The 57,671-nt window shown below is 50.8% G+C and carries 44 protein-coding genes and 1 pseudogene (2 of these 45 cut by a window edge); 22 read left to right on the top strand and 23 right to left on the bottom strand.

Annotation, left to right across the window (positions count from 1 at the left end):
- From B153_RS0102960 to B153_RS0102950, 3 genes are all read left to right on the top strand, one after another.
- Nucleotides 1-2,611, top strand: the 3' portion of a protein-coding gene (locus B153_RS0102960; RefSeq protein WP_425423139.1) for a SusC/RagA family TonB-linked outer membrane protein. 563 nt of this gene lie to the left of the window's left edge; the window shows 2,611 of its 3,174 coding nt (coding positions 564-3,174); its start codon lies beyond the left edge, outside the window; the stop codon is at nt 2,609-2,611.
- Between the two features lie 18 nt (nt 2,612-2,629).
- Nucleotides 2,630-4,486 (top strand): RagB/SusD family nutrient uptake outer membrane protein, encoded by a 1,857-nt coding sequence (locus tag B153_RS0102955; protein WP_020595175.1) that lies wholly within the window; start codon nt 2,630-2,632, stop codon nt 4,484-4,486.
- A 291-nt stretch (nt 4,487-4,777) separates the two neighbouring features.
- A complete protein-coding gene (locus B153_RS0102950) occupies nt 4,778-8,215 on the top strand; it encodes a VCBS repeat-containing protein (RefSeq protein WP_020595173.1) in 3,438 nt (1,145 codons plus the stop codon).
- Between the two features lie 228 nt (nt 8,216-8,443).
- Here B153_RS0102950 and B153_RS0102945 read toward each other — a convergent pair whose 3' ends face one another.
- Nucleotides 8,444-9,409: a lipid A deacylase LpxR family protein gene (locus B153_RS0102945; protein WP_169518467.1), complete on the bottom strand. Its 966-nt coding sequence runs from the start codon at nt 9,407-9,409 to the stop codon at nt 8,444-8,446.
- A 209-nt stretch (nt 9,410-9,618) separates the two neighbouring features.
- On the opposite strand from B153_RS0102945, the gene B153_RS0102940 reads away from it, so the two are divergent.
- Nucleotides 9,619-10,266, top strand: a complete 648-nt coding sequence (locus tag B153_RS0102940) for an HAD-IA family hydrolase (RefSeq protein ID WP_020595171.1) — start codon at nt 9,619-9,621, stop codon at nt 10,264-10,266.
- 82 nt (nt 10,267-10,348) lie between these two features.
- Here B153_RS0102940 and B153_RS37545 read toward each other — a convergent pair whose 3' ends face one another.
- Both B153_RS37545 and B153_RS34530 read right to left on the bottom strand, forming a co-directional pair.
- The gene (locus B153_RS37545; RefSeq protein WP_020595170.1) at nt 10,349-10,501 is read right to left on the bottom strand and encodes a hypothetical protein; all 153 of its coding nucleotides are present in this window, start codon (nt 10,499-10,501) and stop codon (nt 10,349-10,351) included.
- Nucleotides 10,502-10,521: 20 nt separating this feature from the next.
- Nucleotides 10,522-11,201: pseudogene (locus B153_RS34530) on the bottom strand (sodium:solute symporter family transporter); the annotation flags it as partial.
- Between B153_RS34530 and B153_RS0102925 the strand changes: the two are divergent.
- Nucleotides 11,089-11,706 carry a DUF6934 family protein gene (locus B153_RS0102925; RefSeq protein WP_020595169.1) on the top strand — a complete coding sequence of 206 codons (618 nt, stop codon included), beginning with the start codon at nt 11,089-11,091 and terminating at the stop codon, nt 11,704-11,706. The pseudogene B153_RS34530 and the gene B153_RS0102925 sit on opposite strands and share 113 nt — an antisense overlap.
- A 23-nt stretch (nt 11,707-11,729) precedes the next feature.
- Nucleotides 11,730-11,885 carry a hypothetical protein gene (locus B153_RS38160; protein WP_211221647.1) on the top strand — a complete coding sequence of 52 codons (156 nt, stop codon included), beginning with the start codon at nt 11,730-11,732 and terminating at the stop codon, nt 11,883-11,885.
- A gap of 93 nt (nt 11,886-11,978) precedes the next feature.
- Here the strand turns inward: B153_RS38160 and B153_RS0102915 are convergent, their stop codons facing one another.
- On the bottom strand, nt 11,979-14,507 hold the full coding sequence (locus tag B153_RS0102915; RefSeq protein WP_020595167.1) for a glycoside hydrolase family protein: 2,529 nt from the start codon (nt 14,505-14,507) through the stop codon (nt 11,979-11,981).
- A 798-nt stretch (nt 14,508-15,305) separates the two neighbouring features.
- Here B153_RS0102915 and B153_RS0102910 point away from each other — a divergent pair.
- Nucleotides 15,306-15,692 carry a hypothetical protein gene (locus B153_RS0102910; RefSeq protein WP_020595166.1) on the top strand — a complete coding sequence of 129 codons (387 nt, stop codon included), beginning with the start codon at nt 15,306-15,308 and terminating at the stop codon, nt 15,690-15,692.
- A gap of 186 nt (nt 15,693-15,878) precedes the next feature.
- Here B153_RS0102910 and B153_RS0102905 read toward each other — a convergent pair whose 3' ends face one another.
- A complete protein-coding gene (locus B153_RS0102905) occupies nt 15,879-16,106 on the bottom strand; it encodes a hypothetical protein (protein ID WP_020595165.1) in 228 nt (75 codons plus the stop codon).
- Nucleotides 16,107-16,406: 300 nt separating this feature from the next.
- Here B153_RS0102905 and B153_RS36450 point away from each other — a divergent pair, with 300 nt between their 5' ends.
- The 4 genes from B153_RS36450 (at nt 16,407) to B153_RS0102880 (ending at nt 21,817) form a co-directional block, all read left to right on the top strand.
- Complete coding sequence (locus B153_RS36450) at nt 16,407-17,543, top strand: helix-turn-helix domain-containing protein (protein ID WP_020595164.1); 1,137 nt, start codon at nt 16,407-16,409, stop codon at nt 17,541-17,543.
- Between the two features lie 118 nt (nt 17,544-17,661).
- Entirely contained in the window at nt 17,662-18,339 is a 678-nt protein-coding gene (locus B153_RS0102895; protein ID WP_020595163.1) for an ABC transporter ATP-binding protein, read from the top strand.
- Nucleotides 18,340-18,418: 79 nt separating this feature from the next.
- Entirely contained in the window at nt 18,419-20,821 is a 2,403-nt protein-coding gene (locus tag B153_RS0102890; RefSeq protein WP_020595162.1) for an ABC transporter permease, read from the top strand.
- 114 nt (nt 20,822-20,935) lie between these two features.
- Nucleotides 20,936-21,817 carry a cyanophycinase gene (locus tag B153_RS0102880; RefSeq protein WP_020595160.1) on the top strand — a complete coding sequence of 294 codons (882 nt, stop codon included), beginning with the start codon at nt 20,936-20,938 and terminating at the stop codon, nt 21,815-21,817.
- Nucleotides 21,818-21,931: 114 nt separating this feature from the next.
- Here the strand turns inward: B153_RS0102880 and purQ are convergent, their stop codons facing one another.
- The 5 genes from purQ to ahcY form a co-directional block, all read right to left on the bottom strand.
- The gene (purQ, locus tag B153_RS0102875; RefSeq protein WP_020595159.1) at nt 21,932-22,618 is read right to left on the bottom strand and encodes a phosphoribosylformylglycinamidine synthase subunit PurQ; all 687 of its coding nucleotides are present in this window, start codon (nt 22,616-22,618) and stop codon (nt 21,932-21,934) included.
- A gap of 124 nt (nt 22,619-22,742) precedes the next feature.
- Nucleotides 22,743-23,669: a bifunctional metallophosphatase/5'-nucleotidase gene (locus B153_RS0102870; protein WP_020595158.1), complete on the bottom strand. Its 927-nt coding sequence runs from the start codon at nt 23,667-23,669 to the stop codon at nt 22,743-22,745.
- Nucleotides 23,647-24,387, bottom strand: coding sequence for a 5'-nucleotidase C-terminal domain-containing protein (locus B153_RS0102865; protein WP_026261870.1), 741 nt, complete (start codon nt 24,385-24,387; stop codon nt 23,647-23,649). The genes B153_RS0102870 and B153_RS0102865 overlap by 23 nt, the downstream gene beginning before the upstream one ends.
- Before the next feature lie 115 nt (nt 24,388-24,502).
- The gene (locus B153_RS0102860) at nt 24,503-25,651 is read right to left on the bottom strand and encodes a hypothetical protein (protein ID WP_245564819.1); all 1,149 of its coding nucleotides are present in this window, start codon (nt 25,649-25,651) and stop codon (nt 24,503-24,505) included.
- Between the two features lie 278 nt (nt 25,652-25,929).
- On the bottom strand, nt 25,930-27,240 hold the full coding sequence (gene ahcY / locus B153_RS0102855) for an adenosylhomocysteinase (protein ID WP_020595155.1): 1,311 nt from the start codon (nt 27,238-27,240) through the stop codon (nt 25,930-25,932).
- Nucleotides 27,241-27,500: 260 nt separating this feature from the next.
- Here ahcY and B153_RS0102850 point away from each other — a divergent pair, with 260 nt between their 5' ends.
- Nucleotides 27,501-27,977, top strand: a complete 477-nt coding sequence (locus B153_RS0102850) for a GNAT family N-acetyltransferase (RefSeq protein WP_020595154.1) — start codon at nt 27,501-27,503, stop codon at nt 27,975-27,977.
- Nucleotides 27,978-28,027: 50 nt separating this feature from the next.
- Here B153_RS0102850 and B153_RS0102845 read toward each other — a convergent pair whose 3' ends face one another.
- The 5 genes from B153_RS0102845 to B153_RS0102825 form a co-directional block, all read right to left on the bottom strand.
- Entirely contained in the window at nt 28,028-29,689 is a 1,662-nt protein-coding gene (locus tag B153_RS0102845) for a beta-N-acetylhexosaminidase (protein WP_020595153.1), read from the bottom strand.
- Between the two features lie 169 nt (nt 29,690-29,858).
- A complete protein-coding gene (locus B153_RS0102840; protein WP_020595152.1) occupies nt 29,859-30,509 on the bottom strand; it encodes a GDSL-type esterase/lipase family protein in 651 nt (216 codons plus the stop codon).
- A 3-nt stretch (nt 30,510-30,512) separates the two neighbouring features.
- A complete protein-coding gene (locus tag B153_RS0102835) occupies nt 30,513-31,130 on the bottom strand; it encodes a hypothetical protein (RefSeq protein ID WP_040760633.1) in 618 nt (205 codons plus the stop codon).
- Nucleotides 31,131-31,230: 100 nt separating this feature from the next.
- Complete coding sequence (locus tag B153_RS0102830) at nt 31,231-33,969, bottom strand: NHL repeat-containing protein (protein WP_020595150.1); 2,739 nt, start codon at nt 33,967-33,969, stop codon at nt 31,231-31,233.
- A 180-nt stretch (nt 33,970-34,149) separates the two neighbouring features.
- Complete coding sequence (locus tag B153_RS0102825) at nt 34,150-35,496, bottom strand: UDP-N-acetylmuramoyl-tripeptide--D-alanyl-D-alanine ligase (RefSeq protein WP_020595149.1); 1,347 nt, start codon at nt 35,494-35,496, stop codon at nt 34,150-34,152.
- A 90-nt stretch (nt 35,497-35,586) separates the two neighbouring features.
- Between B153_RS0102825 and B153_RS0102820 the strand changes: the two genes are divergently transcribed.
- Entirely contained in the window at nt 35,587-37,845 is a 2,259-nt protein-coding gene (locus tag B153_RS0102820) for an FG-GAP-like repeat-containing protein (RefSeq protein ID WP_020595148.1), read from the top strand.
- 84 nt (nt 37,846-37,929) lie between these two features.
- A complete protein-coding gene (locus tag B153_RS0102815; RefSeq protein ID WP_020595147.1) occupies nt 37,930-38,295 on the top strand; it encodes a hypothetical protein in 366 nt (121 codons plus the stop codon).
- A 106-nt stretch (nt 38,296-38,401) separates the two neighbouring features.
- On the opposite strand, the gene B153_RS0102810 is transcribed toward B153_RS0102815, so the two are convergent.
- From B153_RS0102810 to B153_RS0102800, 3 genes are all read right to left on the bottom strand, one after another.
- Nucleotides 38,402-44,083 (bottom strand): choice-of-anchor E domain-containing protein, encoded by a 5,682-nt coding sequence (locus B153_RS0102810; RefSeq protein ID WP_157634549.1) that lies wholly within the window; start codon nt 44,081-44,083, stop codon nt 38,402-38,404.
- Nucleotides 44,084-44,401: 318 nt separating this feature from the next.
- The gene (locus B153_RS0102805) at nt 44,402-45,460 is read right to left on the bottom strand and encodes a response regulator (protein WP_020595145.1); all 1,059 of its coding nucleotides are present in this window, start codon (nt 45,458-45,460) and stop codon (nt 44,402-44,404) included.
- Nucleotides 45,438-46,655 carry a PAS domain-containing sensor histidine kinase gene (locus B153_RS0102800; RefSeq protein WP_020595144.1) on the bottom strand — a complete coding sequence of 406 codons (1,218 nt, stop codon included), beginning with the start codon at nt 46,653-46,655 and terminating at the stop codon, nt 45,438-45,440. The genes B153_RS0102805 and B153_RS0102800 overlap by 23 nt, the downstream gene beginning before the upstream one ends.
- Before the next feature lie 225 nt (nt 46,656-46,880).
- On the opposite strand from B153_RS0102800, the gene B153_RS0102790 reads away from it, so the two are divergent.
- The 5 genes from B153_RS0102790 (at nt 46,881) to ygiD (ending at nt 49,801) form a co-directional block, all read left to right on the top strand.
- Complete coding sequence (locus tag B153_RS0102790) at nt 46,881-47,201, top strand: thioredoxin family protein (protein ID WP_020595143.1); 321 nt, start codon at nt 46,881-46,883, stop codon at nt 47,199-47,201.
- Nucleotides 47,202-47,219: 18 nt separating this feature from the next.
- Nucleotides 47,220-47,633 (top strand): hypothetical protein, encoded by a 414-nt coding sequence (locus tag B153_RS0102785; protein ID WP_020595142.1) that lies wholly within the window; start codon nt 47,220-47,222, stop codon nt 47,631-47,633.
- Nucleotides 47,634-47,687: 54 nt separating this feature from the next.
- A complete protein-coding gene (locus B153_RS0102780) occupies nt 47,688-48,269 on the top strand; it encodes a Crp/Fnr family transcriptional regulator (RefSeq protein ID WP_020595141.1) in 582 nt (193 codons plus the stop codon).
- Between the two features lie 113 nt (nt 48,270-48,382).
- Nucleotides 48,383-48,904, top strand: a complete 522-nt coding sequence (locus B153_RS34520) for an NAD(P)-binding domain-containing protein (RefSeq protein ID WP_020595140.1) — start codon at nt 48,383-48,385, stop codon at nt 48,902-48,904.
- Nucleotides 48,905-48,967: 63 nt separating this feature from the next.
- On the top strand, nt 48,968-49,801 hold the full coding sequence (gene ygiD / locus B153_RS0102770) for a 4,5-DOPA-extradiol-dioxygenase (RefSeq protein ID WP_026261869.1): 834 nt from the start codon (nt 48,968-48,970) through the stop codon (nt 49,799-49,801).
- A gap of 146 nt (nt 49,802-49,947) precedes the next feature.
- Here ygiD and B153_RS0102765 read toward each other — a convergent pair whose 3' ends face one another.
- From B153_RS0102765 to B153_RS0102750, 4 genes are all read right to left on the bottom strand, one after another.
- Complete coding sequence (locus B153_RS0102765) at nt 49,948-50,709, bottom strand: SDR family NAD(P)-dependent oxidoreductase (protein ID WP_020595138.1); 762 nt, start codon at nt 50,707-50,709, stop codon at nt 49,948-49,950.
- A 96-nt stretch (nt 50,710-50,805) separates the two neighbouring features.
- Entirely contained in the window at nt 50,806-51,714 is a 909-nt protein-coding gene (locus B153_RS0102760; RefSeq protein WP_020595137.1) for a helix-turn-helix domain-containing protein, read from the bottom strand.
- A 72-nt stretch (nt 51,715-51,786) separates the two neighbouring features.
- Nucleotides 51,787-53,181 carry a hypothetical protein gene (locus B153_RS0102755; protein ID WP_020595136.1) on the bottom strand — a complete coding sequence of 465 codons (1,395 nt, stop codon included), beginning with the start codon at nt 53,179-53,181 and terminating at the stop codon, nt 51,787-51,789.
- Nucleotides 53,151-53,747, bottom strand: a complete 597-nt coding sequence (locus tag B153_RS0102750) for an RNA polymerase sigma factor (RefSeq protein WP_040760720.1) — start codon at nt 53,745-53,747, stop codon at nt 53,151-53,153. The genes B153_RS0102755 and B153_RS0102750 overlap by 31 nt, the downstream gene beginning before the upstream one ends.
- Nucleotides 53,748-53,912: 165 nt before the next feature.
- On the opposite strand from B153_RS0102750, the gene B153_RS0102745 reads away from it, so the two are divergent.
- From B153_RS0102745 to B153_RS0102735, 3 genes are read left to right on the top strand one after another with little or no spacing between them, the layout of a single operon-like run.
- Nucleotides 53,913-54,377 (top strand): QcrA and Rieske domain-containing protein, encoded by a 465-nt coding sequence (locus B153_RS0102745; RefSeq protein WP_020595134.1) that lies wholly within the window; start codon nt 53,913-53,915, stop codon nt 54,375-54,377.
- 6 nt (nt 54,378-54,383) lie between these two features.
- The gene (locus B153_RS0102740) at nt 54,384-55,058 is read left to right on the top strand and encodes a hypothetical protein (RefSeq protein ID WP_020595133.1); all 675 of its coding nucleotides are present in this window, start codon (nt 54,384-54,386) and stop codon (nt 55,056-55,058) included.
- A gap of 7 nt (nt 55,059-55,065) precedes the next feature.
- Nucleotides 55,066-55,623 carry a YceI family protein gene (locus B153_RS0102735; protein WP_157634547.1) on the top strand — a complete coding sequence of 186 codons (558 nt, stop codon included), beginning with the start codon at nt 55,066-55,068 and terminating at the stop codon, nt 55,621-55,623.
- 123 nt (nt 55,624-55,746) lie between these two features.
- Here the strand turns inward: B153_RS0102735 and B153_RS0102730 are convergent, their stop codons facing one another.
- Nucleotides 55,747-57,671, bottom strand: the 3' portion of a protein-coding gene (locus B153_RS0102730; RefSeq protein ID WP_020595131.1) for an ABC transporter permease. The gene runs 742 nt beyond the window's last position; the window shows 1,925 of its 2,667 coding nt (coding positions 743-2,667); its start codon lies off the right edge, out of view; its stop codon occupies nt 55,747-55,749.

The raw sequence follows: 57,671 nt of genomic DNA, 5'->3' as shown, positions 1-57,671 counted from the left end.
GAGTATCTCTGTTCTGAAAGATGCTTCAGCAGCTATTTACGGGTCGCGGGCTGCTAACGGGGTTATTCTGGTAACCACCAAGCATGGTAAAACAGGAAAGCCTGAATTATCGTATAGCTTCAACCAGGGATGGGCACAACCCACAGTGATCCCGAAGATGGCCTCAGCGGCTGAGTATGCTCAGTTGAACAACGAGATCAACCTGTACAACCTGCCTGCTCAATACTGGAAAGACGCTAATGCCGCTTTTAATACAACGGGTAGCTACACTCGCCCCGACAATGGCGCCATTGCCAAAGCGGCCTACACACCCGACGAAATCAAGAAGTATCAGGACGGGTCCGATCCCTGGAAATATCCGAATACCGACTGGTTTGGTGCTGCGTTGAAAAACTGGTCGCCCCAGTCGCGGCATACGCTCCAGTTGTCGGGCGGTGGCGAAAACATCAAATACCTCGCATCGGCCAACTACCAGAATCAGGATGGATATTACAAAAACTCGGCAACGGGCTACAAGCAGTACGATTTCCGGTTGAATCTGGATGCCAAGATCAGCAAGCACATCAGCACGGTTATTGGCGTCGTTGGTCGTCAGGAGAATCGTAATTTCCCAACGGTTGGTGCGGGTGCTATTTTCCGGATGCTGATGCGGGGTTATCCGAACAAACCTGCTTTCTGGCCAAACGGATTACCCGCTCCCGATATTGAGAACGGTCAGCAGCCCGTACTGGTTACGACCAATGCTACGGGTTACGACAAAGACACCCGCTATTACCTGCAAAGCAATGCCAGCGTAAACATCACCAACCCCTGGATTCCAGGTTTAAAACTCACCGGTAGTGTCGCGCTGGACAAATACCTGCAGGAAGGCAAAACCTGGCAAACCCCCTGGTATGTCTATAGCTGGGATTACACTTCCTACGATGCCAACAACCAGCCGCTTCTTCAAAAGGTAGCGAAAGGCCCTGCCCAAGCCACCTTGAACCAGTATACCAACGACCAGTTCAACTCGCTGCTGTCGGGTATTCTATCCTACGATCACACGTTTGGCGGTAACCATGCCATTACGCTGCTGGCCGGTATCACCAAAGAGCAATCAAACTCGAACGGTTTCTCCGCTTTCCGGAAATACTTTGCTTCGACTGCCATCGACCAACTGTTTGCAGGTGGTAGCGCCGAGAAAAACAGCAATACGACCGCTGCCTGGGAACGTGCCCGGATGAGCTATTTCGGTCGTGCCGCATACAACTACAAAGAAAAATATCTGGCCGAATTCCTGTGGCGGTACGATGGTTCGTATATGTTCCCATCAAACAGCCGCTGGGGCTTCTTCCCGGGCGTATCGGCCGGCTGGCGGATTTCGGAAGAGAATTTCTTCAAGAAAAGCCTGTCTGCTATCAGTTCCCTCAAACTGCGGGCATCGTGGGGGCAGTTGGGGAACGACCAGGTGTATTTCAATGGCGCCCTGCGTGAATACGATTACCTGCCAACTTACGCCTATGGTGATGTCGTGAACTCCAACTGGGGATATGTTATCGGGAATCAGGTAGCGCAAACCCTGTACGAAAACGGCGTACCCAATACCACGCTGACCTGGGAAGTTGCCAACAATACCGACATTGGTCTGGAAGGATCGGCTCTGAACGGCAAGATTTTCTTCGAATTCGATGTATTCCTGAACAAACGCTCGAACATCCTCTGGCGCAAAAGTGCTTCTATCCCACAAACGACGGGGGCTACTTTACCGGCTACCAACATTGGGAAGGTTACCAACCGGGGGTACGAGTTCCGCGTAGGCTACAATGGCCAGGTTGGCGAAGTAAAATACTCAGTTAGCGTGAACGGTGGCTATGCCAAAAACGAAATCACCTTCTGGGACGAAACACCCGGTGCGCCTGAATGGCAACGTTCGACTGGCAAGCCTATTCCAAGCAACGTAAACGATCCGAACCAAGCCAACGGTACACTGCTGTATCAGTACGACGGTATTTTCACCTCACAGGCCGACATCGATGCCAACAAGCTTGACTATAGCGGTGTAGGGGCTAGCGTACTGCGTCCAGGTGACATGAAGCTGAAAGACATCAATGGCGATGGGAAAATCAACGGTGACGACCGCGTTCGGGCCGACCGCAATAACCAGCCTCGATTCCAGGGCGGTTTTTCAGGTAACCTGCGTTGGAAGAACTTCGATTTCAGCGTTCTCTTACAGGCTTCGACCGGTGGACAGATCTTCCTGCAAACCGAATCAGGCACGATCGGTAACTTCCTGAAATGGAGCTACGATCACCGCTGGACAGTCGATAACCCAAGCTCGACCGACCCCCGCATTGTTGACCGCAGCAACCAGTACTTCTCGAACGGAACCAGCTACTGGCTCAAAAGCACCGATTACATCCGTCTGAAAAACGTTGAACTGGGCTATACCCTTCCAGCTACGTTTGCCAATAAAATCGGGCTGAACAATCTGCGGGTGTATGTGAACGGGTTGAACCTGGCTACCTACTCGCCATCGATGAAAGGTCTGTTCGATCCTGAATCAACCAGCGGTAGCGCTCAATACTATCCGCAAGCCCGGATTATCAACACCGGTTTGTCTGTCAGTTTCTAAACGAATTTGAACCACATTATGAACTATATCATTAAATGTCTGTCCTTCTGCCTGCTGTTAGGTGTTACGCTGGCAGCCTGCAATCAGGATTTCCTCAATACAAAGCCACTCGATAAGGTATCGGGTGACGCCGTCTGGTCCGACCAGGCTCTTGCCGACGCATTTGTTACCGACGTTTATAACGGCCTGCGGGATGGCGTTCTGGACCAGATGAGTTTCGACTGCCAGACCGACAACGCCCTGTACAGCTTCGGCAAGCAGGATGTCAACGAAGCCAACGTAAGTCCTTCCAATTTGGGAACGATAAAAAATACGATGGAATGGAGCGCTATGTATCAGCGCATCCGGGCAGCTAATATTGCGCTGGCAAACCTGAACAAGCCTAAGTTCGATAACAGCAGCGGTGTTGCTGATCGGATGAAGGGGGAAATGTATTTCCTGCGTGGCTATTTTTACAACCAGCTCCTGCGGTATTATGGGGGTGTACCCATTATTAAAAATGCGTATACGCTGAACGAAGCTGATTTTGGCATTGCCCGAAATACGTATGAAGAGTGCGTTAACGCGATTGTCAGCGACCTCGATTCGGCGTCTATCCTGCTGAAAGGCAAAACCCTGGCCGCCGGACGCGCTACGCAGGGAGCTGCTCTGGCACTAAAAGCCCGTGTATTGATGTATGCTGCCAGCGACCTGCACGACATCCCAACGGCTAAAACCAAATCAACGGTTATTGCCAGCTTTGACAAGCCTGAGTTACTTGGCTATGTCAGTGGCGACCGGGCTGCTCGCTGGCAGAAAGCCAAAGACGCTGCCAAAGCGGTAATCGACCTCAACCAGTATGGCTACAAGCTGAACCTGACCGCTCCCGTTACGGCTGCTGAAGGTCAGCAGAACTACATCAACATGTATCTGTCGCGGAATGGTGGTGAAGCCGATGGTATTTTCCTGAAATATTACATCCGTGCTTCGTTCGACGACTGGGGTTCCTGGTATCCACGAAACAACATGCCCAACGGCTATCACGGCTGGACATCCAGCGAACCAACCCAGCAACTGGTTGATAGCTATGAAATGATGGACGGCACGAAATTCGACTGGAAAAACCCAACCCATGCCGCTGCGCCTTACGAAAACCGCGACCCACGGTTCTACGCATCTATTCTGTATGATGGTGCACAATGGAAGCCCCGCACACCCGATGGAGCCGGCATCGATCCAGCCGGTCAGATTCAGACGGGCTTCTACGAAGTCGGAACGGGCGGTGGCACCACGACGCCTTACGCAGGCCTGGACACACGGAACAGCACCATTGAAAACTGGAATGGTACCTGGACAGGCTACGCCATCCGTAAGTTTATGGACCCCGATCCAACCCTGGTCGACATGAACATCCGTCAGGAAGTTCCTTCGATTCAAATCCGGTTCACGGAAGTGGTTCTCAACTATGCCGAGGCTTGTCTGGCACTGGGCCAGGAAACAGAAGCCAAAACCTGGATCAACCGGGTACGTTTCCGGGTGGGGATGCCCGCCATTACCGAATCAGGCTCAGCTCTGGTAGCTCGTTATCAGAACGAACGGAACATCGAAATGCTCTTCGAAGATCAGCGTTTCTACGACGTTCGTCGCTGGATGATTGCGCCAACGGCATTAGGCAGCCAGGCCAAGATTATTGTGATCACGGGTAAACTGAAACCGGGTAAAACCGTCACGACGTATAAGTATAATAAAGACAATTACAATTATACGTACAGCGTGCAGGATCTGGGAACGGGTAAAGAGAACCGGAAGTGGAACGACAAAATCTACTTCCTGCCCATCAGCCGTGACGAAATCAACCGGAACAATAAGCTCGTGCAAAATCCGGGGTATAATTAATGTTGAATGATTGAATTGTTGAATGATTGAATAAGTTCACTTGTCAATCATTCAACAATTCAATCATTCAATCATTATCTATCTGACTATTCCTGGAAAAACGGCTGTGCAAGTGCAGATGAAAAATGCCAGCGCTTACGAGTGCTGGCATTTTTCATTTATTTTAGGGTGAAAGCGCTCAAGAGCTATCAAGATTGGTCGGGAGTAGTAAACGACGAAAACGATGTTTGATTGCTTCTGACTAACCTTGACCACCTTTAACTTTACCTGACCATTCATAAACTTCATTACGTGAAAACCGCTATTTCTTTAGGACTCCTGTTCGGAATCATTTGTCTGACGGGCTGCCAGCATTCCGATTCAACGAGTACCGCTGGTTCCGACGGACCACCGCTGTTTACCTCCTTAACACCTGAGCAAACCGGGATTACGTTTGCGAATAACCTGACAGAAGGACTCAACACCAACGTACTCATGTATGAGTACTTCTACAATGGGGGCGGTGTAGCGGTGGGCGATCTGAATGGCGATGGGCTGGACGACATCTATTTCAGCGGTAATATGGTGCCCAACCAATTGTACCTGAATAAAGGTCAGATGAAGTTTACGGATGTGACGGCTGCCGCTGGCGTGGCCGGACGCGAAGGTCCCTGGCGAACGGGCGTGTCGATGGCGGATGTCAATGGAGATGGTCGGCTCGATTTATTCGTATGTTATTCGGGCAGTTTACCTCCTCAAAAACGAATCCCGCAGTTGTTTATCAATGAAGGGCCTGATGCTCAGGGCATACCACACTTTTCGGAACAAACTGCGCAATGGGGCCTGGACCACCCCGGTCAGACGACCCAGGGCACTTTTTTCGACTACGACCGCGACGGTGACCTGGACTTGTTTCTGCTGAACCATAACCCTCGCCTGTTGCCCGTACTCGACCCTGGCCCTACGGCCGCTCTGCTGAAACAAAGTAATCCCGAAATTGGCGTTCGGCTCCTGCGGAATGCCGGAAACCACTTTGAAGATGTTACCGAAAAATCGGGGCTGAGCAGTTCCGTGCTCAGTTATGGCCTGGGGCTGGGCGTTTCGGACCTGAACGGCGATGGCTGGCCCGATCTCTACATTTCCAACGACTACACCATTCCTGATTACCTGTACATCAACAACCACAACGGCCGTGGCGACGGACCGTACTTTACCAACCAGCTCAGCAACAGCATCCGGCATACCTCCCACTTCTCGATGGGTAACGATGTCGCCGATGTCAACAACGACGCCCTACCCGATATTCTGACCCTCGATATGTTGCCGGAAGATAACCGTCGGCAAAAACTGTTGATGGCTCCCGACAACTACGAAAAATTCGACCTCGCTGTATCCTCCGGTTTTTACTACCAGCATATGCGGAATATGCTGCAACTGAATGAAGGGCAATGGGGGATGGTGAAAGGGCATGGCGTAAAAAACAACCTTCTACCCTCTGCCCCATCTCCTATCCCCCTTTTCTCCGAAACGGGCCAGCTGGCGGGGATTTCGAATACAGACTGGAGTTGGTCGCCCCTACTGGCCGATTATGACAACGATGGCTGGAAAGACCTTTATGTGACAAACGGTTACGTACGCGACTACACCAATCAGGATTTCCTGAAATTCATGACCGATTTCATGCAGAACCGCCCGGCCAACTTCAGCCGTGAAGATGTACTGGAACTGGTTCACAAAATCCCGTCGTCAAATGTACCGAACTATATGTTTCGCAACCGGGGCGGTGATTCATCGGGTGAGGTAACCTTTGCCAATGTCGGAGCCGCTTGGGGACTTACCCAAACGTCCAACAGCACCGGAGCCGCCTATGCCGATCTGGACAACGATGGCGATCTGGATCTGGTCGTCAACAACACCAATCAACCCGCTTTCATTTTCCAGAACGAAGCCAATGCCGAACGGAAACACCATTACCTGTCTATAAAACTAGTCGGGGCCGGAGCTAATACACACGGCATTGGCGCAAAAGTAACTGTCTATCAGGCTGGTCGCCAGCAATACGTGGAGCAGATGCCCATACGCGGTTATCAGTCCAGCATGTCGCCCCGGCTGCATGTAGGTTTAGGTACGAACCCCACCATCGACTCGGTTCGAATTATCTGGCCAATGGGCAAAAGCCAACTGCTCAAAGGCGTAAAAGCCGACCAGATCCTAACCCTTCAGGAAAAAGATGCCGGAGTGGGCTCACCCGTCAATCCGCCTACCCGTCCACTCTTTCAGGAAACCGCTTCGCCCATTCAGTTTACGGATGCCGTCAACCGAACCAACGATTTCAAACGGCAGATTCTGCTGGTCAACGCCCAGTCGTTCAATGGGCCATGCATGACCAAAGCCGATGTCAATGGCGATGGGCTGGAAGATGTGTTTATTGGCGGCAGCGGCAATCAGGCCGGAGCACTGTTCATTCAGCAGGCGGGCAATACGTTTCGGCAGACTGCACAACCCGCTTTTACTGCCGATAAAGGGGGCATGGATACCGACGCGCTTTTCTTCGATGCCAACGCTGATGGCCATCCTGACCTTTACGTGTGCCGGGGTGGGTATGGCGATGTACTACCCGGTGATCCTCGCCTACAGGATCGGCTATATCTGAACGACGGCAAGGGCAATTTTACCAAAAGTCCGAATGCCCTGCCTACCATGCTCAGCAGCAAGAGTTGTGTACGGGCAACGGATATCAACGGCGACGGCAAACCCGATTTGTTTGTCGGTGGTCGGGTAGTGCCGGGTCGCTATCCAGAAACTCCTCAAAGTTACCTGCTTATCAACGATGGCACGGGACATTTTACCGATCAAACCGCCCAACTGGCCCCCATGCTTTCCACAATCGGGATGGTTACTGATGCAGCCTGGGTCGATCTGAATGCCGACCGGAAAGCCGAACTGGTGCTCGTTGGCGAATGGATGCCGATTACGGTACTGAGTCGGAACGGCAATCAGTTCAGCGATCAAACCAACACCTACTTCGACAAAGAGTACCGGGGCTGGTGGAATAAACTACTGGTCGATGACCTCAATGGCGACGGGCGAGCCGATCTGCTGGTAGGCAATCAGGGCTTAAATACCCAATGTCGTGCCAGCGATACCGAACCTGCCGAACTGATCTACAAAGACTTCGACAACAACGGTAAAATCGACCCGATTCTCTGCCTGTATGTGCAAGGCAAAAGCTACCCCCACGCCACCCGCGACGAACTCCTCGACCAGCTAGGTATGCTACGTGCCCGATTCACCAACTACGAAAGCTACTCCAACGCCACACTGACGGATGTATTCAAGAAGGAAGAGCTGGCCGATGCACCTAAACTGACGGCCAATGAGCTAAAAACAAGCTGTTTTATCAGCACTTCTGGCGGAAAACTGGTCGAAAAACCATTGCCGCTGGCGGCTCAGATTTCGCCTGTATTTACAATTACCTCCCTGGACTACAATCAGGATGGGCATAAAGACCTGCTGCTTTGCGGCAATACCTCACAGGTGCGTCTGCGTTTCGGGCGAGCCGATGCTAATTATGGCCTCTTGCTGACAGGCGATGGCAAAGGTGGTTTTCAGGCGGTTCCACAATCAAAATCCGGCTTCCAACTGACAGGCGATGTACGATCCGTACTACCAATCGGAAACAAGCTGCTATTCGGGATCAATCAGCAGGCCGTACGGGCTTATCAAGTAACTGAAAATCTAAAAAAATAGAACGTCGGTCATTTTACGCCCGTATTTTGACCATTTGTTCCCCGTTCTGTTCTGTTTTACGATCATAAGTTTACACTAGCAACGACACACGCATTACTCCGCTTGACCACACCGGGCTACGCTGGTAGCCTGCACGGTCTGAACAGGTTGTATGTTTTGTTAGGTTAGGTTTGAAACTAGAAAGCAGGCTCTGATCAGGGCCTGCTTTTTTTAGTGGAGTGGCTGGCCTTATCGACCAAATCGGTATGCCGTCGTCAGACCAACGAATTGCTCATTGTGCCGCATGGTTTCCGCTTCCCGCTGCTTATAGGTATACATGATCTGAAATGTCCAGCGGGGTGGCGAAAACACAAGCCCAATGTCGTGCCGATAGCCCCAATGCCGAAGCGGGGATAAAATGGCGCCAGCATCGTTGGTAAAATAGCCCCCCTGTACGGTTGCGTTATAGAACTGGTACTGATAAGCAGGCTGCACAAACACATACAATTCTGTAAGCGCAGGCGATCCTTCCCGACCAACACGGGCATCGAACGCTGACGACTGATCGGGACGGGTAAAACGCCCGGCTCGAAACAGGAATCCTGCCGATGCATTAGTAAACGTATTGCCAACCGTTAGCTGCGATAGACTATGCAAATCAAATCGGGATTTACGCCACGACGCACGAAGTAACTCATGCCAGTACTGCCCTTGCAGGTTAACGCCAACTTCATTGTGAATCTGATAGTTCCAGCCTTTGGGATGCAGTAACCCAAACGTTTTATGGATAAAAATCTGAGTTTGTTCGGCCAGTGAGTTCTTCCCAATCGTACCTACCGCCAGTGTGGTTTTCAGTACATGCCCCTTTTTATAATAAAATGTCAGACTCTTTTGCAGAAATAAATACCCGGCAAATGGCCGATCCATCAAATCTTTCGTCGTTTTCGGTGTCACGAACTCAGGCGTAAAGATCATCTGTCCCGCCTGATACTGACCAACTATTTTTGAAAGTTTGCTCGTTTCAAGGATGCGATCATTGAACCGAGCAGGTAAATAATTAAGCGTGACGAATAAGCCATTGGTATAATAGCCGTCGTGCAGATTCAGACAATAGTTATCATTGTCGGATGTGACTTTCAACTCGAACGGATGCTGCTGGCCGTAACACCTGCCTACCCAAAGGATCAGAAAAAAGAATCGCAGCAGTCGGTTCATCCAGTCAATCATCACGAGGAGGCATTAAATCGTTAAACAGCCAGGTTCTGGTTTCCTACTTGTCGAAACCTCAGAACGCTCGTCTGCAATACAATCACTTAGGCCGTATCTCTCCTACTCTTTTGTATGAGCCATTTTTCTGCGCTAATTTAACTGGGCATACAGATCGGTGAGACACCGTTTAGATAGTCTGTTCAGCCTGTTTCCGCATGGCAAACTTCAAATTAGTCATTTTCGATTTCGATGGCACACTGGCCAATTCGTTCCCGTTCTTTCGGCAGGCGTTCAATACGCTGGCCGACATCTATCAGTTTAAGCGGATTACCCCTGAAGAGGTTGATGAGGTCCGGGGTCTTACCGTGCGCCAGATGATGAAACACGTTGGTATGCCAGCCTGGAAAATGCCCTTTGTGGCCCGTACGTTTATTCGATTGATGGGAGACAGCATCAATCAAATTCAACTGTTCGAAGGTATCGCTGATTTGCTAAAGCAACTTGCCAGTCAGGGTGTTCAGCTAGCCATTGTCAGTTCCAATTCGGAAGAAAATATCCGTCGTGTGCTTGGAACAGAAAGCGCATCGCTGATCCGTTATTATCGGTGCGGAACGGCTGTTTTTGGCAAATCCAGTCAATTCAGGAAAGTGGCAGCTAAAAGTGGTATTGCGCCCCAGAACATACTTTGTATAGGAGACGAAGTTCGGGACCTGGAAGCCGCCCGCAAGGAACACATGGCCTTTGGTGCCGTAGCCTGGGGGTTTACGCGAACCGATATTTTTAACACTTACTCGGACATCGAACGATTCCATACCGTCGATGATATTTTCCACGCTGTGTGCGGCAAACGCGCATCTACTTAAAGTCTGTTAGATAAAACCGCGAGGGCGCGAAGACGCAAAGAATTAACTTTCCCTTGCGTCTTCGCGCCCTCGCGGTTCAGCCCTAATAGCATCGAACTTCCATCAGAGCAGCCGGAACGGTTTTAGTCTCGCCGTTGCCATTTACGCGTTTCAAATGAATGGTCAGGCTGGTTGTTACAATAGCAGGATCGAAACGGATGGTATTACGACTCTGGTGATTATTGGTTGCGGTCAAAATACGCTCCTGCCGGTCGTTTTGAAGAACAGATTGACGGTCAGGCTAATCCCCGTAATCCAAAGCGTTGTCCGGCTGGTTAGCCGTTTCGAAAATAAAGCCCATAGTGGCGGAGCCAGCAACGGCCCACCCGAAATTGACGAAATACTCAGCACCACTTCGACGATACCCCCCGCTGCCGGAACCAGTAAAGCGATGCCAATCATGCCCAGCCCAAATACCCACGATGAACCCCGCGACACCCGAAATCCAGATCACCGGACTAATGAGGTATAAGCCTGCAAACAGAAATGCCACTTTTCGGGCCGATTTAGGGGTATCGACGCTGGTGTATCGCTGCACAAAGGTCCAGTTGCCACCGATGTAACAGATGTGATAGATGACGAACGCGACCACAAAACCGAAGGTATATTCGCCATTCAGCAGATCGAAAAAGCCGTCGGGTACTTGCTTGGTGAAACTATCGAAACCACCTACTTTCTCCAGCGACAAAGGGAATAGAATAAACACCGCTGCCGACAGAACCACGAACTGCAAAATATCGGTGACCATTACGGCCCAAAGCCCTCCCGGCCGTACAGGCAATCATGAATAGTCCCAGTCCGATAGTACAGGGCATCAACGGCAGGTTGAGCGACGAGCTAACCAGCTTGGCAACCGGGTACAATACCGAACCTTTAATAAACAGCGAAACCAATGACAATGACGGTGGTATCGATGGTAGAATTCAGTTTTATGTACTTTTGTGCAAAATATTTATACTTGTGCAGTACCCATCCTATTCATTTAATCAGACAGACGATACTACTCAGTTTTTCTTCGAAAGCATTGGTCCAAAAGGTCTGATTCAGAAAGCGGTTATTTTCAGTCTGATCAGTTCTCCAGACATTTATAATTTGGCTTTGGGTGATGTTAAACCCGCTACCACTGAAATCGACGACCAATCAGTCAGCGACAATGGCGATATGCCGGTTATTTTAGCTACTATATTCCAAATCACTCACCTATTTTTGTCTGACCATCCAGCATCCACTGTCTTATTCAGAGGCAATTCTCCATCCAGAAATCGGCTTTATCGTATGGCTATTAACCGGGCCAGAGAGGAACTCTTGACTTATTTTGTTATGTTTGGCTACTATCATGCTTCATGGGAGGGATTTCAATCTAACCGTCCTTATGAAGCCTTCCTGATTCGAAAAAAATGAGTATACCAGCAATAAATACAGCCATGAATGCGACCAAAGTACCAACACCTCCCAGGATTGTGCCGAAGCGAATGCTAAAAGCTAAAGACGGTCGAGAGCCGTTTGCGGACAAGATTGCCGCTGATAAAGCCTTTATCGAACGAGTTGGCCTCCCGGAAGAACTCAGGCAACCCGAATAACTGGTTGTGATTGTGTCCAAGCTCATATTCGTTTTTGGAGGTAGTCAAAAATAGAACCGCACCGTTGGCACGGTCCATGCCGTACTTACCAACCTATAATTCCTTATTGTCGAGCGTCATCACCTCGATGCCAAATGCGGGTAACTGCTTTTTCATTAGCTTCCCATTTTTAGCAGTCACTGTAAAATCGCTGGCTTGTGCCCGATTATTCAGCAGGACCACAAACAGTTTACCACTCTGTACGGATTTCGCCAGGATGTAATCGACGGATGGATTGTCGACCGTAACCAGATTTTCGTCGATGACCAGATTCGCTTTTTCACCATTTACTGTGCCTGGGGCAAACCCATACGTTTGATGCGGACCTACTTTTGGCGTCACAAACCCGCGTGGAAACGTCACCTTCCCTCCCGACCGTAATTCGGCTTCAGCCATCAGATAATCGGTTAGCCAGCCAACCTGCCACCAGGCATGGTGTGGATAAGGGCCTGCTCCCCGATTCATGGCATTCCAGTAATAGGAAGCTACGCTCGTTTTCGCATCCACAAAGGCGTCGCGGCCAATGGCGCCCGCCCGCGCCATATCAGCAAAGATCGGTTCTTTTGTGAGGGCATACATCCGAATAAACAAGCCCGCATGGCTACACAACTGAATTGGGCCCGCCCGGTTGGCCGATCCGAAAATACCGCCATGTTCAAAACTCAACCCCGTCTGACTGATTTCCCAGTCCTCACGCTGCACGCCATTGACGGTTTTTATGGTCTGATTGGCAATGGGATGGGTGTAGATCGACGTGGTGTATATTTTGGCGGCTTTGATGGCTCCATCCCGATAGCGGGCCTCTTTGGTCAGGTCATATAAATCCAGCAGTGCCTGCGCTGATTGTCCTGTAGCAAAATCGGGTGCGTAGCGGGCATCCCCACAAACGCCCAGAAAGCGGCCCGTTTCAATAGCATGTTTCAAAAACCAGTCGGCTCCTTTTCGGGCGGCAGTCAGGTATTTCGGATCGTTCAGCAACCGATACGCTACGATCAGCCCATAAAACGTCGGGCGTACATCCTGAATGTCTTTAAACATCTCCTTTTCCGTATGTCGGTCATACGCAACGGCCCAATGTCCATCGGGTTTTTGCCAGTCCATCAATCGTTCGGCTCCGAAGCGTAGACGCTCTTTCAATTCGGCATTGGTAGGCTCAAACAGGAGCATATTACCCATATCGAGCATGGTATAGTAGGTTAGCGCAATCGGTTCGACCACTTCGCCCCACTCCTCCACAAACTTTTTGGATTTGGCTAAATAGTACTGGCCTTCTACGGCTCCCTTAAAAAAGTTATTTCCCGTTTCCTGCTGAACCAGTTTGAAATTCAGCGCATACGGCAGCACATTTTGGGTCAACAGCGGATCTTTGGTAGCATTAGCCAGCATCCACATAGCTCCATAATCGGAGTTCTTCATGGCGTCCTTGTTGGAGCCGACGACGCCACCCAGATAGGATTGCGCCCCAATCTTTTTACCGTCAAACTCTTCAATGTTCCACATTGACGTTTTAGGGTCGGTCAGGTAGTGGTGCATTTTCTGGATGCGGTCGGTCAGCGATTGCCTGCTTTGTCGTAAGGCCAGCGTTTCCTTGAACCGAAAGATGTCATACACCGCGTGATTCAGAGCTTTGAACCAGTCGCCATCCGTCAGGCTATACCGAAAGGTGTAGGTTACAGGCTCTCCCGCTTTCAGGGCTGACTTCGGCTCACCCAGAATCGGATAGTACAGGGTTGGTGAGAGTTGGGCCTTGCGGTTCATATGTGATAGACCAATGTTCCAGGTCGTCTGCGTACTTTTATCGACCGCCCAGGGATCGCGGGCTAGGCTGGGGTCAGGAATAACCGAAAGCGTAATCCCGTTTTTACCCGTCAGCATGGGGCAGAGTGTACTGGCACATCGTTCCCGGTAAATGGCAGGCAAAGTCGGGATTCCGTGCCCGTAGGCATAAGCCAGCGCGAAGTTTTTCTGAAATGCATTGCCCTGAAAATAACCCGGCACCGTAGCCCAGGCCAGATTCTGCTCAGTCAGCGTAGCCAGCGTCGGGCTTGCCAGTGAGAAAAAACCATCTTTTTTGGGCGTCACGGTCTGTTTGACGATAACGTCTGTGCCAAACTTCGAATCCAATGACCATTCTGTACGAATGGTCGCGACGTCGGTCTCCTGCTGAAATTGAAGGCGGTTTTTCCCCGTTTGTTTCGCTTCTTCCGGAAAGAAAAAGTAAGCCTGGCCTGCCCGGTTCAGCGATACCGGATTGGTACTCTCGGCCCACTGTGATTCCTGGTAATGGTATTTTGGCCCAGGAAACACCTCACCTGCACTGTCTCGAAAGGTCGTATCGGGCTTATCAGACGGTTTTTCAGCGGCATAGAGTAGTGTATTTTCGCCCGAAGGAGTCGCTACATTTACCCAGCCTGTCCCTTTCCGAACCGATACCTGTCCAATCGTCCAGCCATTAGCTGAATTCTTCCAGACGATTTTTACCTGCTCGTTGGTCAGTGATACCGTTTGTCCCGACTGTGCATTCACCGTCAGGCTAACCAGCCAGCACAAAACCCCAACCGCATTCGTCAACTTGTTAGACATTGATTACTAATTTATAAGACTGCCTTTTAACCTTCCCAACTTTCGACCCATCACCGTGGGTTGTATCCCCATAGCCCACTTATACGGTAGCCAAAGCCATCCGGTCGAGTAGTCTGTGTCCCACAGCCCAACGTGATAAGATGTCCCCCTTCATTCCTTTACTCTTTATTTCCCGTCCAGATTTTGTTTCAGTTGGCGTTTGGCTTATCCTGCCGTATTGAAAATAGTTGTTTTTAACCCTAATCGGGGGCTTTCAGAAGAGGCTATTCTCCATACAAATTAGCGAACATCCATACCCGTCTGGTTCAGGATAGACCTATAAGTTAGCGGGTTGATTATGACCTGTACCAGGCCATTCGTCGAGACAGGGAACCGATAGGGCTGCCATCCTGGTAATGCCCCAAAGCGATACCCGATACGGTATTTGTGTTGATGGTAATCCCTCCTGATTGAAGTAGTGAGGTCGAAATGGATGGCTTGAAATGAGCGCTTCCCTGAAAATGACTTTTTGCTAGTCCGTTCCTTTCCCAACGAAGCCTGATGAGTTGGGCAAACAGGCTGTCACAACTGTTTATCAAGTAATTGATGGTCAATGATGATCGCCCTGAATCGAAAATAATCGTGCGGCCTTCCCGACTAATTGTTCGCGGCTCGACGGTTGCTTAATCAATTTATATATATCTACTGTTATTCAGGCCAATAAACCTTTTAAAAAACATTTAACGCCTTCCAAAATTGGCATGGTATATGATATGAACACACCAAATATTTCCTCTGTATACCCATATCTGAACACTCATGAATACTACTCAACCCGATTCTGTTTGGAGCATTATCGACTCGGCCATTACGACTCAACGGGTCATTCAAATCAAACAGAATAAAAATTGGCGAACCCTGGAGCCGTATCTGTTCGGGTTTCCCAAAGAAGGTCGAAAGCAGCTAACCATCTATGGCTACTGCCTGGACATTGTGCCCGATGCCCACACGCCAAGTCGATGGCAAATGGTCGAACTGGAAAATGTTGAGGAAATCGAACTCACCAATTACTGGTTTCAGCCTCGTGCCGATTATACCGGCCAAGCCGATCTGATGCAAACGATTTTCTGTCAGCTAATCGAACAAAAGAAACGGCGTAAAAAACGATTGAACAAGCCTGCCGTAATCCCCTACTCCGCTAATTGATCTGCCTTGTATAACCATCACGCAGCTAGCTGGAATACAACAGAGAGCGGGGTTTGCCTGTACCGGTTCCTGAGTAAAAGGCCGTTTACTATACCATAAATTCCCTTACGGTCTGGTATTTTACAAGGCTGTCAAAACTCCGTACCGAAAGGGAGCTTCGTGGGCGGTGGTTGGTATAGACCCGCTTTACATAGGTGCATTTTTCAATGCTCGCCGATCGGCCACAACCGTTCTGGCAGCCCTATTGGTAAGTTGCATTTTAGGAGCGCCCGTACCGACGGTAAACACACCGTACCGAAAAGTTTTTTTGGCCGGAGCCAGCTCTGAATTTTTGTACTGCTGTTGACGATCGACCAGACGGTTCCCGGCCAGAAACAGGACACCCATTATGAAATACGGAAATAAGGACTTCATGGTGATACTTGATTGAGCAGTGGTTAAATGAGGTTAGCGCAACAAAGCTACAACACTACCTGCCGCTCGAAAGCCCAAGTGTATATCTGGTGAATTTTACCCGATAAACGGTGGATTTTGGTGTATGTGGAGCATAGTCTGAAATCCACGAGGCCATCTATTAGCCGTTTTAACTGACTTAGGGCAGACTTCGGCACCCTTAGAACCCGTCCATCCGTATCCAGATGGACGAACGGCTTCACATTAACGTGTATTTTTACGCCTGCAATCTATTTTTATCCTGCTTCCTTCAGCGACCTGGTGGCCTTTTTAGAACAGCTCTCCTTACTCATCATTTATGCAGGCATTGTTCAGGGTGTGTTTGTTACGTTGCTGCTGAACAACCGCAACGTTCAGGCAAACCGGGCCAATATATTCCTCTCGATCCTGCTCCTGGCCATGTCGTTCAGTGTGCTGCACACCACGTTTGCCGGGCGGGTTGTTAGCCATTTTTCGATTAAGTCCTACGCCCTGGGCGATCCTAGTTTTTTTCTGATTGCGCCCTTGCTCTGGCTATACGTTCAGGAACTGACCGACCATCGTGTGCGGCTGTCCGTTGGGACGGTGGCTCATTTTATCCCGTTTCTGATTGCCATTTTTTTCGCACTCCTGCTGAAAAGTCTTCCCCCTACCCCTTCGCTGACCAACTATCTGGTCGGTCAACGGTCATGGCGATCTGGTCTGTTCTGGGCCTGTATGGTCGTTCAGTTTTCGGTCTACCTGTTTTTCATACATAAACGGTGGCTTACGTATCAGAAGCAGATTGAGCAGGAAGTATCGAACAAGGAACATGTAAGCATTGCCTGGGTTCGGTTCTTTATGGGGGTTTTCCTGGGTATCAACCTCTTTTTTCTGCTTATTCTGCTGAATGTGATTCATCATGGCACGATGTTCTGGTCGGCCCGAACGATTGCCGTCATCCTTTCGCTCTCTGTGTTTGCATTAGGCTACAAAGGCATTCTTCAGAGGAGCATTTTTACTATTTCATCCACCCATACTCCGCAAGAGCCTCTCACCTCGTCTCGCGAAGCCGACCCAACGCCCGCTAAAAAACCTGACCAACAACTGGTTGATCGGCTCCTTCACTATATGGACAATGAAAAACCTTACCTCGATCCCGAATTGACATTGAGCGATCTGGCCAAACAGCTCTCAATCAGCCGAAGTATGCTCTCCCAGTTGATTAACGAAGGACTGGGCGATAATTTCTACAACTTCGTCAATAAGTACCGGGTCGAACAGGTAAAGGCGTTCATGACCGATCCGGCAATGAAGCATTTCAACCTGCTGGGCCTGGCGATGGAAGCGGGTTTCAAATCCAAATCGACATTCAACCTCATCTTCAAACGATTTACCGGACTTACCCCCAGCGAGTATAGCAAAGTGATGACTGATTGATTTGGTGTTTTTTTGCGTCAGCCATTCAATCATTCAACATTAACTACGTCCAACAGGATTTAGCCAGACGATTGCCGTGACATTGTTTGCGAGAATTGCCTCAAAAACAACGAACAAGGTGCACCACAAAACCGTCATTGAACTTACAGGCGTAACCAAATCCTTTACGCTGGCATCAGGTACATTTCAGGCCTTAAAGCAGGTATCGCTGGGTATTCCAGCCGGTCAGTTAGTAGCCATAACCGGAAAATCGGGTAGTGGCAAATCGACGTTGCTCAACCTCATGACCGGCATCGACAAACCCACTACGGGAAGTATAACCGTCAATACGGTTCGGATCGATAAGCTTTCCGAAAGTGCGCTGGCTTCCTGGCGTGGTCGGAATATCGGGGTCGTATTTCAGTTCTTTCAGCTTCTGCCCACGCTGACCATTCTGGAAAATGTAATGCTGCCTATGGACTTCTGCGACAGCTACCCAAAAGCTGAGCGTAAAAATCGGGCCCTTCAATTGCTCGACCAGGTAGGCATCTCCGATCAGGCCAACAAGTTTCCATCAGCCCTATCGGGTGGTCAACAACAGCGGGCAGCTATTGCCCGCGCCCTGGCCAACGACCCTCCGATTCTTGTAGCCGATGAACCAACTGGCAATCTGGATTCGCAAACCGCTTCTGCTATTTTTCAACTTTTTGCCAAACTGACCCAGTCTGGCAAAACAGTGATCGTGGTTACGCACGAAAAAGAATTTTCAGCCTGGTTCGAGCATAGCATTGCCATTTCGGACGGAGTAATTGAATAACCACAGAGACCCAGGAAAGCTAATGGATGGATAGCTACGCTATGGATTCCAGGCTCCTGTGTCGCAACAAAAAACAAATATGAGAATCAGCTATATAAAGATCCTGCGGGACCTTGGGTCCGACTATGCAAAAAACAGTATGCTGGTGCTGTCGATTGCGATTGGCCTATTTGGCGTTGGCTGTATACTAGGCAGCTATTCGGTACTGAACCGGGAAATGACCAGCAATTATACCAGCACGTTACCGGCATCGGCCACCATCGAACTCGATGATTCCATTCCGCGTAGCCTGATCGATAGTGTGAAACGGTTGCCCGGTATCAAAGAAGCCGACCGACGGGCCACACTGCTGGCCCGAATGAAGGTCAACGGTCGCTGGTATCCGCTGCTGCTTTTTGTTATGGATCGCTTCGACAATCTCCGAATCAGCAAATTCCATCCTGTGTCGGGCGCAACAGAACCGACATTAGGTACAATGCTGGTCGAGCGAACAGCCCTAAGCATGATGGCCGCCCAGGAAGGCGCTCTGATAACCATAAAAACGCAGCAGGGCAGTCCGAAATCGGTACACATTACAGGAACCGTTCATGATCCTGCACTGGCTCCAGCCTGGCAGGAACAGGCTGGTTACGGCTACATCTCGCTGGAAACGCTGCACTGGCTGGGCGAAACCCAATCGTTCAACCAACTTAAAATCCAGGTTGCTTCGGAGGTTGATTCCGTTCCGGGCATCACCAGGCAAGCTCAAACGGTTTCGGCCTGGCTGGCGAAAAAAGGCTACAAGGTGGGCGAAATTCAGGTACCGCCCCCAAATCGGCACCCGCACCAAAGTCAGATGAGTTCGATCATGACCATTTTTATCGTGTTCAGCTATCTGATTTTATTCCTCGGCTCTATCCTCGTTGCAACATCGGTAGCCACACTCATGGTCAAACAGGTTCGTCAGATTGGTGTCATGAAAACCATCGGAGCTACGTCTGGTCAGCTTGCGCGGCTTTACCTGTTTATGACCCTCGTTCTGTGCGTGGTTGCACTTGTGATTGGTATACCCCTTAGCCGAATAGCCGCTTCGGTTCTATACACCCGCATTGCCAATCTGCTCAATCTCGAACTAACCGACACGCACATACCCAACTGGGTTCCTCTGTTGCAAATTCTGACGGGTATCCTGATTCCTCTGCTAGTGGTTGCCTTTCCGGTTATTCGGGGAAGTCGTTTGCCCGTACGGCAGGCGCTCGACAATTATGGAGTATCGCAGTCGGGGCAAACAGGCTCAACGTGGCTTACTCAATTGCTCTCGATTCGTTTCCTGGGCGAAACCGTCCTGCTTTCGTTGCGGAATGTGTTTCGGCAACGAACCCGACTTACCATGACGCTTAGCCTCCTGGCGGCTGGTGGTGCTCTGTTTATGACAGCCCTTAACCTTTCGTCGGCATGGGATACCAACCTCCAACGGATCTACACCCAGCGATTATACGACCTCGAAATCCGACTCACCCATCCTGCGCAGGTCGAAGAAGCCATCGCGCAACTAAAGAAGCAACCGAGCGTACACCAGCTCGAAGCCGGTTATGTTGCCCCGGCATCGATTACCCGAAGCGGCTCCTTTGCCGTCACTCACACCTACCCCGATAAGGGACATGGCAGCTTTACGATTCAGGCTTTACCGGTCCCAACCAAACTATTGAACCCTACACTGACCGCAGGCCATTGGCTACAAAGCCAGGCGGCAAACGATGTTGTTCTGAACCAGTTAGCCCGCAAAAAAGAGCAGAAAATCGGCGACCAACTGATACTGACCATCGGTGGTAAACCAACCACCTGGCGAATTGTCGGCTTTACCGAGGATGTCGGTTCCCCAGCCACAGCCTATGTTTCTGCAGAAGTCTTTTTAAAGATTATTCCCCCCATTGAGCGAACGACCATGCTCCGTATGGCTTTTTCCAGCCGCGACAGAGCTTACGTGAAACCGAAAATAAACGAAGTCGAAAATCAGCTTGAGCAAACGGGCATCGCTGTTCGGTCGAGTGTGCCGGTTTGGCTGTTGCATAATGCCATAGCGGCCCATATGCGGATTCTGGTGAACTCCCTACTGGCTATGGCGCTTCTGATGGCACTGGTTGGCACGCTTGGACTCCTTTCTACCATGAGCCTGAATGTGCTGGAACGAACCCGTGAAATTGGGGTCATGCGGGCCATTGGCGCAACCCCTTCACGCATACGCCGACTGGTTGTATGGGAGGGTTTAGCCATCGGCGGAATCAGCCTGATTCCAGGCTTTATCCTATCGCTATTGCTGTCTACGTATCTTGGCCGTTTCATTGGTCATCTGGCTTTCCGTACGCCGTTGAGCCTGACCATTTCGCCCCTTGCGTGTGCAATCTGGGTTTGTATTGTTGTGATGGGCTCCTATCTGGCAACCCTTTACCCGGCCCAACGCGCCAATCGACTTACTACGCGCGAAGCGCTGGCTTATGAATAAACTGGGAGCAACAGCCATATACGCTGAAACTGACGTGGATAATTTCGTGAGAGCGTGGTTTGCATTAACTTTGGTAATGTGTCCAATACACAAGGATCCAAACGACAATCTGACATGAAAAAGCACTTCGTCTTCCTCTTGCTTCTCCTTCTGACAAGCCATCTGAGCCAGTCGCAAACGCCTACCATTGGCCCTGAGCAGGGTTCGCTGATGATTGTGGGAGGTGGCGCTATGGGGCCTGAACTCTGGAACAAATTCGTTGAACTGGCGGGTGGCCCCGACAAAGCTGACATTATCATTATCCCAACAGCCGGAGAGGATTCTGCCGCCAGTAGCGCCCCCCGCGAAAAAGAGAAACTCATGAGCCTGGGTGTCAAAACCATTACCATCCTGCACACCCGCGACCCAAAAGTAGCCAATCAGGAATCGTTTGTGGCCCCTATTCGCAAAGCGACCGGCATCTGGTTTGTAGGCGGACGCCACTGGCGACTGGCCGATTCATACCTGAACACGCTGGCGCATAAAGAATTCAACGCGCTACTCAGTCGGGGAGGCATCATCGGCGGCACATCGGCCGGGGCTACCATTCAGGGCTCGTTTATGGTCCGGGGCGACACCAAAGGAAACTCGATCATGGTTGGCGATCATACGCAGGGGCTGGATTTCATCCACAACGTCACCATCGACCAGCATGTCATGCGCCGAAATCGCCAGTTCGACCTGATCGATGTGATCAAAGCCCGGCCTGAACTCCTCGGCATCGGTATCGACGAAGGAACGGCTATACTCGTCCAGAAAAATACGTTTGAAGTAATGGGAGCATCGTATGTAGGCATTTACGAGGCCAATCAGATTGCCAGCAGTTCCAAATACCCATCGGGCATGAATAGTACCGGAGGGCCGTTCTACTACCTGAGCAAAGGCCAGAAGTTCGATCTGAAAACGCGTAAGGTCATACCAACACAACCCACACGCACCAACGAGCCAGCAAAATAAAATTTGTCAAGCGTGGTCAGAAGGGGTCAAGAGTAGTCAGGTATTGTCAAGCGTGGTCAGGAGTAATAGAACAACCCCTGACCACGCTTGACAATACCTGACTACTCTTGACTACTATACCAGTACCGTTTTCAGGAGCTGTTCCAGAATGAGTCGTCCGTCGGTATTGCCAAGAACGGAGTCGGCAGCCCGTTCGGGGTGGGGCATCATACCGAAAACATTCTTGGCCTTGTTCGTAACTCCGGCTATATTTTCCAAACTACCGTTCGGATTGGCGGATTCAGCGATTGCCCCGTTTTCATCGCAGTACCGAAACAGAACCTGATCGTTATCATTCAGTGCCTTCAACGTATCGGCATCGGCAAAATAACGGCCATCGCCATGCGCAATTGGGATTTTGTAAGCCGCCTTATCCAGCCCAGCCGTTAGCAGGGCATCTTTTGATTCGGGCTTGAGATAAATATTTTTGCAGACATATTTCTGACTGCTATTCTGAAGCAATACTCCCGGCACTAGCCGCGCTTCGGCCAAAATCTGAAACCCATTACAAATACCCATCAGATACCCACCCCGATTGGCATGGGCAATCACTTCGTTCATGATGGGCGAGAAGCGCGCAACAGCCCCTGTACGCAGATAATCACCGTAGGAGAAACCACCGGGCAGAAGGATAAAATCACAGCCTTGCAGATCATGATCTTTATGCCAGAGCTTGACCACCTCCTGGTCCATCAATTTCAGAACATCGACAGCATCCTGATCACAGTTCGAGCCAGGAAAAACAACAACACCAAATTTCATAATGGCGAAAGAGCGAAAGTGTGAAAGAGCGAAAGTTCGGTCTATTGACACAATGAAACAGGAATAGTGACCGAATCGCACTTTCACTCTTTCACTTTTTCGCTCTTTGACAAAGGTACGGACTTTACTTCACTTCAACAGCGGTTCCGCTGTTAGAAACCGCTTTCCCTCGCTCAAACGTGAGGTCGATACGGCCCAGATTAATACCTGCAAAACCAACCTGGTTGATCCAGACCGGCTGACCACTTAGGTTGTTGACAGCCACAGGGGCATCCAGAAAAGTATGCGTATGCCCGCCAATGATGAGGTCAATATTCCGGCTTTTAGCCGCCAATACGTTATCCGACACGGTGGCATCGTTGTATTTGAAGCCAAGATGCGACAGACAAACGACATAGTCGCACTTCTTATCGTTCCGAAGCTGGGTAGCCATATCATTCCCGATCTCGACCGGATCGAGGTACTTCGTTTCCTTATACGCATCTTTCGGAATCAGTCCGGCGGGCTGAATACCCAGGCCAAAAACTCCTATGCGGATACCCTCTTTATCAAAAAGTTTATAGGGCATGGTTTTACCATCCATGACCGTGTTTTTGAAATCGTAATTGGCGATCAGCAAGGGAAAGCTTGCCTTGCCAAACTGGGTCACCATATTATCGATTCCTCCGTCGAAATCGTGGTTGCCGATGGTCCCGGCATCGTACCCCAGCTTATTCATAGCCAGAATTTCGGGTTCACCTTTGTATAGATTGAAGTAAGGTGTGCCCTGAAAAATATCACCCGCATCGAACAGCAGTACGTTGCTTTGTTCCTGGCGGATTTTTTGAATCAGCGTAGCCCGACGGGCCACGCCACCTTTTCCGGCGTTACGGCTCCCATCCATCGGAAATGGATCCAGCCGACTATGAACGTCGTTGGTATGCAGTATGGTAAGCGCCGTCGGCTTTCGATGTCCCGTACTAGCCAGCACATCGGGGGCAACCGAACCAACGACGGCGGCTGTCCCCAGCAGTTTCAGAAACTGACGTCTATTCGATGCTAATGCGTCCATCCGTTGTGGGGGTTAGAGGTTGCCCGGTCTTGCCCCGCTGGCGAACATAATCGATCAGGGCATCACGGATTAAGTAGCTTATATCTTCGCGTTTAACGGCCTTTGTCAGAAAATCGGCATTATCGCCCCCGTTGGCAATGTAGTCGCTTAGGGCCAGGGTATACGTTTCGTTGGGTTGCAGGGTACGGCCGTTGGTAAACGTAACCGATTGTACCTGTTTATTGTGCAGGCTTACCTTAACGCCCCCCATAACCAGACCATGCCCATCCGCAAAATGGTTCAGAAACTGCCGGAGCATATCGCCCGTGAGGGTTAGCACAACCAACTGATTGTCAAACGGCATAACCCCAAAAACGGATCCGGTTGTAATAGCCCCTTTGGGTAAATTGTCCCGAATACCTCCGTAGTTGAGATGGGAACAATCGATCGGTTTACCGTATCGTTGCGATGCCTGCTGAAGAAGGGCGTCTGTAAGCAGATCATTCAGCGGCCCCTCCGGCAATTTTTTTTCGATGGGAGCTGTCGAGGTAGCCAGCACCTCGTTCATCGTTTGGTCGAGCTTCTGCCGATAGGGCTGTAGAAAGCTGTTGACCCCGGGATCCGACGCGGCCGCCAGTGAATCGACGCCGATTCGGTTGGCCGTTCGGTTGGTTAGATGATACCCCGACTGGCAGGCCGATAAGATGGCCACCGTCAGGACAAGAACGTATTTTTTCATAGGCATCTGCAAGTTCGGAAACTCTTGCTTATCCTGCATTAAGAAATTGTTTTTTAGTTCTTTGATTTGGGATGCAAAGTCAGCCCTGGCCGTGCGTAAGGCCAGGATCGAAGCGTCAGATTGTTCGTCCTGGCAAGGTAATGGTCGTTGGTTCGGGCCTGTAACTCACCTTTCGGACACGGCCGAAGCCGCCCAGGCCAATTTGCAGATTGATGAGACCACCCGAAAAAGGTTTTGCATCAAGAATTGGGCTATACGACAGTTTGGTACGTATAAACCAGAAACTTACTTCAGTACGATCATTTTTGGGTGCGTTGTTACCGAGTTTTATATCAAAGGCTAAACCGGCTGTAGGAGCATGGCTCAGCAAGGATAGCCCCTGGTAACGTTCATCTTTCCGGTCGCGGGGCGACAGATCAACTAAAAGATACCCCAGGTACGGAATAATCCGGGTTCGCGGACCGTCGTGCACAATTCGACCCAACCCCGCTTCGAACAACATAGGACTGATGGGCATATCTTTTTCCCAGATCTGATTCTGATGTGAAAAGCCTTGCCGTAACGTGCCATTATACAGCGTGGGGTGCAACATCAGCATGGTGCGCTGGAAGGCAATATCGATCCCAAACACAACGCCCCCGGCCGAACCAATGGTTTGCGCCAAAGGGCCGGTTGCCAATACGCCACCACCACCAAAAAAGACGCCATATCCTATTTTTGACGCACGATACGTAGTGACCAGATCGGGGGTATCGTGCAGCCGTTGAACCACCTGTTTCTCCCAGCGGAGCAGCGCTTCCTGATCATCGCCCCCTCCCGTTTCGGCCCGAAACAGATTGACCTCCGCACCTAACTCCGAATTGGTCAGGTACTCGATTTGTCGGGCCTGTTGCTTGAATCGACGATCGGCGCCCAGTGCAATGAGTTTGGCCTTCATCAGACGGGTATGCACCTCCACCAGATCGAACAGAACCTGATTATAGGCTAATGTCCGTTCATTCCGAGCCGTTTCCGACACCCAGGACAGATTACGGAACATCAGGCAAAACGCTTCGACAGCCGGTTGGCCCCAAAGCGAGGTAGGCCGAACCTCATAGCCGATCTGGTAATAAAACTCCGAGCCGCCTAAACCCGGCTGCGTAGGTGAATGAAAATCGGACAATTCCAGCCGACGGGTCGCACTCCAGTGCAGTGTGTCGATAGTCACCTGCCCCGAAGCGAGTAAGGGAAACAACAACAGTACAGGGAGCAGACGTTTCATCATCAGTAAAGTGAAGACAGCGCGTAAATTTAGAAATAAGTACTTTATTATAAAGCGATTAGCCGCAATTCAAACCTGTATAAAGTACATAAACCGAATGCCCATCCAGGAAGTTTTCCCGATACAGTACCGACGGCCTGACAACAACCGAATTGTACGTTATTTCTCTGCTTCAATACTAACAAAAAGAAAGGAGAAAAGGGAGGAAGGCGAAAAGAGAGCAACGGATTTTGTGCCCTTTCTTTCCCCTTTCTCCCTTTTCTCCTTCTTATTCCTACTCCTTAATAACGATACATTTCCGACTTGAACGGCCCAGCCACCGATACGCCAATGTAATCGGCCTGCTCCTGCTCAAGCGGCTCCAGTTTAGCCCCTACGTGAGCCAGGTGTAAAGCGGCTACTTTTTCGTCAAGGATTTTCGGCAATACGTATACCTTGTTCTCGTACTTGTCGGAGTTGAGCCACAGTTCGATCTGAGCCAGTGTCTGGTTCGAGAACGAGCACGACATGACAAAGCTGGGGTGCCCCATGGCACAGCCCAGATTCACCAGACGGCCTTCGGCCAGCACGATCACTTCTTTGCCATCTATTTCGTACATATCGACTTGTGGCTTAATCGGGCTCTTGCTATGACCGTAGTTTTCGTTCAACCAGGCCATATCGATTTCGTTATCGAAGTGCCCAATGTTACAAACAACGGCCTTGTCTTTCATGGCTTTGAAGTGACGGCCTTTGATAATGTTAACGTTGCCGGTTGCCGTTACGAAAATCTGCGCACGGGTAGCGGCTTCATCCATCGTAACCACTTCATAGCCATCCATAGCTGCCTGCAACGCGCAGATTGGGTCGATTTCGGTTACCAGAACCCGGCAGCCCGCTCCACGCAGCGATTCGGCCGAGCCTTTACCTACGTCACCATAACCAGCCACAACGGCCACTTTACCAGCCAGCATCAAATCCGTAGCCCGGCGGATGGCATCGACCAGCGACTCACGGCAGCCATATTTGTTGTCGAATTTCGACTTGGTTACCGAATCATTCACATTGATCGAAGGCAGGTGCAGCGTACCATTTTTCATACGCTCATACAAGCGGTGAACCCCCGTCGTTGTTTCTTCCGAAAGGCCTTTAATACCCTGAATCAGTTCAGGATACACGTCAAATACCATGTTGGTCAGGTCGCCACCATCGTCCAGAATCATGTTGAGTGGCTTCCGGTCTTCGCCAAAGAACAGGGTTTGCTCAATGCACCAGTTGAACTCCTCTTCGTTCATTCCCTTCCAGGCATAAACCGGAATACCAGCCGCAGCAATGGCCGCAGCCGCGTGATCCTGCGTCGAGAAAATATTACAGGACGACCAGGTTACATCGGCTCCCAGTTCAACCAGCGTTTCGATCAGAACGGCGGTCTGGATCGTCATGTGCAGACAACCAGCAATGCGGGCTCCCTGGAGCGGTTTCGTCGGGCCATACTCAGCACGAAGGGCCATCAGACCAGGCATTTCGGCTTCGGCAAGCCGGATCTCCTTGCGGCCCCACTCGGCCAGCGCAATGTCCTTAACTTTGTAAGGAACGTAAGTTGATGTTTGCATATAGGTTTACGACCGGAATTCGGTCTAATTACGAAGAATACGATTCAATAGATTATATTCCCTCTCCGCGATGGTTGATTTCTTAATAAAGTGCAAAAATAAGAACCATTTTGAAGAATCACTATTCCTGAGTCAACAGATTAGCCAACACCTGATTTAACGGCAGGTGGTTGCAGAGTGGCTTACCGACATGGCCAACCAATACATTGTCTTATTTATGAAAACTTCATTTGTATACGCCTGACAAATCGAGAGCAATAATGGACACGATTTCGATTATTACCTATTCTCCCGAATTCCAGCCTGATTTCAAACGGCTCAACCTCGAATGGATTTCGCGCTATTTTGCGGTTGAGGCTCATGATGTAGAGCAATTGGATCATCCCGAAATCCATGTATTACCCAGAAACGGTCAGATTTTTCTGGCCCAACTGGATAATCAGATCGTGGGCTGTGTGGCTATGGTCAATACTGGAGCACCGGAACAGGGAAACGCTGAATTTGAACTAGCGAAAATGGCCGTTTCGCCAACGGTGCAGGGCAAAGGCATCGGGAAAAAGCTGTGCCTGGCCGCCATCGACTATGCCCGTCAGCTCGGAGTCAGAACCATCTGGCTCGAATCGAACCGGATGCTGACCCCAGCGTTGACGATGTACGCCAGCGTAGGCTTTCGTGAAGTACCGAGCGTACCAACTCCCTACGCCCGAGCCGATATTCGGATGGAAATGCGTTTATGACTTTCCTATTCCGGGCTGACGCATATGGACACATCAGCCCGGAATATTCGCTATTTCTGAGCGGTTTGTCCTGGCCAGACGTAGTCGAAACTCTTATTGATAGGGGCTTCGAAATAGTTAACTTTCAGGTAGTCGAGCCGTTTTTTGTGCGCATCCAGCCGTTGCTTAAAATCGTCGATATTTTTAGCGCTGCCGGGTGTCCAGGCCGTTTCGGCAACGGCCAGTAAGCGAGGATACGCCATGTATTCCACGTAATGCGTTGTGGGCATGTACTCCGACCAGATATTGGCTTGCACGCCCAGAACGTGTTTTGCCTGATCGGTCGTAAGACTATCCGTAACGGAAGGATTGAAACTATATACTTTTTCGAGCGGCAACAAACCACCGATGGCTACGGGTTGCGTTTTAGGGTCCGTCTGGTAATAATCCAGATAGCAATAGGTAGTTGGGCTCATGATGACATCATGATTTTGCCGGGCGGCTGCAATACCGCCGTTCACTCCGCGCCAGCTCATAACGGTTGCATTGGGCGAAAGACCACCTTCCAGAATTTCATCCCAGCCAATGATCCGCCGTCCTTTCGAGGTAACGAATTTGTCGATGCGCCGAATAAAATAGCTTTGTAGTTCGTGTTCGTCTTTCAGGCCCTCTTTCTTCATCAAATCCTGGCAGAATTTGCTCTGTTTCCACTCCGTTTTGGGGCATTCGTCGCCACCAATATGAATGTACTGGCTCGGAAACAGGTCCATTACTTCCGTCAATACATTTTCCAGGAATGTGAACGTTTCCTCCCGTGGAAACAACACCTGATCGTGAACGCCCCAGGTCCCCGTAACGGGTATAACCCGGTCGGGATTGGCCCCTAGCTCGGGATAAACGGACAGAACGGCTACTGAATGACCTGGCATTTCGATTTCAGGAATCACGGTTATAAACCGTTCTTTCGCATATTTCACCACATCCCGTACTTCATCCTGCGTATAAAAACCACCGTATGGCTTATCACTGTATTTACGGTCGCGGTAATGGCCTACCATGGTACGGGGGCGGATTGATGCGAACCGGGTCAGTTCCGGGTACTTCTTAATCTCAATGCGCCAGCCCTGATCTTCGGTCAGGTGCCAGTGAAACACATTCATTTTGTGCAGGGCCAGCAGGTCGATGTATTTTTTGATAAACGACACTGGGTAAAAATGCCGCCCTACATCGAGCATGGAACCGCGATACCCGTAGCGGGGCTGATCTTCGACCAGACAGGCAGGCACCGTCCAGGTCACCCCTTCCACTTTGGTTGGGCTAAATACAGCAGCCGGCATCAACTGCATGAGCGACTGAACGCCATAGAAAAAGCCCTGCGGCTGAGCAGCCGTAATCAGAATCTGTTTGGGCGACACATCGAGGGTGTATCCTTCAGCCCCTAAAACAGCATCTTTTGTCTGGACAAAAGCGATTCCTTTAGCCGCTTTTCCGGTTGTAATTACGGGGGTTCTCCCGATCGATTTCCCTAGTTGATCGGCCAGCATCTGAGCGATCTGACGCACCTCGGGGCTGGTCGACTGAACTGAAATGGTCGGTTTGGCGGGCAGGGTATAGCTTCCATTGTGTTCCTCCAGCCGAACGGGTTTCGGGATGATGGCATAGGTTGCCTTTTGCGCATACAGTCCGTGTAGTACCGCCAGGGTAGCCACCAGACAGAAGAGCCTTTTTTTCATTGGTAACGAATTTAAGGGTTTCTTACAAAGGTACATGAGGTTTCGGCAGATGCGCTACTCAATCCTCAAACGAATTACGCGGTACGTTCCCAGTCGACTGGGAACGTACCGCGTAATTCGTTTGAACCAGCCGCCATTCCGATTCAGGTAGGCACACTGGTTAAAAAAACTATTTCAAATACGGTTTCAGTACCTTTTGCCAGCGCTCGTAGCCTGCCGGAAGCATATGCAGACTATCGGCCCGAAACAGTTCAGGAACGGGCTGCCCATTTTTCAATAGCATCACCGGCCGGATATCGACAAACTGAGCGTTTCGCTGTTTTTCCAGATACCCTTTGATCAGGCGATTGGCGGCATCCATCTCCGGAAAATATTTCCGACGCGACGGGCTGGGTTTCAGCGAAATGAATGTAAAGGTTGTGTTAGGCAATTTCTGCCGGACGTGCTCGAACAGTGTAACCAGGCGTTCATACACTTCCTGTCCGGTCTTCCCAGCCGCTACATCGTTTTCGCCCGCATATACCACCACCTGTTTTGGGTTGTAGGGCGTAATGACCCGATCGGCATAGTAGATCACGTCGCTCAACTGCGATCCACCGAAACCGCGCTGCAATACGGGTTTATTCGGAAAATAACTGGTAAGATTTTCCCATAGCCGGATTGACGAACTCCCCGTAAAGACAATGGAATTTCGGGGCGCAGGCGTAGTTTTATCCGCCTGCTCAAACGCCCGAATCTCCGATTCAAACGCATGTTCCTGTGCAAACAGACAGATTGGTAAAAGGACAAAAAGAAGAAGTTGGGTGAGTCGATTAGTCATTGGTTATGCAATCCAGAATCTAAAGGTATCAATAAGGACCCAGGCATCTTTTACTTTTTCAAGTATCACTAATTCGCCACGCCCGCAGGTTCCACCACAAACAAAACTTCCGAAAAATAGTGCTTTTGTTTTATCTATGTTATAGGAAATTTTCGAGAGCCTGAAAAGGTAGTACATTCTCTCTTTGTCTTGGTGCTCGATGAGCGACCGTTTACGAAACTGAGAGAGCAGTTGAATGGGATAGTGAACCACCAATTTTGCCGGAACCAATACCTGCTGTTGCCCTAAGCTTGACCGTTTAAACTCCTCAAAGACAGAATACCATTCTGACGCTTGCACCTTGTGGCAACAAGCTGTATCATTCAGATAGTGACAGCGATCTGCCCGCCCAGCCAGGATTGACCAGTTCACTTTTGGATGGATGTCGCGCGGAGCTATCCCGGTCGAATCATCAATAATCATTGCCCCCGCAGAAGGCACATTTTTATAGAATGCAAATTCATTAAGGTAAGCTGAGTAAACTGCATAATCATCGCTGGTAAGGCCAATCGATGGCTTTTCCCAACAACAGATACTGGCAATCAGCATACTTAGCAATAAGATACGCGTATAAGTAGCCATTCTATTTCAGGTTAAAATCTCCCGTTAATAGATGACCACAGCAGGGTTTTCCATAAAACGCTACCTTAAAATTGCGACTCAGTATAAGCAGAACACCTATTCAAAAAGAAATACGCCCTCCTGAGTTGATCACTAACGTACCGTTTTCTGTTAACTGCCTGGCCTGAACGGCCTGATTGACCGTTACCTGGTGCCCGACCGAAAGCGTAACGGAATCATACTTGCCTGGTACACAGCTACAGTTCCAGGTACTGGCATTTGACCAGTTTCCATCCTGAACGCTGGCAATACGGCCATAAACTGTCACACTGGTCGATGATGAACATCCGAGGGCTGTACCCGTCACAGAATAAACGCCAGACGTAGTAATCCCGATCGAAGCGGTTGCGGCACTGGTCGACCAAAGATAGGTAGTAGCCCCCGAAGCCGTCAGGGTAGTCGTTTGTCCACCTGTAATGGTCAAACTGGGGTTGGCTGTAATGGTCAGGCTGGGAACAGGATTGACCACCAGAGTAACGCTGGCTGTCGGGCTGCTCGATCCATCGGTAGCCGTAACCGCAATCGTATAGGTTGTGGGCGTGTTGACCGTCGGAGCCGTAAAGGAGACTGAAGCTCCGGTAGCCGACAAGCCTGCTGGTTGGCTGGTCCAGGTATAGGACGACGGCGTAAAATTGGCGGCTGTTGCTGTCAGGCTAAACAGCGCTCCCGAACAAGCTGCGGCAGGACTGGCCGGGTTGATCCGCACGATGGCAGGGCCTGCCACCTTTCGCACCCGCTGGTTATCGGTATCGGCAATGTAGAGATTATCATTTCCATCCACGGCTATGTTTAGTGGGTTGGCCAGACTAGCAGCCGTAGCCGGGCCACCATCTCCACTAAAGCCATAAAACTCATTTCCGGCGACCGTTGTAATAGTACCATTGGTCGATACTTTTCGAACACGGTTGTTCTGTGTATCGGCAATATAAAGATTACCATGCGTATCAATGATCACATCGGCAGGGTTGGCCAGGTTAGCGGCCGTGGCAAGTCCATTGTCGCCACCAAATCCAAACGTACCGTTTCCGGCTACGGTCGTAATACTACCTGCTGGGGTTACCTTGCGGATTCGATGGTTCCCCTGGTCGGCAATGTAGAGGTTCCCGCTACCATCCACCGCTACGCCAGCCGGATAGTTCAACTTAGCGGCTGTAGCCGATCCGCCATCGCCACTATAACCGGCAGTACCAGTCCCCGCCACGGTCGTAATACTACCCGCTGGGGTTACCTTACGAACCCGATTATTCTGTGAATCAGCGATGTATAGATTACCACTCCCATCGACAACTACCCCCGCCGGAAAATTCAGGCCAGCTCCTGTAGCGGCTCCGCCATCCCCACTGAATGCAGCCGAGCCAGTACCGGCAACGGTCGTAATACTTCCCGCTGGGGTTACTTTACGCACCCGGTTATTCCCCTGATCGGCAATGTACAGATTTCCACTGCCATCGATGGCCACGCCAGCCGCGTTGGCCAGGCTGGCACCCGTAGCCACTCCCCCATCGCCACTAAACCCATACGTACCATTCCCCGCAACAGTCATGATACTACCCGGAGTCGATACTTTTCGAATACGCTGGTTTTGCTGATCGGCAATGTAGAGGTTCCCACTGCCATCGATAGCCAGCCCGAACGGGTTCGACAGACTGGCCGCCGTCGCTAATCCACCATCCCCACCATAGTTGATGGTGCCATTCCCGGCTACAGTCGATATGATCCCACTTGTCGATACACCACGTACCCGATTGTTCTGTGTATCGGCAATGTAAAGCTTGCCGCTCCCATCAACGACTACCCCACCAGGCGAATACAAATTCGACGTTGTCGCTGTAGCTCCATCGCCATTATATCCGGCCGTACCATCACCCGCAACGGTGCTGATGATCCCCCCATTCGTTACCATTCGAATACGATGGTTACTGGCATCTGCGATGTAGAGATTGCCACTCCCATCGATGGTTACTCCAAATGGGTTATTCAGACTAGCGGTAAGGGCCACGCTGCCATCGCCCCCAAAACCTGCGGTGCCGTTTCCGGCAACGGTGCTAATGATGCCCGTGGTCAATACTTTACGAATCCGATTATTCTGAGAGTCGGCAATGTACAGATTCCCACTACCATCGACCGCAATTTCGGTTGGGCTGTTGAGTTTAGCGGCCGTCGCCGAACTGCCATCGCCCCCAAAACCTGCCGTAGCACTACCCGCTACCGTTGTAATCGTACCCGACAAATCAACTTTTCGGATACGATGGTTTTGCTGGTCGGCAATGTACAAGTTCCCGCTTGCATCCAGCGCTACCCCGGTGGGGTTGGCTAAGGTAGCCAGGGTAGCCTGAGCGCCATCGCCACTAAAACCCGCTGTCCCATTCCCGGCAACCGTTGTAATGCTGCCCGCCGGTGTTACTTTACGGACACGGTTATTTTGTGAATCAGCGATGTAAACATTCCCGCTCCCGTCAACAACGACACCCGCCGGATTGGCTAAACTGGCTGAAGTCGCCTGACCACCATCCCCCCCAGAACCATAGCTGCCATTTCCGGCTACGGTTGTGATGATACCTGAAACGGATACTTTCCGGATTCGATGATTGCCCTTGTCAGCGATATAGAGGTTCCCGCTCCCATCGAGGGCGACACTAAACGGGCTCGATACGTTAGCCCCCGTCGCTAATCCGCCATCGCCTTTTAGCGAAGAACCCGCTATCGTCGTGATAGTCTGAGCCGCAAGCTGGGTATAAATCGAAACAAATGTGACACTTAATACCAGTCGGAGAACATAGGTAAGGAGAGGAGCCTTCATTATGAAAAAGGATTGAGTAGAGCGAGTTAGTCTATTCTACTAACTCCACAATCCATATTCACTAGCAAAATTTATACCTAATTATCAACCATTTATCATTAATCGACTGAATACATGGGCTTATTGCCTGAAATGTGTTAAAGCGATAAAGCCGACCAAAGGCCGTATTGATATAACCGCTTAAATAAACGGCACAACCGACTCCAGGCTCATTCCCCGAGATCCTTTCACCAGAATGTGTGTATCGGTCATGGGATGGTCCATCAGCCAGTTATGCAGCGAGAATTTATCGGGAAAATAAAAGGCCTGGGGCAGATACGCCAGGGCAAACTTCATGTCTTTACCCGCCAGAATCACCCGCTCGAACTTTCCCTCCGCAATCAGCTTGCCCAACGCGGCATGTTCGGCTTCGCTCTCATCACCCAGTTCGTACATATCGCCCAAAATCACAGCTTTATGCATGGCTGGCATAGTCGCAAACTGACGAATGGCAGCCGCCATCGAGCTGGGATTGGCATTATAGGCATCAAGCAGGATGGTATTCGTTCCTTTCGTAACTACCTGCGAGCGGTTGTTGGTCGGGTTATAATCAGCAACAGCCCGGTTAGCGTCGTCGGGAGTTATCCCGAAATAATCACCGATGGCCAGAGCCGCCAGCATATTCTCGAAGTTGTAACGGCCGGGCAAATGGGTCGTAACCTCCTGCCCGGTGGCATCCCGGTAAATAACAACGGGCGATTCCTGGATTAGCTCAATTGGTTCACTTGCCGAGTCGGCGGTAGAGGCTTCGGCTGCCGGGTAAAAAATGACTTGGGCAAAGGTCGTTTCGGAACGATAGGTTTTGAGTCGGTCGCGATACAGGGCGGTCAGGATTTTATCGCGCGAGTTGATAAACACCGTCTGGCCATGCTCCATCAGATAGTCATACAGTTCGCCTTTTCCTTTTTTTACGCCTTCAAACCCACCAAATCCTTCCAGATGAGCTTTCCCCACGTTGGTGATCAGGCCATGCGTCGGTTGGGCAATGGAGCAAAGCAGTTCGATTTCTTTCTGGTGGTTAGCCCCCATTTCGACCACAGCCATCTCATATTGTTCATTGATAGCCAACAGGGTAAGCGGCACACCAATGTGGTTGTTGAGATTCCCGACTGTAGCATAGGTCCGGTACTTTTTCGACAACACGCCCGCAATCAGTTCTTTCGTGGTTGTTTTTCCATTCGACCCCGTCAGGCCAATTACCGGAAACGTAAACGTTTGCCGATGGTGCCGGGCCAGATCCTGCAAAGCCGTCAGCGTATCGGCCACGAGCAGACACGAACCTGCCAGCGACACACGGTCGGCTACGTCGGCATCATCGACCAAAGCATACCGGGCTCCCGAAGCCAGCGCCTGCTCAGCAAACTGATTCCCATCGAATTTGTCTCCTTTCAGCGCCACAAACAGACAGCCGGGCGTAATTCGACGCGTATCCGTAGAAATAGCGGTACATTCCAAAAATTTCTGATAGAGTTGTTCAGTGGATACCATGCCGATAGACTTAAATAGATGCTTCGTTCGTTGTTTTCGTGAATTGGCTGATATACTGAACTCAGCCGGTTTGCAAAGGCCCAAAATTAGATGAAAAAGCTATTTACGCTTTGTTTTTTGATGCTTCCCTATTTTATCCATGCCCAGTCGGGTGGTAAAATTGGGTTTCGGTACGATCAGACTCCGACGGTTAGTGTAAACGGAAAACCCTTGCTAAACCCCTGGGCAGGCGGACTCAATTCGGCCCAATACTCAACCATTCGGCTGAACAACGATGCCCGCGATGATTTGGTCGTATTCGATCGGAGTACGGGGAAGGTCAATACGTTTGTTGCCATCGACAACCCAACCGGCAGCGGCATCGCCTGGCGGTACGCGCCCGAATACGAAACGGCTTTCCCGATCAATGTATATAGCTGGCTGCTACTAGCCGACTACGATGGCGACGGCCGAAAGGATGTGTTTGCTGCCAGTTCGGCCGGGGTGCAGGTGCTGCATAACGAATCGCAGAATGGGCAGGTGGTGTTTAAAGCAGCAGCCAATCCACTTCTGACAGTTGGCCTGAGTGGGCTCCGTATCCCGATCTATGTCGCTGGTACCGATATTCCGGCCATTACGGACTTCGACGACGATGGAGACATCGATATTATTACGTTCGATTCGGACGGAAACATCCTGGCCTATCAGCAAAACATGAGCGTTGAGCGAACGGGGGCCAAAGGACTTGATTTTCAGCGGATGGGCAATACCTGCTGGGGCCACTTCCGGAAAGAGTTCTGCAATGATTTTACGTTTGGCTTTCAATGCGACGACAATGTCGGTGGCCGGGTAGCGGCTTCGTCAGGCACCCAAAATGCCAGGCTCGCTAAACCCCTGCATACAGGCAATACCCTTACCGTTGTCGATACAGATGGCGACGGGCATAAAGATCTGTTGTTTGGCTTTGTAAGTTGTGAAAATATTGCCCGGCTGAAAAACGCAGGTCCCAACAACGACAAAGCCAATTTTGTGAGTTACGACAGTCTGTTTCCAGCGGCTGCTCCCATTCTGTTCCCGGCTTTTCCGGCTACCTATTGGGAAGATGTGGATGGTGATGGACAGAAAGATTTACTGGCGTCGCCCAATGTAACCTCCAACGATGGGTTTGCCTTCGATTTTCGGGCATCGAACTGGTTTTATAAGAACACAGGCACCACCCAAAAACCCGTCTTTCAACTGATTCAGAAAGATTTTCTGCAAAACGACATGCTCGACCTGGGCGGACGGGCGGCCCCTGCCCTGGCCGATCTGGATGGCGATGGCGACCTGGATATGCTGGTCGGGTTTGGCGGTGTTGGCTTAGGCAGCAGCTACCGGGCCGGTATATGGCAGTTTGAAAACAAAGGCACCTTACAGAACCCAGCCTTTGCGCTGGTTACAACCGATTACCTGGGGATGTCTAAATCCCTGACGCTGACCAATACGGTTCCTTCTTTTGCCGATGTGGATGGAAATGGCAGTATGGACCTGATTCTGACGGGAGTAGGGACCAGTGCCCTCGAAATCCGGGTACTCCTCAACACAGCCGCGAAAGGCTCGGCTGTTCAGTATACGCTGGCGAGTGCCGTGCGCTGGCCTAAACCAGATGTCGTAGGCCCCTATGATTTGCTGACCGTAACTGACGTGGATCGGGATGGGAAAGTAGATATGCTGATCAGTCTTTACAATCTGGGAACCATCCTTTACTACCGAAACACCGGGACGGCCACGGCTCCATCGTTCCAGTTACAAAGCCAAACATTTGGTGGCTTTACCAACGATGATTACACCTATGCCAAGGCTCGCTCGCTGGTAGTAGCCGATCTGAATGGAGATCAGATAAACGAACTGATAGCAGCCGCCGACAACGGCACTGTCCGGGTTTACCAATTCCCCGAAAAACCTGACCAGTCGCTCACCCTGATCGACTCATTAGCCTCCATTGGCGTACCGGGAAAAGGGTTGATTGCCACGGTCGGGGATCTGGATGGCGATCAGCTTCCAGACCTGATTCTGGGCAGCGTGTCGGGCGGATTGCGCTACCTGAAAAATACGTCTCAGAAAGTGGTCATTACCGGCACGACCGACGAACCAACTGGTCCCTGGGCATTTCCGAATCCAACCGATCGCTATCTGACCGTACGCCCACCCTTTGCCGGGCGGGTGGAGCTACTTTCCTTGTCGGGACAAACCATGTTGCCCGTACAGCCCGTAGCAATTGATGCCGATACGGTACTGGACCTGGGCAACCTGCCCGATGGCAACTATCTCCTCCGGCTAACAGGAGACAATCGTCCGGCTCAGGTTCAGAAAATTGTTGTCTGGAAATAAATCCAAACTCTTTTTTTCCTAACTAGTTAAAGAATAATCACGAATGGTCATCCTGACTTACCCTTTCTAACCAGTAACACGACTATGGAAAATACAGACAATGCCGATATGCAGAGCCCTAACCAGGCTATGGGCAATTCGATGAAGGGTGTATCGCCCCAACACAATGATCTGCCACCCAACGATGAAAGTGACGACACGGCTATCTATACAGGACTGGGAGTCAACAATCAGCCCGACATCATGAATCCCGGCGATGAAGAAGCCTCCGACACGGTACTACATACAGATACTGCCACCGCCCGACACGCTACCGATGCAGTGTCGAACGATGCTGAGGACGATGAGTTCATGAATGACTTTGCCAATTCTGACCTCTCCGACGACGACATCGACGAGCAAATCATTGAGCTGGCCGAGGAAGAAGATGAGGGAAATGAACGTTATTAGCAGCCCCTTTTCACCCTAATAAGCACTAAAAAAGCCGTCAGAATTATTCCCTGACGGCTTTTTTAGTGTCACTGATTTACCAGACTTTATCTGAACTACTGGTTCGTTATTTTACGCGCCTGATCACCAGCGGAACGCATGAAGTAGGTGGACAATTACAAACCGTTTGCCCCAGCAATACCGTCTCGTCCCGATAACAACCCAATCCATTGGTGATTCGGATCGTGTACGACTGCCCCGCCACCGATGCCGGATTGGGTAGGTTAGCTACGAGTATACCATTCTCAGGTACAGGGGCAGACGATCCACCCGCTATTATCTGAGCCGAGTTGAAGCTACTTCCTACGGATACCTGGTAGAAATAGTGGGTCGTATCACCTATGCTCAATGTCCAGTTGCTTATCACAATAGCCCCAGTCGCATTGGTCGTATTCGTGGCCGTATTGCAGCTTGGCTTCTGTGCAACAGCCTGATAAACGGCTACCGAATCCTCCACAATTACTGTTGGACAACAGGAGCCATCAGGGCACTGACCAATCACTTCCCCATTAGCAACGACGGAGTAACTACCTGCCTGTGTAGCGGTGTAGGAGCTTGCCGTAGCCCCCTGAATAGCTACCCCATTACGATACCACTGATACGTACCTAAACCTGACGTAGTACTCAATTCGACGGCGTATTGACTGCCTTTACACACATGAATAGGCGCCGGACAGGTGTAGGTACAGCTAGCAGGGGCGCTATACGTTGCGCTGGCCGAAATGCCCCCGGTGAGTGTAGCAACAACCGTATGCAACGTAGCATCCGATGCTCCTGTCACACTAAAGGATGCGGTCGTCTGACCGGCCGTTAACGTCTGGCTACCGATCAGGGCGCCCTTGTCGGTCAGCGTAAGGGTCGAACCGGCCACCACATTACTCAACGACACCGTAGCCGTAGCCGAGTAGTTGTTAGTTGCACCGTTACAGACCGGACTGCCCACTACAACTGCCAGAGCAGGGGCAGCTATTGTACACGATGCCGGAGCGGTGTAGGTTGATGTAGCCGTTGAACAACCGGGCAAACTGGCGGTAATCGTATGTGTACCTCCATCCGAAATCAACCCGTTGAATGCCGCTATGACGGTGGCCGAGTTGGCAGTGGTCGTAGCAAAGGTCAGGCTCTGTCCCGCTGTCGAAACCGTCAGCACACCCGCTGTCGAATTGGTCAACTGAATCACCGCTGTAGCCGAATAGGTGTTGGTGGCACTGGCACAGATACCCGCCGTAGTTGCTGCACTGATACTACACACTGGAGCGATTGAACAGGAAGTCGGAGCACTATAGGTTGTCGTTGTGGACGAACAGCCCGACAAAATTGCCGTTACAGTATGTAAACTTCCATTCGAAGTTAAACCATTGAATACGGCCTTAGCCGTCGTTGTCCCATTAGAAGCAGCTACCGCAAACGTCAAACTAGCAACCCCGTCACTGACTACCAACGTACCAGCGGTAGGATTATTCATGGTCACCGTTACTGTGTTGGAGAACGTATTGGTGGCACTGGCACAAAGACCTGGCGTAGCCACCGCACTTACGGAACATACCGGAGCCACAGAACACGAAGCAGGGGCCGTATACGTCGTTGAAGCTGCTCCACAGGCCGTAGCACTGCTGGTAACGGTTACTGTATGAATAGCTCCATCACTTTGCAACGTCGTATAACTAAACGTAATCGACGTAGTACCCGCAGCAGCTGTCAATGACCGTACATAGCTGCCATCGGTCAGGGTTAGCGTCTGACTTTCGGGGCTATTGGTAATTGCAATGGTACCCGACAGTACATACAGATTGGTAACCGGATTACAGTTCGATCCCGAAGCCGTTACCGACAAGTCGCAGGCAGGGGCTACTGAGCAGCTAGCCGGAGCTGTATAAGTCGCCGTGGTGCTGGAACAACCGGGCAGACTAGCTGTGATGGTGTGAGACGAACCATCCGAAATCAATCCATTGAAAATACCCACATAGGTAGCCGAACTCACGGCTGTGGTGGCAAAGGTCAGGCTCTGCGACCCGGTCGAAACCGTCAGCACACCCGCCGTCGGATTGCTCAACTGAACCACCGCTGTAGCCGAGTACGTATTCGTCGCACTGGCACAGATGCCTGCGGTTACTACGGCACTAATCGAGCAAACAGGAGCGATTGAGCAGGACGCTGGAGCCGCATAGGTCGTCGTATTTGTCGAACACCCTGGCAGGCTTGCCGTTACCGTATGCGTCGTTCCATCAGAAATTAACCCATTGAATGTCGCTGTAAAGGTATTTTGAGCGTTGGCCGTCGTCGAGAACGTCAGCGTTTGCCCTCCGTCACTCACCGACAAAGTCCCCGCTGTTGGATTGGTTACGGTCACCACCACAGTCGATGAGTATGTATTCGTCGCCGTTTGACACAGACCCGCTGTAGCCACGGCACTTAGGGAACATACCGGAGCCACGGAGCAACTGGCCGGAGCCGTAAAGCTGGCCGTTGTGGTTCCGCAGCCGGGTAAACTAATCGTAGCTAGATGCGACGCTCCATCCGAAACCAACCCATTGATGATAGCCGTAAATGTTCCCGTATTGGCTGCCAGTGTCTGACTGATGGGCGTTGCCGATGGAAGGCTGACGGTAATGGTTTCCGCTGGAGCATTACTCAGACTGACGACCACGGTAGCCGAGTAAGTATTGGTGGCACTGGCACAGATGCCCGCTGTGGCTACAGCACTGATCGAGCAGACGGGGGCCACGGAGCAGGAAGCCGGTGCGGTATAGGTATTGCTAACTGGAGAGCAGGCTCCATCCGAATACGTTGCAGTTACGGTATATACTTGTCCATCGCTAACCAGTCCTGAATAACTGAAGGTACCCGATGCGTTACCGCCGAGTAAGGTCAGGCTACGGGGCGAGAAAGCTCCCGAACTGATGGTAAGTGTACCACTGGTAGGCACATTGGTGGTCGTCAGGGTTCCTGACAGCACATAGCTATTAGTTGCAGACTGACATAGGTCCGGAGTAAGCGTCAAGGCTAGTCCGCAGGGGGCAACCGTGCAGGAAGCAGGTGCTGAATAGGTAGTCGTTGCGGTGCCGCAACCGGGCAGACTCACCACTACCGTATGCGAACCCGTACCGGACGCCAGCCCCGTCAGCGAGTAGGCGACCGATGTGGCGCTGGCCCCTACACTGACCGTTGTCGATTGGGTTCCGTCGGTAACGGTAGCCGTCCCCCCACTGGTGTTGGTCAGGCTGATCGTCCCATTGACCGTGTATTGGTTTGTAGAACTATTGCAGGCCGTTGGTGTCGCTGTTGCAGCAACATCACAAGCGGTACAACTATAGGTATACACAACCGTAGCCCACGCAAAAGCCTTGGTTCTTTGAGCAGCGATTATATTTCCCCCACCACCTGAAATACTAAATCCATTCAGGGTGTTTGCCAATAAAGAAATATTGCCGCTTCCTGTGAACTGAGCCAGATCAGCTACCGCCGAATAGCTATTGCTGCCCGAGGCTGTGAACGATTGAGGAGCCCACACATAAATATCATCATCAGTTGTCGGATCACCCGTTGCGGTCGTTACCCAGCGAGGGTCCAGACGGGGGTCAATGTAGATGTCATCTTGAAGTGGACTAAGCCAGGAAGACATCCCCTCCAGGGTCGATATATTTGATCCACTGCCGTAGGGAGCATCGCCGGGATAAGTACCCTGTGCCGTTACTGTAATACCCGCAGGCAACGTTACAAATCCGGTAGTGGTATTAGGCAGCAAAGCATCTGCAATTTGAGCGCCATTCAGGGAAATAAATGCATCGCCATTCACGGTAGCCTTAAAAGTCTGCGGATTAACCGCTGCATTTTCGAACAGGAAGTTGGTCGCTTCAGCCACTTTGTAAGTCAGCACGACACCCGTCAGCGTGCGCTTTCCACCCCCATCATCAAACTTAGACAAAAGCAAGGGCACATCCGTAAGCTCGGTGGTCTGGAAGGGTGTCTGGTAGGTATAGGTGACCGACACGGGTGTACTACCTACACAGGCTATTGCGGCACAGGTACCAGGATCGACAACTGTTACCTGAGTGGTACAGGTAACGTTATTGACATCGGTGATCGTCAGCGTAATATTTCCCTTCCCTGCCGTTCCAATAGCAGTACGAAATGGGGTAGGATATGCATAACTCAGGGCGGTAAACGAACTACCATCCGATAGGGTCAGTGGAATGGAGTTACCTGCCTGCATGGCCGTAACGGTAAATCGACTAGCCTGTACGGCATTGTACGGCGTAAGAACGAACGTAATATAGTCATCCGTAGTAGTGTCCAGGGTTCCATTCGAATTACAAGTAGCCTGAGCAGTAGCCGAGATCGAGCAGACAGCAGCAATTGTACACGTTGCCGGAGCCGTGTAGGCAGCCGTTGCGGTGCCACACCCCGGCAGGCTTACCACAACTGTGTGCGAACCCGTGCCCGAAGTTAGTCCCGTCAGCGAGTAAGCAACGGAAGTGGCGCTGGCCCCTACACTAACCGTTGTCGACTGGGTTCCGTCGGTAATGGTAGCGATACCTCCACTGGTGTTGGTCAGGCTGATCGTGCCACTAACGGAGTACTGATTAGTCGTTGGGTTACAGGTTGTTGGGATAGCCGTTGCGGTCAACGAGCAAACGGCCGGACACGTAATGTCTGAGCACAAAAACGCCAGGCCTTTCGCCCGTTGCAACGATGTCTGCGAATTGTCGTATGGAATATAAACACTGGCCGATGAAGTAGCAGGATTTATCTGGTACACACAAGCCGTTGTTGCACCTGACCCTACATACACGTCATTGTCAGGACCCAGTGCAATGGCCCAAAGCGGACTATCAGGCGCTCCCGCAGTAGCAGCCGGAGCCGATGTACTAATACTACTACCGATTAAATTACCCGTACCCCCATCCCGATGTTCGATACTATTATTATTAACGACCCACAGACTTCCATCTGAGTCTACGGTAACTCCCACGAACAGGTCGGGAAACTTAGTCTGATTAGCCAGCGTGCTATTCACACTCAGGGTAGCCGGATTGAGCGATAGAATCCGGGTTGTCGAGTTGGTGGCTCCTCCATTCAGAAAATCGGTCGGATTCCAGCCTGTTGTGACATACACGTTTCCATTAGTCGGACTTACACCAACTCCCCATAGGTAATCGGTTGTCAATCCGAATGAACTATTCGACGCAAAACTGGTATAGGTAGTCGGAATACCCGTACTGACATCATATTTGTATAACCCCTTTTGAGCGGCTACAAATAGGTTATTGCCTGCAGGGTCGACAGCTATACCTAACGCATAATCAGAAGGCAGATTGATCGTACCCTGTAAACCATTACTGGTATAAACGCTTATTTCGCTCCCTCCTGTAGTAGCAATGTATACCTTCTTATGAACGACATCCACCGTTACCCCTTCTGAAGAATTGGTGGAAAAACCTGGACTACAGCCATTTGTAGAATACGTAGGGGAGTTGACCATACTACCCGTATAGGGGAAGTCGAAGATATGCAGACTGCCCGACGTAGCTCCAACGGGATAATCGGCTACCAGAAGATACTGTTCACCCGTGCAGGTAGACTGGGCCTGTACCGACCTGCCCGGTAAAACCACTAATAAAAATAGGCTTATTACGGCCAACGCCCCCCGTGCGTAGTGGCTAATGGGGTCTGAAATTACTTCCTTCAGGCAATGAAGTTGTCTAATAAGGGAGTGGGGGGCCTTCCCGATTGAACTGCAGGTAGACATACTTTGCATAACTAAAAGTTAAATGATGCAGGAAACTCTAACGTTAAATACAGAGAGCCTCCAACTAACTTCTAGGTTTGCAAATGGTATACCAGCAGTGGACAATTCAGGACTATTTAGAAATATTATCCACTCATTAGTTACTTTTTCAAATACTAATTAATTAATTTTTTATATTATTAACATAATATACCCTACAATCCATTATCGTTAATTTCAATAAATGAACTACCAGCATGCTCAATTACTATGCCAGACAAAGACAAAACGGACACGTTAATTACCAAAAATAAAATGTTCGTATACTAATATGTTCGACTACCAGTTTGCCCGACGTAGCTTCTCAGGTTGAAGCACCCGAATACCGGCCCCCGTAATCTCGATCAGGCCGTCGTGCTTGAATTCGCTTAGGGTACGGATCAACGACTCGGTGGCAGTACCAATTACCGATGCCAGATCATCGCGGGAGAGTTGAATCGGCGGAGCAGGCTCGCCATTGGGCAGGGGTTCCTGCAAACGTAAGAGCGCATTGGCTACGCGCCGACGCAACGAACTATACGCCATGCCCAGTAGCTGGTCTTCCCGATCGCTGATTCGCCCAGCCAGCATCCGCACAAACTCCCGCCCTACTTCAGGATGCACGGTCAGCAAATGGCGGAAGTCTTCTTTGGGGATGTAAATCAGTTCGGAGTCATCGAGTGTCAGAGCCGATTCGGTGTAGGGCTTTTCTTCAAGCAGGGCCAGATCGCCAAAAAAATCACCGACTCCGTAAATGCCGGTCACCAACTCTTTTCCATCGTTGTTGGTCCGAATGGTTTTTACACGGCCACTTTTCAGGAAGTAGAGCCGGGTGGGCTCATCCCCTTCGGTATACACAAACTGTTTTTTGGCAACAAAATGCGGTTTACGATCAATAGACAGCCGTTGAAGCCCTTCTACCGCACTTACATCGTCCAGAAACTCGTTAAAACCCTCCTGCTTGAGGTTATAGCTCTCCGATCGGATCTTAGAAAACCGATTCAGCCGTCCCTCAACGGCACTGAGCAATTCCGATTCGTCGAACGGTTTGGTCAGGTAGTCGTCGGCCCCTAGTTCCATCCCTTTACGGAAATCTGTACGCTCCGATTTAGCCGTCAAAAAAATAAACGGTATACTCGCCAGTTCAGGATTCTTGTTGACAATATGCAAAACGCCATACCCATCGAGTACGGGCATCATAATGTCGCAAATAATCAGATCCGGCCGCACAGCGAGCGCCATCTCTACCCCAACTTTACCATTGTTGGCAGTCTGTACTGTATATCCGGCCAGCTCCAGAATTTCAGCGGTGTTTTCCCGGATATCGTCATTATCTTCAATCAGCAGAATGGTTTTCATAGGGAAATGTAATCGTTACAGTAGTGCCTTCGCCTAACTGACTGGTCAGTACAATAGTACCACCCAGCAATTCGAGGTATTTGGCAACAATATGAAGTCCGAGGCCCGTACCCGCAAAATTGGTGGCGTTCTTGGCCCGGAAAAAACGTTCAAATAAATGCTTCTGGTCATCAGCCGAAATACCAATTCCCTGGTCGCGAATAGTCAGTTGAAACGCGGTTTCGTTGCAAATAGCATCCAGGTCAATGCGCTGATTTTCTGTCGAATACTTTATCGCATTCGACAACAGGTTGACAACTATCTTACGCAGCAGAGAGGGGTCGCTCCGGATCAGTTTCGGGCAGTTGACCTGCATCTGAATCCGCTGCCCGGCTTTCAGCATATCCTGCAAATCAGTGACCACCTCGTTGATCAAACCGGCTAGTTCTACCCACGACCAATTGGCCTCCAGACGGCCTTCCTCCAATCGGCCGACCGACAGAAACTCTTCCAGAATGGTATTGAGATGATAGACCGACGCTTTGATCCGTTGAATGTGCCGGATTCGTTTATCCTGCTGCTCGGTAGCGGGGTATTTTTCAATGAGTGAGGCCGAGGTCAGAATAGCACTCAGTGGAGTTCGGAACTCATGCGACGCCATCGACACAAAGCGCGATTTCAACTCCCCCAGTTCCCGCTCTACCGCCAAGGCTTTGGCGAGTTCATCTTTCGACTGCTCTAGCTGATGAAGCGTTGCCATGAGGGCATGCGTTCGATCAACCACCTTTTGTTCCAGCTCGGCATTGAGTTGTTCGATCCGGGCTTTCTGAGCCAGCAGGGTCAGGTCGGCCTCTTTTTTGGCCGTAATGTCGATGATATAGGCGACGGTCAGCAGGACCGTTGCCCGATAAAAATAACTCAGACTGATTTCAGCCGGGAATATTGTATTGTCTTTGCGTTTGGCATACAGATCCCGCCCATGCCCCATAGAACGCACCTGGGGATGGGCGTTGAAGGAGGCCCGTAGCTCGGCATGACGAGGAGCAACCGGACCAGGCACCAGCGCGTCGATGGATAGGCCGGTCATTTCTTCCTTCGTATACCCAAACAACGTGTGGGCATGCCGATTGGATGATACGATACGCCCTTGCTCATCCGAAACAATTATGCCGATGGTGGCGTGGGTGAAAACGGCCTCAAACGAGTCGTCGAACATGATAAAGATTCTGTTAATAACCACCTGCCTACAGGTGGCTCAGTCAATACATCAGCAGGGTTTCTGCCGGTCAGATGTATACAACCTGACAAAAATTACTTCCAGGTGCAAAGTAAATGGCTGGCAGACGCAGCCGACTGATTTTAATCAGTTGGGATACTGATCTGTATCACCTCCGGCCGAAGCGAAAAAAGGCACCTTTGAGGTATTAATTGGCTCAATGTCATGGTACCTTACTCATCCCTGGTAACGACCGTTCCACAAGTTCCTGTGTTGTTGGTGTTTACGTCGTCCTCAACGGCGCAACGGACTGACGTGGATCAGCTTCTGGATAAAATGCGTTCGGTGCTATACCCGAATGTACAAATCATGCGGGTGAACGAAAGCAGTCATCCCGAAGTCGTACGCAGTTTTGGCATAACGTCTTTGCCTGCGTTTGTCTTACTAAAGCGGGGCCTGGAGCTATGGCGTTATGCAGGGCCCGTCGATCATCCCGATCTTTTCAATCAGTTAGAACTTCAGTTGATCCAGACTTCCACCAACTAGTCATTAGCGCAAGCCCTCATGAACTCAACAACGAATTCGACCCATCAGCCCGTAACTACCGCATCCTGCCACCAGGAACACCAACACTGGCAACACATTATCCATCAGCAGGCCGAAGAGATTCGTCAGCTTCGGGCGCTGTTGCTCGACGTGATGAACCACTACAACAGCCGAAGCCTTCGCCACGATGCCGTTGATTACTTCGAAGACCTGAGCCATCTGCAGGCCAAGCTGGATCAGCTCAATCGGAATCTGATCTGTACAGGCACCGATTGCCCGCCCATCCGGCAAACGCTCAGTTGCTCCGATACGCATTTCGGGCTATCGGCCACGATTGAGCGCCACACGACCGCTTTCATGCATGAATTTACGCGGGTGAAAGATGGCTGTCTTCAATTTTTGTCGGGCATGATGAGCCTGAATATGTTATAGATTTGGTGGCAACACGAGCCGGTCGTATACTTGCTGTGATCTTTGCTTCGCACAATGTACGACCGGCTTCATCAGCATATTTCGCGTCTGGTTAGCCTGACCGACGATGAGTTTGCCTTTCTGAAAACCCTCTTCATTCCCAAGAAACTTCGCCGGAAGCACGATCTGCTCCAGGCAGGTGACGTCTGTAAATCGATTGCCTTTGTTGAAAAAGGGCTCCTAAAAGCGTATACTGTTGATGCAAAGGGAGTTGAGCATATCCTTCAGTTTGCCCCCGAAGACTGGTGGATATCGGATCTGTATAGCTACCTTACGGGTGAGCCCTCCGACACCCAGATCGATGCGCTGGAAGATTCGGAACTACTACTTCTGGAACGGGGCAACATGGATATAATGGTAGAAAATATCCCAAAAATGGAGCGATTTTTCCGAATCACGCTTCAGAATAATTACATAGCCTCGCAACGCCGGATCAAAAGCGCGCTAAGCCAGTCGGCCGAAGAAAAGTACGCGGATTTTATCCATCGATACCCCGACATCGTACAGCGCGTTCCTCAACACATGATTGCTTCCTATCTGGGCATCACCCCCGCTTTTCTGAGCCGGATTCGGGGCCGTAAGGCACATCCTGATTGATTTCCATTGACCTAGTACAACGTTTTTTCTTGTCCTAAGCCATCGTTTCCAGCCGTGGTGTAGTGGTAATTTTGTTCGGTCAACCGATCGAAACGAACTGACAACGGATCATTATGAAGCCAACGATCGCCATTATTGGACTAGGAAATGCGGGCTCTTTATTGGCCACCCGACTGGCAGGGCATTCGTACCGATTGCTTCTTTTCGATCAGGATCGATCGAAAGCGCAGGCATTGAGGGAAACCCTCTTGCAGACTGTACATTCGGTCGATGCGGAAGCCATGGACTGCAAGGTGACGGCCTGTTGGGAAGCCGATCTATTGGTACTGGCGGTTTCTGAGGCCAGGAAGAAAGTAGTAGCTGAGCAGATTCGGCAGGTGGCTACCTGCAAAATTGTGATCAGCCTCGCAACCCTTTCCAGGGCGGACCAATCCGGTGCGCATTTGAGCGGGGCCGTCCAGCAGTGGCTTCCCGATTCAAAGCTTGTCAACGTATGGCTAGCGCCTGCTGAAGATGCTCATTTACCCGACAGCGCCTTTCTTTCGGGCACGCATGAGGGCGCCCTGGCTGTTGTTTCGGAATTACTAACCGTTGCCGCTCTGACACCGATTGAGGTCGAAGACTGGTCGGCTTAACTAAAACCCTTCGCCATGAAGCGAGATCACTTTTTAAAGACGATTTTAACCGGGGCCATTACCATGAATAGCTTATCTGATTTTAAAAAATTCACCGCTGACCTGGACGAAAAAGGGCCGCTGATGCCGGTGTTGTTCGTTGGTCATGGGTCGCCCATGAACGGGATCGAAGACAATGAATTTAGCCGTCGATGGACGAAAATAGCCACTGAAATTCCGACGCCAACGGCTGTACTGGTTGTGTCGGCACACTGGTTCAGCCGGGGCACGAAAATTACAGCAATGGATTTTCCGGAAACCATCCACGACTTTGGCGGATTTCCGCAAGCCTTGTTCGATGTGCAGTATCCGGCTCCCGGCAATCCGGCATTGGCCCGGGAAACCGCGTCGCTGATACATTCGGCTCAGGTAGAACTGGCGCACGACTGGGGGCTCGATCACGGCACCTGGACCATTGTTCGGCATATGTATCCCGACGCCAAGATTCCCGTTCTGCAACTGAGTATCGATTTCACGAAAGGTACCCAATTCCACTATGATCTGGCTCGGGAACTGTACACACTTCGTAAGAAAGGGGTCCTGATTATGGGCAGTGGCAACATGGTTCATAATCTGCGGATGGTGGCCTGGGATAAGATGAACGTACCCAACTACGGCTACGACTGGGCGCTATTGCTGAATGATCGCTTCAAGCAACTCATCAGCGATGGTGACACCAAACCGCTAATCAACTACAATCTGCTGGGTCGGGAAGCAGCTCTGGCCATCCCCACACCCGAGCACTATCTACCACTGCTGTATACGCTTGGCCTGAAAGGCAGCAACGATTCGGTATCCTTCTTCAACGACCGGGCCGTAGCCGGTTCGCTGACGATGACCTCGGTTAGGCTGGGCTAGGGGCAAGGGGCCACGGATGGCTCGGGTGGCAGGGATTGTTCAGGAGCCGTACGATACAGCCTTACTATTCCGAGCTATCCCTGCTCCCCGCATTATGCCCCTGCTATCCGGGCAACCCCTGCCATCCCTGCCCCCCGCACCCTGCTCTACAACCCCTGCCCGCCGGATACTTCGATCCGTTGCGCGTTGATCCATCGGGCTTCGTCGGTACAGAGGAAAGCGACAACGCCCCCAATATCGTCGGGAAGACCAACGCGGCCAAGGGCTGTCCGGCTGGCGATCTGCGCATTGATTTCTTTGTTGTCACGCACGCGGCCACCGCCGAAATCCGTTTCGATAGCACCCGGTGCCACCACATTCACCGCAATACGTCGGGGCCCTAACTCAAGCGCCATATACCGCGACAGTACTTCGATGGCGCCTTTCATCGACCCATAGGCCGACGAGCCCGGATAGGTCATGCGGGCCAGTCCCGACGAAATATTGATGATGCGGCCACCGTCGTTGATGAAAGGCAACGCTTTCTGGCTCAGAAAGAACACCCCTTTGTAATGAATATTCAGGGCTGCGTCGAATTGTTCCTCAGTGGTTTCGGCAAAAGCGCCATAGAGAGCTGTTCCGGCATTGTTGATCAAAAAATCAAAATGGTCGGTGGCGAAGGTTTCCTGCAACACATTCTTTAATTGCCCGAAAAATGCATTGAAGCTTTTGACATCCCCCGCATTGAGTTGTAGGGAGGCAGCTTTTTGACCCGTCTTTTCTATTTCAGCGACAACGGCATTTGCTTCAGCCTGTTGGGTATGATACGTCAGAATAACGTCGATTCCTTTTTGGGCAAGGCTCAACGCCATGTTTTTACCTAATCCACGGCTTCCGCCGGTTACTAATGCAATTTTATTTGTGCTCATCGTTTCTGATTGTTTTGATGAGACAAAGGTATATCAACGCATAAGGCAAGCGTTTGCGCGAATCAATCCGAAGTTTGTAAAATTCAAATCAGAGGCTCAGGCCCGGAAAGCTAGTGGCGCCAGAGAGGTCTGTTTTTTGAAAAAGTTGGAGAAGTGGGCGACTTCTTCAAAACCCAGGCTGTAGGCAATCTCAGAAATGTTCCAGTCCGTTTGCTTCAACAGAATTTTGGCTTCCTGAACAATCCGGCTGCTAATCAGGTCGGTAGTTGTTTTGCCCGTGTTTTCCTTGAGCACTTTATTCAAATGGTTGACATGAACCGCAAGCCTATCGGCAAAATCTTTGGCTGTCCGTAAACTGATTTTCTGCTGGGGCGATTCGATTGGAAACTGACGTTCAAGTAGTTCCATAAACAACGACGAAACCCGGGCCGAAGCGGTGTGGGCCGGGTATAAAGCCGTGGCAGGCTGGAGTTTCTGACCGTAGTGGATCAATTCGATAACGTAGTTTCGCAGCAAATCATACTTATACGCATAATCGGACGAGATTTCCTTATACATCTTTCGAAAGATGTACAGCAGATCGTCTATGTGCTCATCCGACAATTGAAAGACAGGATAACCCCCTGGTTTATATATTGGCAACTCATCCAGCACAATTCCGCTTTTAGGCTGAATGAGAAAATCGGCCGTAAAAATGCAGAAATAGCCCGACAGCCCTTCCTCCTGCGGAATCCAGTGATACGGAATTTTGGGGGTCGCAAACAGAAGGGCACTCGTTTCAATATCAATTACCTTGTCGGCGTATTCGGCTTTGCTTCGTCCGCGAATCAGGCTGATTTTGTAATAAGCCCGCCGATTGTATGGCATCAGACGCGGGTTCTTCTTCACGTTTGCATGCACTTCTTCAATATTGAAGACATTGAAGTGCCCAATTTCTTTATTAAGATCGTCGGGGATGAGGGTCGCAATTTCTTTATAAAAGCCTTCCAGTGTGGTCGTCTCCATTCGCTTTCTACTTTGTAAAAATCAAATATAGACCTTTTGACTGCGAGGTGCAAGAATCGGAGTGTAAGGTGCTCATCGAGCCAGGTCCATTAACAACGACAGATTGACGCCGACACGCTGTTGGGATCGTCCATCACTGACCCCTCGAAAATTATAGTACCAAACGGGTGAGAGCTGACCAACAAAACGCTTATGCTGGTATTGAATTCCCGAACCCAGCACAAAATTCTGAAACACACTCGATGGCTGGCGAACCTCGAAAGCGGTATGATGCTCAGCGCCCTGGTACATACTTTCAAAGCGAACCGATTCATATACCGACAGGTTCAGGAGCGTACCCAACGAAAAAAACAACGACCACTGCCTGCGTAACGGCAGATAATAATTCAACCTGGCCGGAAGTTGTAACGCCGTCGTTTGAATATCGATATCATCGAGCCGATCATACTGGCCGGGCAGATACGCTTTGTATTTCTGAGCAAAGTCCTGTCCGGTCTGCCTATTGAAATCAGTATCGTGGTCACTACGCTCGGCCCCGTATCGACTGATTTGCAAGCCTGTCGATACACTTAGCGAATGGAAAAGGAAGAATTCGGCCGAGGGTCCAATGCCCCAGGAGGGCCCGGACGCCATTCCGGTTGTTAGTCCCAGCCGTGGCCGGAACGCAGCCAGCGAAAATGTAGGTTTCACCGATTGAGTCGAGGTCGTATGGGTAGTGGGCCGCTTAGCCGCTGGTATTTCCCGATCCAGTTTTTTAGGTTGTTCGAACACCGAATCGGCGCGAATCGAAGGGCTCACTACCGAATCATGCTTTACGAAAGCCAGTGAAGTAAGCTGTTCCTGAGCGACCCCATTCGCCTGTTCTGGCGATTGTTGACTTACCGATGGAATCGTCGAAAGTTCACCGACTGGCTTTGCCGGTCCCGATTCGTACTGCATACCAGCTACTATCGACTGGTTTTTTCGATCCGAAACTAACCTGGGCAACGTTGGCCTTTTCCGGCTCGGTTCTGCTGATCTCAACGCCGATGTCCAGGCAGGCGTTTCGCTCAAGTGCAAACCAGGTCGTGTCGGGTCAGGCGTTTCGGTCGGCGCGTAATTAGATGCAGCGAGCCCAGGACGCTCATAATGTTCTACAATCCGTTTGACGACATAAACCGTATCCCGCCGGACGGGCATGGCTATACGATCAGTCAATTGAATCTGGGCCGTCTGTTTAGCGAGCGTATTGATTCGTTCATGCAATTGGGTTAATTCCTGTTTTTGATCATACCACAGATACAGTACACTAACTAAGCTTAGCGTAGCGAACGTGCCAAAGGCCCAGCCTCCATATTGGCTAAACCAATGTACAAACCAGGGAACTGGCAATCGGCCCCGAATACGCTCCCAACCCTGTGGTGCTGGCAACGGCCGATAGGTTTCCAGTCGTTTTTTTAGTCGTTTATCAAACTGTTCGTCAGACATATAACAGATTCCGTTGATCGTGTAGCACCCATCCATTCCTGAAGTTTCAGACGGGCTTTTAACAAGTTGGATCGGGATGTACTTTCCTGAATGCCCAGCATCCGGGCAATTTCAGGATGCGTATACCCATCAATTACCGACAGCGAGAAAACCGCCCGGTAGGTAGGTGGCAATCGCTGTACAAGTTCCATAATTTCATCGGCGCTCATCTGTTCCAGAACGCTATCTTCATAGGGCACATCGAATCCGACTTCCAGATCAGTCATGTTCATGCGGGACTGGTAACGCCGAAAATAATCGATTGCCGTATGTACCATCACCGTCCTGAACCAGGCTTCGAAGGGCTGTTCCGGGTCGTAATACGCTATTTTATGGAAGATACGCACGAAGCCATCATCCGTCATCTCCTCGGCCTCTTCCTGACTGGATGCATAGCGCATACAGATATTTTTAGCCAACCCATAATAGGCTTCATACAGTTGCCGCTGCGCCGACTGGCGGTTCTGGCAGCACCCCTGAATGACCGAAGCCAGGTCCAATGATTTCGAACGTCGTTTAAAAAGCACAGTGGGGTGGTTTACGGTTTTGTACCCGTTACGCCGATGAGCCACCAAAACGTTGCTAAAAAAAGTTTTCGCGTCAGGCAGCGGTTGGCAAACTCGCTTCCGTATGTGATAATAAAGGGCTGTCCCGCTCCACAAGATCGGATACATCAGTCCCCGACTCACTCTATGACAACGATTCAGAAAAAAGAAGAGGCCATCGACCGACTGGCGTTTTTAAAACAATTGGGTCTGAGCGGTGCTGCACTTGTAGCATTCTGCTGTAGCGGTACGCTTTCGTCCTGTAAATCCAACGAGGTTAGTCCGGCAGCACCCGCTAGTGCCACCGACATCACCCTGGACCTTACCACCGGCACTTATGCGGGACTAACCACCGTTGGCGGTTATGCGTATACGGGCAGCATTCTGGTCGCGCACATCAAAAACGGCAGCTACATTGCCCTCTCGAAAGTTTGCACCCACGAGGGGTCTACCGTTCAATACCGCTCCAATTCCGACTCCATTTACTGCCCCAATCACGGCGCTACCTTCGATACTTCGGGTGTGGTTACGGGTGGTCCAGCCCGTCAGTCGTTAACCCAGTATAAAGCTACCCTCAGCAGCGACGGGAAGAGCCTGCGCATTACCAACTAAGCGCCCATGAAAAAACTTCTGTTGCTGTCTCTTCTGTTCTGTGGGCTGCGTGCCGTTGCTCAGGACACCACTCAGGTATTGCGCCCCGTTCCTATGGCGACCGATACGGCATCGGCCGACAAACTACTGGCCGATCTGGTCGATACCGCAGCGGCCCAACCGTTGCTTCCTGATAAAATGTTACTTACCCAGCGTATTTTCTGGGGGCCGAAGGGTCTGCTTCGTGCGACGAATATTGCCCCACTTACGCCCGAAGGCCGGGAGAAAGAGTTGAAAATCCGGCGATCCATGCTGGTAGCTCACCAGGTTATGGGCTTTGTTACATTGGCAGGATTTGTGGTTCAGGGTATACTAGGCGCTAAACTGTACAATGCCCAGGGTGATTCGTATCGGCGGCTGCGCGAGGCCCACGAAACAGCCGCTACCCTGATTAATGTATCGTATGGAGCCACCGCCCTGCTATCGCTGACAGCTCCGCCGAAAATGCTGTCGAATCGAAAAGGCTTCAGCGGGCTCAAGCTTCATAAGTATCTGGCACTCGTACATCTGACCGGGATGGTCGCTACCAATGTGCTGGCCGGGATGATCAATCACGACCCATCCTTAAAACCGTATCACCGGGCCGTGGCCTATACCACGTTTGGCGCGTTTGCAACCTCCATCATCGCCATAAAATTCTAACAATCTCATGAATGAGCATCCAATGTTTGCCTGGCTGGCCGCTTTCATGCTGGTCAACCTACTGGTGGCGGCCACGACCGACACCCGGAAGCTGATGGCCGACAAAAAAGCATCAGTCGTTACCTATACCATGCACCACCCGCTCCATACCTGGGATGGGGTAAGCCACGACATCAACGGGGTAATCCTGTACGATGAACTCAGTAAGCAGATCAACAGCGTCGCCATTGCGATCAAAGTAGCTTCGTTCGATAGCAAAGACAGCAACCGGGACTCCCACGCCATCGAAGTTCTCGACGGTATCCGCTACCCCAACGTGACGTACGTCAGTCAATCGGTGCAGATAAAACCCGACGGTAGCCTCACCGCTCCCGGCAAACTGACATTTCATGGGGTAACCCGACCGATTACGTTGACCGGCACCTGGAAAAACGAGCATTCCGAGCTGATGATAACGGGCAAATTTGAGATCAACATGACGGATTTCAACATTGAACAACCCTCGCTCTTAGGCATGAAAACCGACGACGCCATCAAAATGGCCTTCACGGCCAGCTTTCATTGATCCGTGTCTGGCGGCCGTCAGTAGTGTTTTACAGCTAGGGATGCCCCTACAGCCTATGGCAGTTGATGCAGGCTGGCCGAAACAGGATCGTGTGCATCGAGTTTCGGCCAGCCTGCATCGTCTTTACTCACTTCGCAAACTCTTCACCGGATTTACCAGCGCGGCTTTGATGCTATGGAAACTAATCGTTGCGATGGCAATCAGCACAGCCGACACGCCCACCAACACAAAAACCCAGGGGCTTATGTTGATTCGATAAGCATAGCTCGAAAGCCATTTGTCCATGCCAAACCAGGCCAATGGAATCGCAATGGCAAGTGCGATCAGAACCAGTTTGACAAAATCGCGCGACAGCACAACGATAATGCCCGGAATGCTGGCCCCCATCACCTTACGGATACCAATTTCTTTGGTGCGCTGCTCAATGACGATTAACGCTATCGCAAACAACCCAATACACGACAGCAGAATAGCGACCCCCGACGCCAGACTAAACACCCGCGACAGCATCTCCTCACTTTGGTACCAGGCATCGACGTTCTCATCCAGAAACGAACCCATAAACTCCGACTGGGGGGCTATTTCTTTCCAGACCTGCTTCATCCGGTCCATCGAACTGGCCAGACTTTGGGGCGATACCCGTACAAAAATGTACCGAATTGGTTCAGCATGAGCAATGTGTATGGTGATCGGTCTGTTCTGATCGGCCAGCGAGTAGAGATGAAAATCAGGAACCACACCAATAATCTGAGTTTGGGCTCCCGATGTATCGGCATCATCGTGGTAGAACGAGCCAACGGGATTTTTTTCGCCCAGCAGCTTCGCCATACTGGCCGTAACAACGACCCGGTTTACTGAATCGGCAGCATAGGCTGGATTAAAATCCCGCCCAGCCAGCAGCTTCATATTCAATGTTTTGAAGTAGTCATAATCGACGAGCAGCAGGTCGGAGCTTATTTCCCGGCCTTTGAAGGTAAACCCAACGCTGCTTCGCGAACTCACCCGGTCTTTTCCCCGACCCAGATTGATGTCAGTGCCCGTTATGGCCAGCACCGTAGGGTCCGACGCCAGTACATTTCGCATCCGTTGCAGTACCTGCCTCCCGTTCACCTGATTGCCCACCGGAATACTGATGACCTGCTCTTTCTGAAAACCTAGCGGCTGCTCACGCAGAAAATCGACCTGCTGCAGGGCAATGATGGTGGCACAGGCCAGCAAACTCGACAGTGAGAACTGGGTCACGATCAGCGAATTGCGCAGAAAGCCCGGTCGTTTGAGCGAGATTTTCCCTTTCAGGACTTCGACTGGCTTAAAGGCCGCCATCTGCCAGGCCGGATACCCGCCCGCCAATAGGGTAACCAGCGCAAATATCCCTACAATAAGCCCTATAAAACCAGGCTGAACCAGATGGTGTAATGCCAATCGGGTTTGAAAAGAAGCATTGAACACGGGCAGAAGCAGGTAGGCCAGCAATAATCCAATGCTGAAACCAGCCAGGCAAATCAGGGTCGACTCGCTCCATATCTGGACAAAAAGCTGCGTTTTCAGCGCCCCCAGCGATTTACGAACCCCTACTTCCCGCGCCCGCATAAACGACCGGGCAATGCTCAGATTGATAAAGTTGATGCAGGCAATCAGGAGAATAAAAAAAGCAATGCCCAGCAACACATAAATCATGGCGACGGGTGCCCCTCTGCCATCAATCTCCCGGTCAAAATGTACATTGGCTAGTTTCTGCAAGCGTATAGCGAATAGATCCCCCCGGTTGTCGGGCTTGGCGCCTTTCTTTTTCAGGTTGTCCAGACTTTGAGCCATGTATTTCTGGGCGAAAGGTTTCAGTCGTGCTTCAAATGTGGCCTGACTAACCTGAGCCGGTAATTTGAGAAATACCCGATGTGAATTGTCGTACCAACTCTGTTTTCGTGCCTGATAATTCGGCATATTTTCGACACGGACCAGTGCATCGAACTGAATCGACGAGTTGTAGGGTGGCGTTGCCAGCACACCACTTACGATGTACTGCTTCTGATCGCCATTGCTGCCCACCA

Origin of the sequence: Spirosoma panaciterrae DSM 21099 (genome assembly GCF_000374025.1) — a bacterium.
GTDB classification, from domain to species: Bacteria; Bacteroidota; Bacteroidia; order Cytophagales; family Spirosomataceae; genus Spirosoma; species Spirosoma panaciterrae.
The sequence above is the reverse complement of the archived record's forward strand: the minus strand, read 5'-3'. Positions and strand labels throughout refer to the sequence as shown.

Excerpts from the sequence above, each read along its gene's own strand:
- B153_RS0102955 (WP_020595175.1), top strand. The coding sequence starts at position 2,630 with ATGAACTATATCATTAAATGTCTGTCCTTCTGCCTGCTGTTAGGTGTT.
- B153_RS0102945 (WP_169518467.1), bottom strand. The coding sequence starts at position 9,409 with ATGAACCGACTGCTGCGATTCTTTTTTCTGATCCTTTGGGTAGGCAGG.
- B153_RS0102940 (WP_020595171.1), top strand. The coding sequence starts at position 9,619 with ATGGCAAACTTCAAATTAGTCATTTTCGATTTCGATGGCACACTGGCC.
- B153_RS0102925 (WP_020595169.1), top strand. The coding sequence starts at position 11,089 with ATGAATAGTCCCAGTCCGATAGTACAGGGCATCAACGGCAGGTTGAGC.
- B153_RS38160 (WP_211221647.1), top strand. The coding sequence starts at position 11,730 with ATGAATGCGACCAAAGTACCAACACCTCCCAGGATTGTGCCGAAGCGA.
- B153_RS0102915 (WP_020595167.1), bottom strand. The coding sequence starts at position 14,507 with ATGTCTAACAAGTTGACGAATGCGGTTGGGGTTTTGTGCTGGCTGGTT.
- B153_RS0102910 (WP_020595166.1), top strand. The coding sequence starts at position 15,306 with ATGAATACTACTCAACCCGATTCTGTTTGGAGCATTATCGACTCGGCC.
- B153_RS0102905 (WP_020595165.1), bottom strand. The coding sequence starts at position 16,106 with ATGAAGTCCTTATTTCCGTATTTCATAATGGGTGTCCTGTTTCTGGCC.
- B153_RS0102890 (WP_020595162.1), top strand. The coding sequence starts at position 18,419 with ATGAGAATCAGCTATATAAAGATCCTGCGGGACCTTGGGTCCGACTAT.
- B153_RS0102880 (WP_020595160.1), top strand. The coding sequence starts at position 20,936 with ATGAAAAAGCACTTCGTCTTCCTCTTGCTTCTCCTTCTGACAAGCCAT.
- purQ (WP_020595159.1), bottom strand. The coding sequence starts at position 22,618 with ATGAAATTTGGTGTTGTTGTTTTTCCTGGCTCGAACTGTGATCAGGAT.
- B153_RS0102870 (WP_020595158.1), bottom strand. The coding sequence starts at position 23,669 with ATGGACGCATTAGCATCGAATAGACGTCAGTTTCTGAAACTGCTGGGG.
- B153_RS0102865 (WP_026261870.1), bottom strand. The coding sequence starts at position 24,387 with ATGAAAAAATACGTTCTTGTCCTGACGGTGGCCATCTTATCGGCCTGC.
- B153_RS0102860 (WP_245564819.1), bottom strand. The coding sequence starts at position 25,651 with ATGATGAAACGTCTGCTCCCTGTACTGTTGTTGTTTCCCTTACTCGCT.
- ahcY (WP_020595155.1), bottom strand. The coding sequence starts at position 27,240 with ATGCAAACATCAACTTACGTTCCTTACAAAGTTAAGGACATTGCGCTG.
- B153_RS0102850 (WP_020595154.1), top strand. The coding sequence starts at position 27,501 with ATGGACACGATTTCGATTATTACCTATTCTCCCGAATTCCAGCCTGAT.
- B153_RS0102845 (WP_020595153.1), bottom strand. The coding sequence starts at position 29,689 with ATGAAAAAAAGGCTCTTCTGTCTGGTGGCTACCCTGGCGGTACTACAC.
- B153_RS0102840 (WP_020595152.1), bottom strand. The coding sequence starts at position 30,509 with ATGACTAATCGACTCACCCAACTTCTTCTTTTTGTCCTTTTACCAATC.
- B153_RS0102835 (WP_040760633.1), bottom strand. The coding sequence starts at position 31,130 with ATGGCTACTTATACGCGTATCTTATTGCTAAGTATGCTGATTGCCAGT.
- B153_RS0102830 (WP_020595150.1), bottom strand. The coding sequence starts at position 33,969 with ATGAAGGCTCCTCTCCTTACCTATGTTCTCCGACTGGTATTAAGTGTC.
- B153_RS0102825 (WP_020595149.1), bottom strand. The coding sequence starts at position 35,496 with ATGGTATCCACTGAACAACTCTATCAGAAATTTTTGGAATGTACCGCT.
- B153_RS0102820 (WP_020595148.1), top strand. The coding sequence starts at position 35,587 with ATGAAAAAGCTATTTACGCTTTGTTTTTTGATGCTTCCCTATTTTATC.
- B153_RS0102815 (WP_020595147.1), top strand. The coding sequence starts at position 37,930 with ATGGAAAATACAGACAATGCCGATATGCAGAGCCCTAACCAGGCTATG.
- B153_RS0102810 (WP_157634549.1), bottom strand. The coding sequence starts at position 44,083 with ATGTCTACCTGCAGTTCAATCGGGAAGGCCCCCCACTCCCTTATTAGA.
- B153_RS0102805 (WP_020595145.1), bottom strand. The coding sequence starts at position 45,460 with ATGAAAACCATTCTGCTGATTGAAGATAATGACGATATCCGGGAAAAC.
- B153_RS0102800 (WP_020595144.1), bottom strand. The coding sequence starts at position 46,655 with ATGTTCGACGACTCGTTTGAGGCCGTTTTCACCCACGCCACCATCGGC.
- B153_RS0102790 (WP_020595143.1), top strand. The coding sequence starts at position 46,881 with ATGGTACCTTACTCATCCCTGGTAACGACCGTTCCACAAGTTCCTGTG.
- B153_RS0102785 (WP_020595142.1), top strand. The coding sequence starts at position 47,220 with ATGAACTCAACAACGAATTCGACCCATCAGCCCGTAACTACCGCATCC.
- B153_RS0102780 (WP_020595141.1), top strand. The coding sequence starts at position 47,688 with ATGTACGACCGGCTTCATCAGCATATTTCGCGTCTGGTTAGCCTGACC.
- B153_RS34520 (WP_020595140.1), top strand. The coding sequence starts at position 48,383 with ATGAAGCCAACGATCGCCATTATTGGACTAGGAAATGCGGGCTCTTTA.
- ygiD (WP_026261869.1), top strand. The coding sequence starts at position 48,968 with ATGAATAGCTTATCTGATTTTAAAAAATTCACCGCTGACCTGGACGAA.
- B153_RS0102765 (WP_020595138.1), bottom strand. The coding sequence starts at position 50,709 with ATGAGCACAAATAAAATTGCATTAGTAACCGGCGGAAGCCGTGGATTA.
- B153_RS0102760 (WP_020595137.1), bottom strand. The coding sequence starts at position 51,714 with ATGGAGACGACCACACTGGAAGGCTTTTATAAAGAAATTGCGACCCTC.
- B153_RS0102755 (WP_020595136.1), bottom strand. The coding sequence starts at position 53,181 with ATGTCTGACGAACAGTTTGATAAACGACTAAAAAAACGACTGGAAACC.
- B153_RS0102745 (WP_020595134.1), top strand. The coding sequence starts at position 53,913 with ATGACAACGATTCAGAAAAAAGAAGAGGCCATCGACCGACTGGCGTTT.
- B153_RS0102740 (WP_020595133.1), top strand. The coding sequence starts at position 54,384 with ATGAAAAAACTTCTGTTGCTGTCTCTTCTGTTCTGTGGGCTGCGTGCC.
- B153_RS0102735 (WP_157634547.1), top strand. The coding sequence starts at position 55,066 with ATGAATGAGCATCCAATGTTTGCCTGGCTGGCCGCTTTCATGCTGGTC.